The 57,671-nt window shown below is 39.9% G+C and carries 36 protein-coding genes and 2 pseudogenes (2 of these 38 cut by a window edge); 28 read left to right on the top strand and 10 right to left on the bottom strand.

Annotated elements, in window-relative coordinates:
• From ACQV1I_RS19390 to ACQV1I_RS19335, 12 genes are all read left to right on the top strand, one after another.
• Positions 1-6,931, top strand: partial view of a non-ribosomal peptide synthetase gene (locus ACQV1I_RS19390; RefSeq protein WP_116334160.1) — the final stretch only. Its footprint begins 7,706 nt before the window's first position; only the last 6,931 of its 14,637 coding nucleotides appear in the window; its start codon lies off the left edge, out of view; it ends in the stop codon at positions 6,929-6,931.
• A gap of 235 nt (positions 6,932-7,166) precedes the next feature.
• Positions 7,167-7,757, top strand: a complete 591-nt coding sequence (locus ACQV1I_RS19385; RefSeq protein WP_116334159.1) for a TetR/AcrR family transcriptional regulator — start codon at positions 7,167-7,169, stop codon at positions 7,755-7,757.
• Positions 7,758-7,778: 21 nt separating this feature from the next.
• A complete protein-coding gene (locus ACQV1I_RS19380; RefSeq protein WP_094701027.1) occupies positions 7,779-8,399 on the top strand; it encodes an HXXEE domain-containing protein in 621 nt (206 codons plus the stop codon).
• Between the two features lie 218 nt (positions 8,400-8,617).
• Positions 8,618-11,878, top strand: a complete 3,261-nt coding sequence (locus ACQV1I_RS19375) for a DUF3427 domain-containing protein (protein ID WP_116334158.1) — start codon at positions 8,618-8,620, stop codon at positions 11,876-11,878.
• Between the two features lie 15 nt (positions 11,879-11,893).
• Positions 11,894-12,301, top strand: a complete 408-nt coding sequence (mutT, locus tag ACQV1I_RS19370) for an 8-oxo-dGTP diphosphatase MutT (RefSeq protein WP_094701023.1) — start codon at positions 11,894-11,896, stop codon at positions 12,299-12,301.
• A gap of 275 nt (positions 12,302-12,576) precedes the next feature.
• Positions 12,577-20,436, top strand: a complete 7,860-nt coding sequence (locus ACQV1I_RS19365; RefSeq protein WP_116334157.1) for an amino acid adenylation domain-containing protein — start codon at positions 12,577-12,579, stop codon at positions 20,434-20,436.
• A 75-nt stretch (positions 20,437-20,511) separates the two neighbouring features.
• The gene (locus ACQV1I_RS19360) at positions 20,512-23,784 is read left to right on the top strand and encodes a non-ribosomal peptide synthetase (protein WP_116334156.1); all 3,273 of its coding nucleotides are present in this window, start codon (positions 20,512-20,514) and stop codon (positions 23,782-23,784) included.
• A gap of 6 nt (positions 23,785-23,790) precedes the next feature.
• A complete protein-coding gene (locus ACQV1I_RS19355) occupies positions 23,791-24,351 on the top strand; it encodes a GNAT family N-acetyltransferase (RefSeq protein ID WP_116334155.1) in 561 nt (186 codons plus the stop codon).
• Positions 24,352-24,450: 99 nt separating this feature from the next.
• Positions 24,451-25,011: a glycerol-3-phosphate responsive antiterminator gene (locus ACQV1I_RS19350; protein ID WP_116334154.1), complete on the top strand. Its 561-nt coding sequence runs from the start codon at positions 24,451-24,453 to the stop codon at positions 25,009-25,011.
• Between the two features lie 183 nt (positions 25,012-25,194).
• A complete protein-coding gene (locus tag ACQV1I_RS19345) occupies positions 25,195-25,905 on the top strand; it encodes an MIP/aquaporin family protein (protein ID WP_104032269.1) in 711 nt (236 codons plus the stop codon).
• A 46-nt stretch (positions 25,906-25,951) separates the two neighbouring features.
• Positions 25,952-27,460, top strand: a complete 1,509-nt coding sequence (glpK, locus tag ACQV1I_RS19340; protein ID WP_116334153.1) for a glycerol kinase GlpK — start codon at positions 25,952-25,954, stop codon at positions 27,458-27,460.
• Positions 27,461-27,634: 174 nt separating this feature from the next.
• Positions 27,635-29,299 carry a glycerol-3-phosphate dehydrogenase/oxidase gene (locus ACQV1I_RS19335; RefSeq protein WP_116334152.1) on the top strand — a complete coding sequence of 555 codons (1,665 nt, stop codon included), beginning with the start codon at positions 27,635-27,637 and terminating at the stop codon, positions 29,297-29,299.
• Between the two features lie 435 nt (positions 29,300-29,734).
• Here the strand turns inward: ACQV1I_RS19335 and ACQV1I_RS19330 are convergent, their stop codons facing one another.
• From ACQV1I_RS19330 to ACQV1I_RS19320, 3 genes are read right to left on the bottom strand one after another with little or no spacing between them, the layout of a single operon-like run.
• Positions 29,735-30,208, bottom strand: a complete 474-nt coding sequence (locus tag ACQV1I_RS19330; RefSeq protein WP_116334150.1) for a DMT family transporter — start codon at positions 30,206-30,208, stop codon at positions 29,735-29,737.
• Between the two features lie 19 nt (positions 30,209-30,227).
• Entirely contained in the window at positions 30,228-30,920 is a 693-nt protein-coding gene (locus ACQV1I_RS19325; protein WP_116334149.1) for a Crp/Fnr family transcriptional regulator, read from the bottom strand.
• 20 nt (positions 30,921-30,940) lie between these two features.
• Positions 30,941-31,366, bottom strand: coding sequence for a DMT family transporter (locus tag ACQV1I_RS19320; RefSeq protein WP_116334271.1), 426 nt, complete (start codon positions 31,364-31,366; stop codon positions 30,941-30,943).
• A gap of 245 nt (positions 31,367-31,611) precedes the next feature.
• On the opposite strand from ACQV1I_RS19320, the pseudogene ACQV1I_RS19315 reads away from it, so the two are divergent.
• The 12 genes and pseudogenes from ACQV1I_RS19315 to ACQV1I_RS19260 form a co-directional block, all read left to right on the top strand.
• Positions 31,612-32,432 (top strand): annotated as a pseudogene (locus ACQV1I_RS19315) (IS4 family transposase); the annotation flags it as partial.
• Positions 32,433-32,827: 395 nt separating this feature from the next.
• Positions 32,828-34,444 carry a hypothetical protein gene (locus ACQV1I_RS19310; protein ID WP_438769672.1) on the top strand — a complete coding sequence of 539 codons (1,617 nt, stop codon included), beginning with the start codon at positions 32,828-32,830 and terminating at the stop codon, positions 34,442-34,444.
• A 667-nt stretch (positions 34,445-35,111) separates the two neighbouring features.
• The gene (locus ACQV1I_RS19305; RefSeq protein WP_018674047.1) at positions 35,112-35,492 is read left to right on the top strand and encodes a GntR family transcriptional regulator; all 381 of its coding nucleotides are present in this window, start codon (positions 35,112-35,114) and stop codon (positions 35,490-35,492) included.
• Positions 35,489-36,187 carry an ABC transporter ATP-binding protein gene (locus tag ACQV1I_RS19300; protein WP_094701014.1) on the top strand — a complete coding sequence of 233 codons (699 nt, stop codon included), beginning with the start codon at positions 35,489-35,491 and terminating at the stop codon, positions 36,185-36,187. Before ACQV1I_RS19305 ends, ACQV1I_RS19300 begins: the two co-directional genes overlap by 4 nt.
• Entirely contained in the window at positions 36,184-36,852 is a 669-nt protein-coding gene (locus ACQV1I_RS19295; RefSeq protein WP_116334897.1) for an ABC transporter permease, read from the top strand. The genes ACQV1I_RS19300 and ACQV1I_RS19295 overlap by 4 nt, the downstream gene beginning before the upstream one ends.
• Positions 36,853-37,143: 291 nt before the next feature.
• Entirely contained in the window at positions 37,144-37,908 is a 765-nt protein-coding gene (locus ACQV1I_RS19290) for a CPBP family intramembrane glutamic endopeptidase (RefSeq protein WP_116334896.1), read from the top strand.
• A 547-nt stretch (positions 37,909-38,455) separates the two neighbouring features.
• On the top strand, positions 38,456-39,142 hold the full coding sequence (locus ACQV1I_RS19285; protein WP_094700816.1) for a class I SAM-dependent methyltransferase: 687 nt from the start codon (positions 38,456-38,458) through the stop codon (positions 39,140-39,142).
• A 489-nt stretch (positions 39,143-39,631) separates the two neighbouring features.
• Positions 39,632-41,197 (top strand): ABC transporter substrate-binding protein, encoded by a 1,566-nt coding sequence (locus ACQV1I_RS19280; protein ID WP_116334894.1) that lies wholly within the window; start codon positions 39,632-39,634, stop codon positions 41,195-41,197.
• A gap of 1 nt (position 41,198) precedes the next feature.
• Positions 41,199-42,134 carry an ABC transporter permease gene (locus tag ACQV1I_RS19275; protein ID WP_116334893.1) on the top strand — a complete coding sequence of 312 codons (936 nt, stop codon included), beginning with the start codon at positions 41,199-41,201 and terminating at the stop codon, positions 42,132-42,134.
• Positions 42,134-42,919: an ABC transporter permease gene (locus tag ACQV1I_RS19270; protein WP_116334892.1), complete on the top strand. Its 786-nt coding sequence runs from the start codon at positions 42,134-42,136 to the stop codon at positions 42,917-42,919. Before ACQV1I_RS19275 ends, ACQV1I_RS19270 begins: the two co-directional genes overlap by 1 nt.
• Complete coding sequence (locus ACQV1I_RS19265; protein ID WP_116334891.1) at positions 42,912-43,628, top strand: ATP-binding cassette domain-containing protein; 717 nt, start codon at positions 42,912-42,914, stop codon at positions 43,626-43,628. The genes ACQV1I_RS19270 and ACQV1I_RS19265 overlap by 8 nt, the downstream gene beginning before the upstream one ends.
• Positions 43,612-44,268: an ABC transporter ATP-binding protein gene (locus ACQV1I_RS19260; protein ID WP_116334890.1), complete on the top strand. Its 657-nt coding sequence runs from the start codon at positions 43,612-43,614 to the stop codon at positions 44,266-44,268. Before ACQV1I_RS19265 ends, ACQV1I_RS19260 begins: the two co-directional genes overlap by 17 nt.
• 433 nt (positions 44,269-44,701) lie before the next feature.
• Here the strand turns inward: ACQV1I_RS19260 and ACQV1I_RS19255 are convergent, their stop codons facing one another.
• Genes ACQV1I_RS19255 through ACQV1I_RS19240 form a run of 4 tightly spaced genes read right to left on the bottom strand, consistent with a single transcriptional unit; the run spans position 44,702 to position 48,622 of the window.
• A complete protein-coding gene (locus ACQV1I_RS19255; protein WP_236645883.1) occupies positions 44,702-45,832 on the bottom strand; it encodes a vWA domain-containing protein in 1,131 nt (376 codons plus the stop codon).
• The gene (locus tag ACQV1I_RS19250; protein ID WP_116334889.1) at positions 45,807-46,913 is read right to left on the bottom strand and encodes an AAA family ATPase; all 1,107 of its coding nucleotides are present in this window, start codon (positions 46,911-46,913) and stop codon (positions 45,807-45,809) included. The genes ACQV1I_RS19255 and ACQV1I_RS19250 overlap by 26 nt, the downstream gene beginning before the upstream one ends.
• Positions 46,906-48,141: an MFS transporter gene (locus ACQV1I_RS19245; RefSeq protein WP_116334888.1), complete on the bottom strand. Its 1,236-nt coding sequence runs from the start codon at positions 48,139-48,141 to the stop codon at positions 46,906-46,908. The genes ACQV1I_RS19250 and ACQV1I_RS19245 overlap by 8 nt, the downstream gene beginning before the upstream one ends.
• 1 nt (position 48,142) lies before the next feature.
• On the bottom strand, positions 48,143-48,622 hold the full coding sequence (locus ACQV1I_RS19240) for a DUF6530 family protein (protein ID WP_116334887.1): 480 nt from the start codon (positions 48,620-48,622) through the stop codon (positions 48,143-48,145).
• 161 nt (positions 48,623-48,783) lie between these two features.
• Between ACQV1I_RS19240 and ACQV1I_RS19235 the strand changes: the two are divergent.
• Positions 48,784-49,269, top strand: a pseudogene (locus ACQV1I_RS19235) (helix-turn-helix transcriptional regulator); the annotation flags it as partial.
• Between the two features lie 41 nt (positions 49,270-49,310).
• Positions 49,311-49,664 carry a GIY-YIG nuclease family protein gene (locus ACQV1I_RS19230; RefSeq protein WP_094700826.1) on the top strand — a complete coding sequence of 118 codons (354 nt, stop codon included), beginning with the start codon at positions 49,311-49,313 and terminating at the stop codon, positions 49,662-49,664.
• A 337-nt stretch (positions 49,665-50,001) separates the two neighbouring features.
• Here ACQV1I_RS19230 and ACQV1I_RS19225 read toward each other — a convergent pair whose 3' ends face one another.
• A complete protein-coding gene (locus ACQV1I_RS19225) occupies positions 50,002-52,608 on the bottom strand; it encodes a binary toxin-like calcium binding domain-containing protein (protein WP_116334884.1) in 2,607 nt (868 codons plus the stop codon).
• Between the two features lie 13 nt (positions 52,609-52,621).
• Positions 52,622-53,953, bottom strand: a complete 1,332-nt coding sequence (locus ACQV1I_RS19220; protein ID WP_116334883.1) for an ADP-ribosyltransferase — start codon at positions 53,951-53,953, stop codon at positions 52,622-52,624.
• Positions 53,954-54,442: 489 nt separating this feature from the next.
• On the opposite strand from ACQV1I_RS19220, the gene ACQV1I_RS19215 reads away from it, so the two are divergent.
• Both ACQV1I_RS19215 and ACQV1I_RS19210 read left to right on the top strand, forming a co-directional pair.
• Entirely contained in the window at positions 54,443-55,387 is a 945-nt protein-coding gene (locus ACQV1I_RS19215) for a metallophosphoesterase (protein WP_116334882.1), read from the top strand.
• A gap of 181 nt (positions 55,388-55,568) precedes the next feature.
• Complete coding sequence (locus ACQV1I_RS19210) at positions 55,569-56,462, top strand: PhzF family phenazine biosynthesis isomerase (RefSeq protein WP_116334881.1); 894 nt, start codon at positions 55,569-55,571, stop codon at positions 56,460-56,462.
• A 129-nt stretch (positions 56,463-56,591) separates the two neighbouring features.
• Here ACQV1I_RS19210 and ACQV1I_RS19205 read toward each other — a convergent pair whose 3' ends face one another.
• Positions 56,592-57,671, bottom strand: partial view of a PLP-dependent aminotransferase family protein gene (locus ACQV1I_RS19205; protein ID WP_116334880.1) — the 3' portion only. Its footprint extends 363 nt past the window's final position; only the last 1,080 of its 1,443 coding nucleotides appear in the window; the start codon falls outside the window, past its right edge; the stop codon is at positions 56,592-56,594.

The raw sequence follows: 57,671 nt of genomic DNA, 5'->3' as shown, positions 1-57,671 counted from the left end.
GACGTACCGTGAGCTAAACCAGCAAGCCAATAAGCTAGCGCGAACACTGCGTTCAGAGGGGATACAGGCAGACGAACCTGTCGGGATCATGGTCGAGCGTTCCCTAGAGATGATCGTCGGTATCTTCGGAATTTTGAAAGCTGGTGGTGCCTATGTGCCGATTGATCCGGAGTATCCAGAGGAACGTATTCGTTACATGCTGGAGGATTCAGGAGCGAAACTACTTTTGGTGCAGGAGCATTTACGCAAACGGGCGTCATTTGCAGGGAAGTTTATTGATTTACATGATGTCAGCTCCTATAGCGAAGACGGCTCTAATTTAGAGCTGATCAACGATGCTAAAGACATGGCGTATGTCATCTATACTTCGGGAACCACGGGTAACCCCAAGGGAGTAATGGTAGAACACAGCTCGGTGATTAATCGCTTGCTGTGGATGCAAAAGAAATATCCACTAGGCGAAAATGATACGATCCTGCAAAAAACCACAATTACGTTTGATGTGTCCGTGTGGGAGCTATTCTGGTGGGCGCTTGTCGGTGCCAAAGTATGCCTGCTTCCTGTTGGAGGGGAAAAGAATCCGACAGTCATTTTGAATACATTGAAGGAACAAAACATTAGCACGTTACATTTTGTTCCATCTATGCTACAAGCTTTTCTGGAATATGTCGAGCAACGATCGTATGAGGAACAAAGGGACAAGCTTGCTTCGTTGCGACGTGTGTTTGCGAGCGGTGAAGCATTACCCGCTTCGCAGGTTGCCAAATTCCACCGATCCATTGCTTTAGTGAGTGGAGCACAGATAATCAATCTGTATGGGCCGACAGAAGCGACTGTAGATGTGACTTATTTTGATTGTCAGGCAGTAGATCCTTACACGATTATTCCGATTGGAAAACCGATTGACAATACACAGCTTTATATTGTAAATCGCCAAAACCAACTACAGCCAATCGGTGTGGCTGGGGAACTATGCATCGCTGGTGTGGGGCTGGCAAGAGGTTATCTGAACCGACCTGAACTGACTGCCGAGAAGTTCGTGAATAATCCCTTCCTGTCTGGCGAACGGATGTATCGGACGGGAGACTTGGCGAGATGGCTGTCGGATGGCAACATCGAATACTTGGGTCGAATTGACCATCAGGTAAAAATCCGCGGTTACCGTATCGAGCTTGGGGAAGTAGAAGCACAGTTGCTGAAAACGGGATACGTACGTGAGGCAGTGGTTGTCGCACGGGAGGATGGAAGTGGACAGAAGGTGCTGTGCGCCTATTTCGTAGCAGACCGAACGCTTACGGTGAGCGAACTAAGGGGGGCATTATCCCAAGAGCTGCCTGGCTATATGATTCCATCGTACTTTGTACAAGTGGAGCGGATGCCGTTAGCAAAGAATGGGAAGCTCGACCGCAAGGCGCTACCTGCTCCAAGTGGTAAGCTACAGACCGGAACGGCATACGTAGCACCTCGAACAGCAGTGGAGAAGACTTTACTTTCGATTTGGCAGTCGGTATTAGGAGTCAAAACAATCGGGGTACTGGATAATTACTTCGATTTAGGGGGCGACTCTATCAAATCCCTTCAGATTTCTTCAAGGCTGTATCAAGCGGGCTACAAGCTGGAATTGAAGGATTTGTTTAAATATCCTACCGTTGCAAAGCTCAGCGGGCATGTCCAATTCGTCAGTAGAATTGCCGATCAGAAAGAAGTGAAGGGAGAAGCAAGACTTACACCAATCCAGAGCTGGTTCTTTGAACAAAAATTCGCAGACCCTCATCATTTTAACCAAGCTGTCATGTTATATCGGAAAGAGGGATTTGATGAAACCTCGCTTCGTAAGGTGATACAGAAAATTACCGAGCATCACGATGTCTTGCGTATGGTATTTTGTCAGACCGATAGAGGATATAAGGCATGGAATCGGGGGATTGATGAAGGCGAACTGTTCTCCTTAGAGGTTGTCAACCTTCGGGAAGAGATTGATTATGCTCAGTTGATCGAAGCCAAAGCAAATGAGATTCAAAGCAACATCAATATGACGGAAGGACCCTTGATGAAGCTAGGGTTGTTCCAATGTGCAGAAGGGGATCATTTGCTGATAGCTATTCATCACTTGGTTGTCGATGGGGTATCATGGCGAATCTTATTTGAGGATATAGCAACAGGCTATGAACAAGCCATGAACAAAGAGGAGATTCGGTTTCCGGAAAAAACGGATTCCTTCCGTCTATGGGCAGAAGAGCTGGCAGCTTATGCTAACAGTCAAGCGATAGAGAACGAACTGGCTTATTGGCAGCACATTGCCCAGATTGAAAACAAGCCGCTTCCCAGAGATTATAAACATGATGATGTGCGAGTTCGAGATAATGAAACGATTACGGTGCAGTGGAATCGGGAAGAGACGGAGCAGTTGTTGAAACAAGCGCATTGGGCATATAACACAGAAATGAATGACCTTTTGTTAACTGCCTTAGGAAGGGCACTTCACACTTGGTCGGGTATGGATCAAGTCATTGTGAACCTAGAAGGGCATGGAAGGGAAGCCATCATTTTAGATATGGACATTACACGCACTGTGGGGTGGTTTACGAGCCAGTACCCTGTCGTGTTGGAAATGACGGCAGAGCAGGATTTATCTCACCTGATTAAAAGGGTAAAAGAAGGCTTACGCCAAATCCCGCAAAAAGGAATTGGATACGGCATCGTAAGGTATCTGTCCGGACACCAGGGTGACCAAATCAGAGTAGAGCCTCAGATCAGCTTTAATTATTTGGGGCAGTTTGATCAGGATTTGCAAAATAATGCGATACAGATATCACCCTATTCGGTTGGTGACACCATCAGTAAAAATACGGCAAGACCCTATGTACTTGATGTAAACGGCATGATCGCAGGTGGAGAGCTGTCTCTGATGATCAGCTATAGCGGCAAAGAATATCGGAGAGAAACGATCGAGCAGCTGGCTGGATTATTACGAGCAAGTCTTCAGGAAGTGATTGCACACTGTGTGACGAAAGAGCGAAAGGAACTGACGCCAAGCGATGTTTTGTTGAAGGGATTAACCGTGGAGGAACTAGAACAGTTAATAGAGCAGACCAAGCATGCGGGAGAGCTTGAGAATGTTTACACGTTAACGCCGATGCAGAAGGGGATGCTGTTTCACAGTCTGGTGACTCCTCATTTGGGAGCCTACTTTGAGCAAACGACGTTTACCCTACAGGGAACCTTTGATGTGACTTCCTTTGAAAAGAGTTTGAACGTATTAGTGCAACGAAATGAAGTGTTGAGAACGAACTTTTACAGCGGGTGGAAAGAACAACCGGTACAAGTGGTATACCGGAACAAACCTGCCGGATTTTTGTATGAAGACCTTCGTGAGATGAATGAGGAGCAGTGTGAGGGGTATATCGCGACTTTGATGAACAAGGACAAGGCCAAGGGATTTGATTTGGCTCAAGATGCGCTTATGCGGGTGTTCATTCTGCGTATCGGAGACGAAACCTACCGTTTCCTCTGGAGTTTCCACCATATCCTAATGGATGGCTGGTGCTTGTCTCTCATTGCCAAGGAAGTGTTCGAAATCTATTTCGCCTATCAGAAACAAAGCCAACCTGAACTTGCCCCAGTAAGTCCCTACAGTTCATATATCGAATGGCTGGAGCAACAGGATGGCGAAGCGGCTTCACGGTATTGGAACGATTATTTGCAAGGATATGAACACCAGACGGCTCTTGGTAAAACAAAGCCTCAGCGAAAGGTAGCAGGGTTCGTTTTAGAGAGACGAATCATCTCCCTTAGCGAGCAGCTGAGCCAGCGGATTAATCAAAGGGCGAAGCAACAGAACGTGACAGTAAATACATTGATGCAAACTGCTTGGGGTATTCTGCTGCAGAAATATAACGACAATCAGGATGTCGTATTCGGAAGCGTCGTCTCAGGAAGACCGACGGAAGTACCTGGGATTGAAAGCATCATCGGTTTATTTATTAATACAATTCCGGTACGGATTCGCTGTGAGGCTTGGGCCACCGTTGCGGAAGTGATGGGGATGATTCAGGAACAAGCTCTGGCATCTCAGGCATACGATACGTATCCGCTGTATGAGATTCAGGCACAAACCGAACAAAAACAGAGCTTGATTACTCACATTATGGTGTTTGAAAACTACCCTGTGCAACAGCAGATGGAGCAATTGGGAAGCAGTAGTTCAACAGGCTTTGAGATCGTGGATGTAGAGACGGTTGAGCAAACGAACTATGACTTTAACCTAATTGTCGTGCCTGGTACAGAGTTCGGGATTCGCTTGGAATATAATGCGTGCGTGTATGATCAAGAGAGTGTAGAGCGTATTGCTGGACATCTGGTTCATATCATGGAACAAATCGTCAACAATCCGCAGATTACGGTCAAAGAAGTTGATCTGCTCACTAAGGATGAGAAGACGCAGATTTTGGAAGTATGGGGCAATACAGCAGTTAGCTATCCGAGGGAGAAGACAATTCATCAGCTGTTTGAGGAGCAGGTAGAGAAGACGCCTCATCAGGTGGCTGTTGTGTTTGAAAACAAACAGCTGACATACAGGGAATTAAATGAGAAAGCAAACCGATTGGCCCGAACACTACGAGCTGAAGGAGTAGGACCGGATCAGGCGGTCGGAATCCTCGTGGAACGTTCCTCAGAGATGATTGTTGGTATTCTGGCTATATTAAAAGCGGGAGGCGCCTATGTACCGATCAATCCGGAGTATCCGGAGGCGAGAATGCGCTATATGCTGGAGGACTCGGGTACAAGGTTGTTATTGCTGCAAAGCCATTTGCGGGAGCGAGTCTCTTTTACCGGCAAGCTCGTTGTTCTAGACGATACGCACGACCCTGATGAAGATGCTTCGAATTTAGAGCCAATCGTTGGTCCGAACAATCTAATCTATATCATCTATACCTCGGGCACGACAGGGCAGCCTAAGGGAGTTATGATCGAACATCAAAGCGTGGTCAATACCGTTTGCTGGTTCAGTGACAGATATTTTGAACAAATGAATCAGAAGATGGTACTGATGGCGGAATACACCTTCGATCCTAGTGTGGGGCAAATTTTCAGCACACTGCTAAACGGAGCTACCTTGCACTGCATCCGGAAAGATATGATATGGAATAAACAAAGTTTATTTGACTATATCACTGCAAACGAAATGAACGTTTTGAATATCTCTCCAGCGCTGATGCAAGAATTGCTGGCGGATGAGGATAAAATCGCTTGCTTAAACATCCTGATTTGCGGGGGAGAACAGCTTGATGATGCGTTAAAAGATAAACTAGTGAGAAAAGGATACAAGCTTCACAATCATTATGGCCCTACGGAAACAACTATCGAGGTTATCGCTGGCGAATGTGAGGAGCATACCCCGGTAGCTTTAGGAAAGCCTATCTCCAATACGGAAGTTTATATCCTGAACAAACATAGACAGCTCCAGCCTGTGGGTGTGGTCGGGGAGCTGTTTATCTCGGGCGACGGTTTGGCTAGAGGGTACATGAATAGATCGGAATTGACTGCAGAAAAATTCGTAGAGAACCCGTTTGTTTCGGGGAAACGGATGTACAGAACAGGCGATTTTGCAAGATGGCTTCCAGATGGAACGATCGAATATTTAGGTCGGGCCGATCATCAGGTGAAAGTTAGGGGCCACCGGATTGAAACCGGAGAAATTGTGTCACAGCTACTAAAAAGTCCGGGAGTGAAGCAAGCGGCGGTGGTCGTTCGGGAAAACATGGAGGGACAAAAGGAGCTTTACGCCTATGTAATCATCGAAAACGGGCTGACTGTAGCCGATGTAAGGATTGCGTTAGCAAAACATTTGCCAAGCTATATGATGCCTTCGTACTTTGTTCGCTTGGATGAAATGCCGCTTACTTCCAATGGAAAGGTGAATTACAGAAAGCTAATGGAGATGGATACCCTCATAGATACAGGCAGGGAGCTTGTCACTCCGATGACTAAGATGGAAGAGGAGCTTGTCCGTATTTGGCAAGAGGTTCTGGGGCTGGAGCATGTAGGAATACATGATAATTTTTATGAAATCGGCGGGCATTCACTGCGGATGATTCAAGTGATTAGTAAAATTTACGCGGAATTGTCAATCGAAATTCCCTATGTTTTTGAAGTCCAAACCATCAAGGATATGGCCAAACAAATGCTGGTATGGGAAACGAATACGAACTTTGAACAATCCGTAACCTTAATGAATCAAAAAGGACATATCAATCTTTTCTGTTTTCCACCAATTATTGGATTAGGCTATATTTATAAACGAGTGGCAGAGCTATTACATGAGCAAGGAACGGTATATGCGTTTAATTTTGTCCATGAGGAAAACCTGATTGAGTATTATATGAATCACATATTGGAGATTCAGCCAAAAGGTCCATTTGTTCTTGTGGGATACTCGGCGGGAGGAAATGTTGCCTTTGAAGTGGCGAGGGCTCTGGAGAGTTTCAATCATGAAGTCTCGGATATTATTTTAATCGATTCCATGCGAAAAAATGAGATCGTGGTGCAGGACGAGGATGAGATCGATAGAGAGGTTGACCAAATAGTAGATGAATTTGCTGTCAAACAGAAATTAGACGTAACGTTGTTAAAGGACAAAGCTGCGAACAGATACAAGTCCTATAAGCAGTATATGAACCTATTAACGAATAAGGGATCTATACATGCAGATATTCATTGTATTTGGGCTCATCAATCCGAAACGATCGAATTATTGTTTGAACAGGCTTTGTGGAGGGATGCAACAACTGTAAACCTTACTGAATATAAGGGACACGGCTCGCACATGGATATGATGGACGAACCGTATATTTCCAAAAATGTGGCATATATTGTTGAGATTTTGCAAAGAATCCGTTCTCGAAAACATGAGAACCAATTTACGGTGTAGTGGCTTCGTTTTAGTCGATTAAATAGGTTTGAAGTGGCCCCCGACAACTGTCGGGGTTCTTTTTTGTAAAGAGATCATTCAGGGAAATGCAGGCTTGTTTCTGTATACAGTAGATGCTACAGGCAATTGATTCTAAACAATGGAAAAAATGCATTGATTTGCTGAGAGAGCGGTGCTATTATTTGGTTAAACGATGTTTAAAACGTTGTTTAAAAACGTAGTCAGGAGGTAGGCTATGGCACATTCTGAAAAAAATCAGGCAACCAAAGAAAAAATTCTTGAGACAACATTGGAGTTGATTAAGAAAGAAGGCTTTGAGCGTGTGACCATCAGGAAAATCGCAACGAAGTCAGAAACGAATATCGCGCTTATTAATTACTATTTTGGATCGAAAGAAAGACTGATAAGTGAGGCCATTAAAGTTTTACTAAACAGCTTTCAGGATACCTTTACTATTTTAGATGATCTCAGCTTATCACCAAGGGACCGTTTACAAACCTTCCTCATTCATTATGTTCAGGTTATATTGCAGTACCCAGAGCTTGTATCAAGAATTATCGCGATGGGGACTGCACCGTTTGCATCACAGCAAGAATATGGAGAATTTCTACAAACGATGGGCTTCCAAAAGGTTAGGGCTACATTACAAGAAATCACGCAAGAAAGCGACCCGGATAAATTAATGATGATGCTTACGCAGCTATTTGGTGCCATCTTTTTGCCTGCGTTAATGAAGCCAATACTTGAATCAGGGGCAGGGGTAACAGTTGCGCCAATCGAAGAACAAGTGAATTTCCTATTTGATCACTATTTTCCTTCCAAATAAGAGGATAGGGGAGAAGAGGACATGGACTTTTTACGGAAATATTGGCAGGATTTAGGTGTAGTTGTTGCTTTTATAGTCGGGATCTATTTGTTTGTGAGTTGGCAGGATATCACAGAAATACGTGCTATTTTATGGCTTAGCTTTGTGGCTATTCTTTTCCATCAATTTGAAGAATATCGTTGGCCTGGATACTTCGGGGGATTGTTTAATGTGCTTATTTTTAAAAGTGAGTATCCGCAAAGGTATCCATTAAATCCTCAATCCGCTATGATTATAAATCTTGTCATCGCCTATGTTTTTTATCTGCTCCCTGTCCTATTTCCAGATGTAATCTGGCTTGGTCTTGCCCCTATTCTCATGGGCTTCTTTCAATTTATCTGGCACGGCATTTTTGCCAATATAAAAGGAAAAACACTGTATAATCCAGGCTTGTTCGCCGTTATATTTCTTCATATTCCTGTTGGCGGATGGTATATCTATTACATTGTTACGTATGGCTTAGCGACTACAGTTGATTGGGTAGCTGGGACGGTCTATTTTATCGTCGCTGTGTATGTTCTTATTATTAAGGGCAATATGTGGTTGAAGGATAAAAAGTCGCGGTATAGCTTTTCTGAGCAGCAGATGGGGCCTTATTTATGAGGGGATGTAGGTAGGTGTAGTTTGGGTTTTACAGGGTTTGAATGGACTTGGAGAATTCGTGGACATAGACTCTTGGAATATAAGTAAAAAATGATGATAAGCACTGGCATGTAAGGTCGGTGCTTTTTGTTTTTCATGGAATATCTTATCTATCACGTTTAATTATTGTAAACTGATTAGGAGGGAAAGCAAATCACAAAAAAAGAGGTTCATAGAAAATGACGGAGAAAAATGGTTTTTACGAAGAACTATATTTACAGAAAACGACCTATCCTAATAATCATAGAATTTATCCGATTGCACCGAACGAGTATGTAAACGCACTTACTAACTACCTATCCAAAAAAGTAGGGGATACCCTTACCAAGTTAGCAGAAAAAGAGCAATATGAAGAGATGATTCAGTTAGTTATGAATTTAGAAAAAAAGTTACATGAGGAAAATCTAAGTGACAGCGCATGTCATGCAAAAGATTTACAGGTTAATGCCATACATAACAGATTTCCATACGATCTAGCTAGACCTCTATCTAGTATTCATTATCATTACGGAGATGATGAGAAGCATATTCCTCTCATTTACCCAGAGCTCTTCTTTAGTATTCCTCATCTTGTAACCAACCAAAATAACAGAGGGCAGAATTTCTTTAATATACTACGAACTGAGCTTATAACTGCTGATAGCGTATCCTTTATGGTTAGCTTTATTCGGTGGTCAGGGCTACAGCTTTTGCTAAGCTCTCTTGATGAATTGAGGAGACAAGGTAAGAAGATTAACATTTTAACCTCTACGTATATGAATATTACTGAACCGAAAGCGTTACGCAGATTGCTAGAGCTTGAAAATGTACAGGTGAAAATTTTTGATTCAGGCAATACATCATTTCACACAAAAGCGTATTTGTTTACCCGTAATTCACAGTTAAATAGTGTCATTATTGGATCATCTAACTTATCTCATTCAGCCATCCAAAAAGGGTATGAATGGAATGTTAAACTTCCGGACGCTCCACATATTCCAATTTATAAAAATGCATCACAGTTATTCTTAGAACTGTGGAATGACCAACGAGCTATTGATATCACTTCAGAGATTATTGATGAGTACGAATTAAAACGAAATCAAAGAAAGATAGAGAGAATAGATTCATTTAAACCCTTAGAGATAAGGCAAAAGGTTGTTGCTGAAACTCAACCTACTTATTTGGAAAAAAACAATGAAAATGCGCTTACCCCTAACTCCATGCAAACATCAGCTCTGGATGCATTAAAAGAAACAAGAGAGAGAGGAAATAAAAAAGGCATCATCATTGCGGCTACCGGTACGGGAAAAACCTATTTGTCTGCCTTCGATGCTGTGCAGATGGGTGCTAAGACGGTATTATTTCTTGCACATCGTGATGAATTACTTGAAAATGCCAAGAAAACATTCGCGGCTGTCTTAGGCTCAGAGGAGCAGATTGGTAAGGTTACAGGTGACGTAAAAGAGTGGGATAAACCTTATCTATTTTCAACTGTTCAGATTCTACATCGAGAGGATTCCCTTAAAAGGTTTGATCCAGCTTATTTTGACTATATTGTCGTAGATGAGTTTCACCATGCCGAGGCGGAGACATACCGTAAAATTCTTGACTATTTCACACCTACTTTCTTACTAGGTGTGACAGCCACCCCTGAACGTATGGATGGGAGAGATGTACTAGCTATATGCGACAATAATGTGGTGTATGAAATTAGATTACACCAAGCATTGGAGGCTGGATTATTAGCTCCTTTTCATTATTTTGGATTGGGCGATACGGTAGATTATGATAAAGTTGTTCATCAAAATGGTGTATTTGATGAAGGGGCTTTAATAAAGGCATTAAAAACCAATGAACGTGTTGATTACATCCTTGAGATGATTGAGAAGTTTGGCTATGATGGACGGAAGAGAAGAGCACTTGGATTCTGTGCCACGGTTGAACATGCTAGGTATATGGCTGATGAATTTACGATTCGGGGATATTGTGCCGAATGTTTAACGGGAAAGGACGATCCGGTTGTACGAAGAAAAATGATCGAAAGCCTAGAAAACCCTGACGATCCGTTAGAATTCATTTTCACTGTAAATATATTTAACGAAGGAATTGATATACCTTCTTTGAATTTGGTGTTATTTTTGAGACCAACAGAGTCTGCTACGGTTTTTATTCAGCAGTTAGGTCGCGGGTTACGTAAATCAGAGGAAAAAGAGTTTGTAACCATCTTAGATTTCATTGGTAATAATCAACGTTCTTTTATTGTTCCATTAGCTTTGTCTGGACAAACGAATCACAAAGCGTTTGATCGAGATGCCTTACGAGTAATTGTAGAAACAGATTTTGCTCAGCTACCAGATGGGTGTTTTGCTGAGTTGGAAGAGATATCAAGGCAAAAGATTTTAGATAAAATTAATCTTATTCGGATGGACAACCATCAAATGCTATCTGGATTATATAAAGAGTTTCAACAAGAGCTGGGGTATTCTCCAGAAATTGAGGATTTCTTATATTCGGCTGTTGCTCCAAGCTTGCATTACTTTATCCAGAAATATGGTTCTTGGGTGGAAACGAAGAAAAAGATGAAGGATATGAATTCCTTTGATCAGGAGCTTTTGGCTCACCCTATGGTGTTAGAAATGGTACAGCGACTAGAACAGGCCCTTCCTATCAAATGGCCATATGAGTTTGCTGTGCTATCATTAATAACCACCCTACATAAAGTAACTTCAACAGACGTGATTGTGTTTCTTACAGACAAATTTGTTATTAATATGAAAGGAGAGTACCATGAGACCTATATTCTACGAGCTATGGAGCGTCTAGCAAGATCTTATAAAAAACAAAATTGGGCTTTTGGTAACTTTATAAACAATGAATTTATTTTTGCAGAAGATGTGAAGACTATTTGGATGAATGAAAAATGGAAGACCTATCTGAAAGCAAGAGTAGAATATGGGATAACGGAATTTAGAAGAACCTATAATGCTAGTACTTTTCTGAATGGAGAACAAAAGGTTCAACTGTATCAAAATTACACAAGAAACGACCTCATTTATCTCTTTCAGGCTAAAGCACAAGAGGGCTCATGGCGTGAAGGGATTAGTCGTGTAGACAATCACTATTTATTCTTCGTCACTTTAAAAAAGGACGCCAAAAATACAGCAGAGCACCTGCAATACCATGATTATTTTATTGACAAAAATCATTTCCACTGGCAAAGTGCTAACCAGACTTCTCATCATTCTGATAGAGGGCAGGATTATATCAATCATGGCGAAAGAGATATTCACATTCATTTGTTTGTGCGTAAGTTTACGGAAATGCATGGGAAAACTCTTCCATTTACTTATTTAGGAGAATTAGATTATGTAAGCAGTGTCGGCGATAAGCCTATGAATATCACATGGAAATTACACAACGCTTTACCAGATGATTTGTATCTTGATCTGGTTCGTTAAGCTAAGGAGGATTTTATGAAACAAGTAGATGTAGTGGGAGCAGTGATTATAAATGATCATCAAAAAATCTTGAGTGCTCTACGTTCCCAGCAGATGTCATTGCCGGGGATGTGGGAATTCCCTGGAGGTAAGATTGAAAAAGGTGAGAAGCCTCAAGAATCACTGATTCGTGAGATCGAAGAAGAATTGGGATGCCAGATAGAAGTGGGGGAGCTAATAAGTGATTCTGTGTACGAATATCCCACTGTAAAGGTAAGACTGATTACATACTTTGCCAAGGTAGTGAGTGGTGAACCGATGGCTAGTGAGCATGAAGAGTTAAGGTGGGTAACTGCCGATGAGCTACATTCACTAGAATGGGCACCAGCAGATTTGCCGACACTAGATAAGCTTTCGAAGGAGCAAGTTCTACAGTTTCGCTAACCTATTTTATGAATGCGAATCGTTCTTTTTACCAGATCAACAAAACATTACAAATTTAAACAAGACCCGAGTAACGGATATGCTATGTGTCCGTAGCTCGGGTTTTTACGTTCAATTATATCTTGTAACGATATAATCCAATATTTAGAAAATATCTAATCCCCCACCCTCCACTGTAAAAAATATTTTCGTGGAACATCTTTTACTAATTTTGTTATAATTCTACTGGGAATAAATGTTTATTGGTGAATAAACCAAAAAGAGGGAGAAACCTGATGCAAAAAACCTATGAGCTATCGAATCCCCAAAAGAGAATTTGGTATACGGAGATGATGCATCCTGACACGGCGGTAAACATCATGGCTGGTTTTATAAAAATAACAGGGCAGTCTGATTATGCAAAGCTATGTCAGGCGATAAACGCAGCCATTTATGCCCATGATGCCCTTCGAATCCGTTTAACAGATGAAGGGCAAGCAGAACCAAGGCAATATCTACTAGATTATCAGGAGCGGCAGTTTCCTGTCATAGATTACAGCAAAAAGGTAGCGCATCCTAAGCATGAGGACGTATCAGTAGCACAGGAGTATGAACAAAAATCAATTATAAATAAAGTAGTAGAATGGGCCGAGAGCCAAACGAAGATACCTATGGAGTTGTTTCATTCTGACTTGTACGATATTTCCATCCATTTGATTGATGACGAGCAAATGTGGGTGTATTGCCGATTTCATCATTTGATTGCCGATGGTGTGTCAATTGATATGTTCTGCAATGAGTTTATGGATAACTATGTTCGCTTACTTGCAGGAGAGTCGATCGAGTTGGAAGTACAGCCCTCCTATCTCTCTTATTTGGATAGTGAAATGGAATACGAGGCTTCCGTCCGTTTCCAGAAGGATAAAATCTATTGGCAGGAGGTTTTTTCCAGTCTTCCTGAGGTAAATGGAATCAAACAAGTGCCTACTTATCAGTCGAGTACCTTGGCAGCGAGAGAATCTGTTCCTATCTCAGAGAGACTTCAAGCATTGGTTCACACCTTTTGTAAAGAGTATCAGGTTAGCGTGAATGCCCTGTTCCTAGCTACTCTTTCGATTTATTTGCAGAAGCTTACCTTTTCTGAAGATATTACGATTGGTACGCTTTATGGCAATCGGACTAATCGCACGGATGCGAGCATGTTTGGTATGTTTGTAAGCACGCAGCCGTTTCGTACACAGGTGAATACACAGCTAGATTTTGTCTCCTATGTCCGCCAAATCACTCAGAAACAGGTCTCCATCCTACGACATCAGAAATATCCCTATAATTTACTGATGCAAGAATTACGCACGAAGCATCGGGGGATGGATGAGCTTTTTACGATTGTACTAGAGTATCAGCCTATGAAGTGGGGAGAAAAGGGACAGCTTACATATAGCATGGAATGGCTCTTTAGTGGTCATGTCGGCTACCCGTTGTATGTACATGTAAAAGAGAATATAGACAGCGGACAAATGATGCTTACCTTGGATTATCAGGTTGAAATGTTTGATAAGTCAGAAATAACAAGGGTGGCAGAGCAGCTTCTGCTCCTGCTACAGAATGGTGTGGAGGAGCCTGGAAAAAAGGTTGGTGAACTACAACTACTATCTGAGCAGGAAAGACAGCTACTCTTGTCCTTTAATGAAACCCAAAACGATTTCCCATCGGACAAGACCCTACACCAAATGTTTGAAGAACAGGTTGAAAAGACGCCTGAGCATATAGCGGTCATTTTTGAGAACAAACATCTCACCTATCGCGAGCTAAATGAACAGGCCAACCGTCTGGCAAGAAGGCTTAGACAAAAAGGAGTGCAACCCGATCAGCCTGTTGCCATGATTACGGAACGATCCTTAGAAATGCTCATCGGCATTTTTGCCATTATGAAAGCAGGTGGGGCATACCTACCCATTGATCCTGAATTTCCTAACGAACGAATGGAGTATATGGTACAGGATAGTGGTGCGTTTTTATTGCTTGTGCATCCTTCTTTTGCTGGACATTTCTCATTTGAGGGGGAGGAGATCATCATCCAATCCGATCTCTATGCCGATGAGGATGGGACGAATCTGAAGCCACTGGCACAAGCTCATCATCTTGCATATGTCATCTATACATCCGGCTCGACGGGAAATCCAAAAGGGGTCATGATCGAACACCGATCTGTTATCAGTCGCAATTATTGGTCTCAGAGAAAGTACCCACTTACGGAGCAGGATACGATCTTGCAAAAAACGCCATACACATTTGATGTATCTGTTTATGAATTATTTGGGTGGTCATTTGTAGGGGCCAAGGTATGTTTTTTACAGCCCGGAGCAGAAAAAGACCCAGGTATGATTGTTCAGACAATCCAACAGCATCACATATCCATCATCCATTTTGTCCCATCTATGCTTCATATTTTTCTTACCTATCTTGCGGAAACTGGGATAGCAGAGCAGGTAAAAAATCTCCGGCTTATATTTGCTAGCGGGGAAGCGCTTAAAGCCCAGCATGTTGCCAAGTTCCATGACATTCTACAACCGTATGGCATTTCCCTCCATAATTTATATGGACCCACAGAAACAACCATTCAAGTGACCTATTATGACTGCGATACAGCTACCGTACCATTTGTCCTGATAGGTCGACCAGTCGACAATGTTCACATTTATATCGTTGGTCCGCATGGTGAACAACAGCCTGTGGGAGTGACAGGTGAACTATGTGTGTCTGGTGTTGGTTTAGCAAGAGGATATCTTAATCTACCAGAGATGACAGCAAGTCGTTTTGTCCCAAATCCCTTTACAGATAAAGAGGAGCTGATGTATAAGACGGGGGATTATGCGAGATGGTTACCAAATGGACAATTGGAGTATCTAGGACGCATGGATCATCAGGTGAAAATTCGGGGATATCGCATCGAGTCGGAAGAAATAGAAACACAACTGGTCAAAATAGCTGGTGTGAAAGATGCAGTAGTGGTGGCTGTCGAGAATGAGCAGGGGGATCAAGAGCTTTGTGCGTATATTGTTACGGAGCGAGAGCATAGCATTGGGGCGTTGAGAGAGAAATTAGCTAACGCATTACCGACGTATATGATTCCCACCTATTTTATTCCTGTCCAGAGTATGCCGCTGACACAAAATGGTAAGGTTGATCGTAAAAGTTTGCCATTACCTACACGAGATGCCGACACACTCGGCACAGATGAGGTTTATATTGAGCCAAAAAATGAAAGGGAATGGCTATTGGCAAAGATATGGGAAGCTGTGCTACGAGTGGAGAGAGTAGGAGCACGGGATAATTTCTTCTACCTAGGCGGTGACTCTATTAAGGCCATACAAGTGATGTCTCGTCTCCGGGCCAAGGGCATGTCCTTAGAAATGAAGCGCCTGTTCCAGTTCCCCATTCTATCTGATGCGGCAAGAGGAATTACTTTGCTGGAACAAAAAATAGAATCTCGACTGCATAAAGCTACGGCTCCACTACTCACGATTCCGATGGAGGAACTTCCTTTCTTACAAAGCCAAGTAGAAGAAGATATTCCGATGGGGGACATTGAACAGGTCTACCCCCTAACGCCATCTCAAGAATGGATGTATGTTCACAGCTCCTTGAATCAGCCCTCCTCCTTTTTTATTCAACTGGAGTTGACAGTAAAAGGGCAGATAGACGTGGATTTGCTAGCAGCTAGCCTACAGCGTGTAGTGGAGCGTCACGATGCTCTTCGTACAGTTTATCGTTATACGCAAAGGGAAGAGATCGTTCAATGTGTTCTGAAAAATCGGTATATTCCGGTGCTACAGGCTGATATATCTCACTTAGATGAGCAGGATCAACGCCGCTATTTACAAAACCAACGACTGACTGATCGTGAACGCGGTTTTGATCTTACGCAAGATGTGATGCGTTTAGCTGTGGTTACATTAGCTACCAGCTGCTATCACATCATGGTAAGTACCCATCATATTCAAATCGATGGATGGAGCTTGCAGATTATGCTGCAAGAATGGATGGAGCAGTACCGTACTATGATTCACAAAACCTCGGTGGAAGCAGAGGATGCTGTACCGTTTTATACCTATATGAAATGGATTGAGCAGCAGGATCAGGAAGAATCGCTTCATTTCTGGAGGCAGTATCTCCAAGGATACGAAGAGTCTACCGCTCTGCCGAAAATGCTTGGTGTTGGATTGCAGAAGGAAGAGATGGGGATACATCCAGAGATTGACTATAGACAGGAGAGTATGGAGGACGAGCAAGCAGAGACGATCTTGTATATCGAGAAACATCTCACATCACAGCTACAACGAATCGCTAAGGAAAATCACTCAACTACAGGAGCTATGCTTCAAACGGCATGGGGCATCCTTTTAGGCAAATATAATGGCAGGCGAGACGCTGTATTTGGAAGAACGGTTTCTGGAAGACCGTCTGAGGTTGAAGGTGTAGAAAGAATCATGGGCTTGTTCATCAATACCAATCCATTACGGGTAAGCTGGGATGAGCAGAGTACGTTTTTGGAGCTGTTGAAAAGAGTCAGTAAGCAGGCTGTAGAAGCCAAGCCCTATGAATATTGTTCCTTCTCAGAAATCCAAGCACTAAGTCCAGTAAAGCAAGGGCTAATTGACCATCTGTTTATTTATCAAAACTATCCATTGGATGTGGAGGGGCTTGCTCAAACAACCCAGTCCTTGGGATACACAATGGATTTGTATGCTTATTTTGAGCAGACTCACTATGACTTTACAGTAAAGGTGACACCAGAGGATTCCTTGCAGTTCCACTTTATTTACAATAGAAAACGCTATGATGAGAAGTACGTGAAATGTCTGATGGAGCATTTTATTACGCTGTTACATGGAATTGTCGAGAACTCAAATCAACTGATAGATCAGCTAGAATTGATCTCGACAAAAGACAAACGTGTAATACTGGAACGCTTTAATGATTCAAAGGTGAAGTTCCCAAAAGACAAAACATTTACGCAGTTGTTCGAAGAGCAGGTGATCGCTACATCTAATAAGAGTGCGATCGTGTGGGGAGATCAAACGATTTGCTATCGGGATTTGAATAAGAGAGCGAACCAACTGGCAAGAACGCTGCGAGAAAAAGGTGTACTGGCAGAGAGTATTGTAGGTATTCTCATGGATCGTTCTATCGAAATGTTCATTAGCGTACTTGCGGTATTAAAAGCAGGTGGAGCCTATGTACCAATCGATCCCCATTATCCCAGCGAGCGTATTTACTACTTGCTTACGGATAGCGATTCGATGATGTTACTGACTACGAGAGCGGCAGAGGCCCATATTCAGATAAATAAAGAAGAGTATACGAAAGAAATCCTGTATGTTGAGGATGAATCGAATTACCACCTAGATGGCTCTAATTTGGTTGCTGTTACGAAACCTGAAAACATAGCATACCTGATTTACACATCAGGATCAACGGGAAATCCCAAAGGAGTAATGATTGAACACCGAGGCTATGTGAATGCGGCCTATGCCTGGATGCAGGAGTATGAGCTGAAGCAAAACCCTTGTCGGTTATTGCAAATGGCTAGCTTTTCATTTGACGTATTTGCTGGGGATATGGCAAAAGCGCTCCTTACAGGTGGTCAGCTCATTATTTGTCCAGAAGACATTCGGATTCATCCCCCCGCTTTATATGAATTCATGCGTAAGCATCAAATTAGCATGCTTGATACGACTCCAGCTTTATTTGTACCCATTATGCAGTATGTTGCAGAGGAGGGCTTGGAGCTACCCGATCTGAAGCTAATTCTGCTTGGAGCCGATACTGTATCGATCAAAGATTTCACTTATTTATTACACAAGTTTGGACAAGCAATACGTATTTTAAATACCTACGGGGTAACGGAGGCTAGCATTGAGTCTAGCTATTTTGAAGAGGAAGCTGGTTGGTTGAATGGGCAAAGCCATGTCCCAATTGGAAAGCCATTACCCAATACGAGCTACTATATTGTCAATCAACAGAATCAGTTGTTGCCTGTAGGAATTCCGGGGGAATTGTGCATAGGAGGGGCTGGTGTAGCGCGTGGCTATTACAAGCAGGAGGAATTGACTCTGCAAAAATTCATCCCAAACCCGTATGTATCAGGTGAACGGATGTATAAAACGGGTGATGTAGCTAGGTGGCTACCAGATGGAAATGTAGAGTTTTTAGGTCGTATGGATCATCAGGTAAAGGTGCGTGGATATCGTATCGAAACAGGGGAGATAGAGGCCAAAATCAGGGAGCTTGGGTATGTTAAGGAAGCCGTGGTTTCGGTGTGGACGAGCTCTCTAGGCGAACATGAACTATGCGCTCATCTCGTATCGGATGAAGCCTTATCCTTTGCCAAGGTAAAGGATGATCTAGCAACCTTTTTACCAGGATATATGATCCCCACTCATATGTACCAGATCGATCAGATTCCGCTTACACCCAATGGAAAGGTTGACCGAAAAACATTATCCATCTCTGAAAGGAAAGCGGTTCGCAATCAAGAGTATGTGGCACCGCGCAATCAGCTGGAAGCTCGATTGGCAATGATGTGGCAGGACTTATTAGGAATCAGTCCGGTTAGTATCTACGATGATTTCTTTGAATTGGGTGGACATTCTTTAAAAGTGATGATGTTTGTTGCTAAGGTCCATAAAGAATGGCATGTTCAACTGCCAATTGAAAAAGTCTTCCAATATCCCACCATAGCATCGTTGGCAAAACTGCTTCCAGAAATGAAGAAAAGCGTGCACCAGGATATCCAACCTGCACAGGAGTGCGAATACTATCCGCTTTCTTCTGCACAAAAACGACTTTTCCTGCTTCATCAATTAGACGGAGCTACCGTGAGTTACAATATTTTGGCTGTGATAATGCTGGAGGGAGCTGTAGATCGAGAACGCATGGAAATAGCTTTTCAACACTTGATTCAAAGGCATGCTACATTGCGAACGTCCTTTGAAATGGTGCACGGGGAACCGATGCAACGCGTACATGATAAGGCAGATTTTACGATTCAATATGAAGATATGAGGAACAACCATGTAGCTGAGGAAGATATCCACGCATTGATTCAAGCATGTATTCAGCCTTTTGATCTAGAGACACCGCCTTTACTTCGAGTTGGTCTCATTGAGCTTACGGCAGACCGTCATCTTTTACTAGTAGACATTCATCACATTATTTCAGATGCCGTCTCCATGGCTACCTTTACGGATGAATTTGTACGACTTTATCAAGGGGACGAGCTACCTGCACTACGCCTGCAATATAAGGATTATGCCGTATGGCAGCAATCCTTTAAACAAACCGCCCCCTATTTGAAACAAGAAGAATATTGGCTGCAACAATTAGCTGGAGAGCTTCCTGTTCTGCAACTCCCACTTGATTACCAGCGTCCGGAGGCTCTCACGTTTGCAGGAGATCAGTTATCGATTACTCTTGATCAGGAAACAACCCACCTCGTGCATCAAATAGCAGAGGAAACAGGAACAACCCCCTTTATGATCTTACTTTCAACGTTCGGTCTGCTACTGGCTCAATATAGTGGTCAGGACGAAATCATGATTGGGTCACCGATTGTAGGCAGGAGAGATGATGATATTCAACGGATCGTCGGTATGTTTGTGAATACATTGGTACTTCGAATGCATCCAAAGGGTAGTAAATCGTTTGCAGCTTATTTAGATGAGGTTAAATTGACTTCGTTAAAGGCTTTTGAGAACCAAGACTATCAATTTGAGGAGCTAATCGAAAAGGTGAAGGCTGAGCGAGTTCCTAATCGCAACCCTCTTTTTGATGTAGCATTTGTACTCCAAAATACAGATTGGCAAACAAGCCAAGTAAATGGACTTACGTTAATACCCTATCCGTACACGCATCAAACAGCAAAATTCGACCTTACTTTGCAGGCAATGGAGCAAGGAGACAGGTTCCATTTCACATGGGAGTATCGTACAGCGTTATTTAAACGTGACACCATTGAGCAGATGGGACAGAATTATGTGGAGCTTCTCCGGATGGTTACAGCGAACAAGGATATGCTCATAAACGAGATTCCCTTTTTGCGAACGAAAAAAATGGAGAGTGCCATAACGGAAGACTTCACGTTTACATTTTAACAGGTAAGGGTTTTTCTCTGGTAAAAAAGGGAGGGGCATTCTCTCCCTACACGATCTGATAAGGAGAGAAAAAGGATGCGTGACACATTAAGTCAATCAAGTACAATGACGACTGGAAAGTGGCAAGAGGAACAGCAATACTGGTTAGGCAAATTACAAGGAAATGTAGTCGCGAGTGGATTCCCAGAGGATTTTACCAGAACACGCAAAGAGAGCACTAGGTCTGTATTTAAAGCGGTCTTCCCTGCCGAGCTGTCCGAAAAAGTAATAGTGATTAGCAATGGATCGGCGTTTGGTATGTATGTTTTGCTAGTTACGGGTGTGAAGCTGTTGCTTAGTCATTATACAGGGAGTGAGGATATTCTAGTCGGTATGCCCCCTTTTCAAATGAAAAGGAGTGAGGACACAGCCAACCATCTTCTTGCTCTGCGAACATTTGGAACGAAGAATGATAGCTTTGCCGAATGGGCGGGAAAAATCAAACAAACCGTCATGGAGGCAGATCAGCATCCCAATCTGTCTTTTGCAGAAGCTGTACGGATGCTACACCCAGAGATAAATGATCCATCACAGGTAAATATGCAGACGGTTGTTCTGCTCGATAGCGTTCATGACGTGGGAGATATCGATAACATAGAGAGTAAAACACTCTTCCTATTTCGAGCTGTGGGAAATAGCCTGGAAATAGAGCTGCATTACGATTCAGAATGTTATCAGGAGGAGACGATACAGCGCATTGTTCAACATACTCTGCGACTACTACAGCAAGCTTTGTCCAACCCGCAACAACCTAGTCGGGAGATCGAGTTCTTGTCTGAACAGGAAAAAAATCAGCTCATATTCGGCTTTAATCAGACACAGTCCGGTTATCCGCAGGACAAAACAATTGTACAACTATTCGAGGAGCAGGCAAAGAAGCATTCGGATCGAGAAGCCTTGGTATGTGATGATCAACGTATGACGTATGAAGAATTGAATAGACGTGCTAATCAAGTAGCAAGGTCACTTACAGAGCGTGGAATTGAACCTAACGATATCGTAGGGATCATGGTTGAGCGTTCCTTGGAGATGATTGTGGGAATACTTGGCATTGTAAAAGCAGGTGCAGCCTACCTTCCCATCGATCCAATTTATCCACAGGATCGAATCCATTATATGCTAGAAGATAGCGGGGCGAAGCTTCTGCTTACCGATAGACCTGAAGGAAAGGTTTCCACCTATCCGGGAACAATCATTCATTTACGTGATGAAAACCTAGAGAAGTATGCTAGTGAAAATCTGTCTGTCGAGATTTCACCGCAATCCTTAGCGTACATCATCTATACATCAGGGACGACTGGACATCCCAAGGGTGTCATGATTGAACACAGACATGTCGTGTGTTTATTCTTTCCAGACACCCCCTTATTTTCGTTTACCCATCAAGATGTTTGGACGCTGTTTCATTCCTTTAGCTTCGATTTTTCTGTATGGGAAATTTTCGGAGCCTTATTGTTTGGCGGAAAGCTGGTAGTGGTTCCTAAGCTGGTGGCACAAGATACCAAAGTCTTCTTACAATTACTACAGAGTGAGCAAGTAACGGTACTCAATCAAACACCTACCGCATTTTATCAGCTCATAAATGAAGAGGTAAAATCCGCTGATCAAAATCTGAATATGAGGTACGTCATTTTTGGCGGTGAAGCCTTAACACCAAGACAGCTACAGCCATGGAAAGCAAAATATCCTCAGACCAAACTGATCAATATGTATGGCATAACCGAAATCACGGTCCATGCTACCTTCCGTGAGCTGATAGAAGAGGATTTTCATCAGCACGCAAGCAACATTGGAAAGCCGATTCCGACGCTGTCTATCTATGTTTTGGATCAGGAGAAAAAGCTGTTACCAATCGGGGTCCCAGGCGAGATGTATGTATCGGGAGTAGGCGTAGCGAGGGGCTATCTAAACAGACAGGAGCTAACGCAGGAACGCTTTATCGACAACCCTTATATCGCTGGAGAACGTATGTATAAGACAGGGGACTTGGCTAGATGGCTGGCAGACGGCACCCTCGAATATATGGGACGACTAGACCACCAAGTGAAAATTAGAGGTCATCGCATTGAATTGAGTGAGATTGAAGAGCAGTTACTGTTACGTAGCTTTGTGCAGGAAGCAATAGTTATAGCTAGACAAAACAAGGATGGAATCAATGAGCTATGCGCCTATTTGGTGGCTACAGAAGACATAGGAAACATAGATGTAAGAAAAGCCCTTTCTGTTTCTTTGCCTGACTATATGCTCCCTACGTACGTGATACAGATAGAGAAAATGCCGCTAACCCCTAATGGAAAAATCGATCGAAAAGCCCTGCCAAAGCCAGAGAACAGCCTGCGCTCAAAGCAAGAGTATGTGGCGCCCAGAACATCCCTTGAGGCCAGTCTAGTGAGCATCTGGGAGGATGTTCTGGAAATAAAACCGATCGGAATTAAGGACAATTTCTTCGAGCTGGGTGGATACTCACTAAAAATGCTGAAGATGATTAATCTAGTGGCACAAGAATTAAACGTAGAGATTCCCTTAAAATTACTGTATGAAAACCCAACGATAGAATATATGGCAGAACGGGCCTTTGCTTTTTATATGGAGGAGAGTAACAACCATATGACGCTATTAAACCGAGCTGGCGATATCAAAGTGATTTGTTTTCCTCCGATAAATGGTTTTATCTTTATCTATAAACGAATTGCGGAATTATTAGATCAGGAAGCTACGTTTTATGGATTTGAATATTTGGAAGAGGAAAATCGCATAGAGCAATATACTCAACAGATTTTAGATGAAGAGCCAGAAGGACCCTACATTTTTCTAGGTTATTCAGCTGGTGGAAATCTAGCATTCGAAGTGGCAAAAGCAATGGAAGAGAAGGGACACACTGTATCTGACATCATTATGTTTGACACCTACATGAAAACAGAGCAGATGAAAATGACTCCAGAGGAGCTAGAAGATGAGATTGAGCGCTTCTTGCAACTAGAAAATATCAGAGAAATCTTAGACTTTAGCCATGGTGATGAGGTTGTGAAAGAGCGGATTCTGAAGAAAACCAGAGCGTATGTTGCTTACTTCCTTCAGTTGGCTCATGTGGGTCAAGTACATGCTTCCATTCACTTTGTACAAGCAGAACCAGATGAGGCCAATATTGCGCAACCCGCCGATTTGCAAATGTGGGGTACATTTACAAAAGGAACCTATAGAGAATATCAAGGTGCAGGCATGCATTACAGTATGTTTAATGGTCATTTTTTACAAAGGAATGCCAAAATGGTTCAACGTATTTTACAGCATATTAAAAAGGAAGGATAGATAACTATGGCTCAGATCGTACCTGTGTTGAAACAAAGCAAATCGGATCGCATCATTTCATTTCGTTCACCGACAGCAAAGGACGCTTCGATCATTCGGAAGCATTACGAGCGAGTATTTCACGATAATTCCTTCATGCTCACTTCTGGAGAAGAATTTATCGCAAATGATGAGCAAGTCGCAGCCGGTATTGATACCTTTTGGAATGATCCCAATAAAGTGGCGTTTATCGCGGAATACGAGAATGAATTAATCGGAATTATGACCGTTACGCCAAGAGAAACAAAGAGAGTACAGCATGTAGGTATGATCGCTTTAACAATTAAAGAAGAGTGGCGCGGTCAAAGAATGGGAAGTCTCTTTTTTGAAGTCATGCTAGAGTGGGCAGAGGCACATCCTATCATTGAGAAGCTATCAGGCGAGGCATTTGCTCATAATGAAAGGTCCCTTCGCTTATTGAAGAGCTTTGGGTTTGTAGAAGAGGGAAGGAAGATCGGAGAGGTCAAATATCCTGACGGTACATATGTAGACACTATTTTTATCGCTAAATCGGTAAAGGGCAACTAGAGAGAAAGGTCTTCTGGGAATACAAAGACTAGTTGCATCATCGAAAAATCCTGCTACAATGATGCATGAACGTTTTTGTTATAGGATGTGAAGTGTTGCATGGATTTTTTACAGCAGAAAGTATTACCAGCAGTCAGACAGATGAAGGATTTCGAGGCATTGCTTAAAAGTCGTTTTGAATATTTAGTCTTGTTGGATAGCCATGTGGGGCAATTAAAGCATATTGTCCAAATGTCGAAAAAGCATAATAAAAAAATGCTTGTGCATGCTGATCTCATTAATGGATTACGAAATGATGAATATGCAACCGAATTTTTATGTCAAGAAATTCGACCAGCAGGTGTAATTTCCACGCGGAAAAGTGCCGTACTAACCGCAAAGAAAAATAAAGTCTTAGCGATTCAACGATTATTTCTGCTTGACACTACGGCGCTTGAAACCAGCTACCGTCTTTTAGAACTAACGCAGCCAGATTATATCGAGGTATTACCAGGAATTATGCCGCATATTATTGCCGAAGTATATGAGCGTGTGAAGATTCCTGTGCTTGCAGGTGGTTTAATCAGAACTGTGGAGGATGCCGAGTGTGCCTTTAGTGGTGGGGCTGTTGCGGTAACAACATCACGTAAAGAGATTTGGCGCCATTATGAGAATAAATAAAACCTTTTTGATTTCCTGACAATTCATTGTTGACAGAATTATCTTTTGTTTGCTTAAATGGGATATAAAGTTAATCAGGTGACGGAGAATCGGAGACCCACAGAGGCTTCCCTATGGTATTATAGGGATTGTTTCCTGTGGTTTTTTTTGTTGTCAGTCAAAGCATAGAGGGGGATACAGAAGATGTCACCATTTGTAGGTGAATTGGTTGGTACCATGCTTCTCATTATATTGGGGGGCGGCGTAGTAGGAGGGGTTGTCCTTCATAAATCAAAAGCGCAGAATTCAGGGTGGATTGTCATCACGATTGGCTGGGGGTTGGCCGTTACCATGGGAGCTTATGCTGTGGGCGGGATAAGTGGCGCTCATCTAAATCCAGCCCTTACGATTGCGTTAGCTACCATCGATAGGTTTGCTTGGGCGGACGTACCGTTGTATATCGTGGCACAGATGTTGGGAGCTTTTTTAGGCGCCGTAATTGTTTGGCTGCACTATCTGCCTCACTGGAAACAAACAGAGGATAAAGGGGCTAAATTGGGTGTTTTTGCAACTGATCCTGCCATTCCAAATACGCTAGGTAATCTTTTAAGTGAAATTATTGGTACTTTTATTCTGGTTTTTGGTATTCTCGCGATTGGAGCGAATAAATTTGTAGATGGATTAAATCCGTTTGTCGTAGGACTTTTAATCATTAGCATTGGGGTATCCCTAGGTGGCACGACAGGATATGCGATTAATCCGGCAAGAGATTTAGGACCACGTCTCGCCCACTTTCTGCTCCCGATCGCTGGAAAAGGAACTTCCAACTGGGGCTATGCTTGGATTCCGGTTGTGGGACCAATTGTGGGAGGAGTTTTGGCAGCGCTTTTTTATAAAATCGTATTTCTTGCTTAGACTAGAGAGAAAATACTGAATAACAGGGAAAAGGGATGAGTGATATATGGAGAAAAAATATATTTTGTCATTAGATCAAGGCACATCCAGTACTCGTGCCATTCTTTTTAATAAGCAAGGGCAGATTGTTGCCATGGCACAGCGGGAATTTCCACAGTATTTTCCACAGCCAGGATGGGTAGAGCATAATGGATTTGAAATATGGGGTTCTATTTTAGCTGTGATTGCAGAGGTTCTGTCCACATCCAATATTAGCCCAAAGGAAGTAGCGGCGATTGGCATCACGAATCAGCGTGAAACCACGATCGTTTGGGATAAACACACAGGCAAACCAGTATATAACGCGATTGTTTGGCAATCCCGTCAAACATCCGAGATATGTGATGAGTTAAAGGCCCAGGGCTATTCCGATCTAGTGCAGGAAAAAACCGGATTAGTGATCGATGCTTACTTCTCTGGTACCAAATTAAAATGGATTTTGGATCATGTAGAAGGTGCACGTGAGAAGGCGGAGAAGGGTGACCTGCTGTTTGGAACCATTGATACATGGTTGATCTGGCGTTTGTCAGGTGGGGAGAGTCATGTGACGGATTATTCGAACGCTTCACGAACTCTTCTATATAATATTTATGAGCAAAAATGGGATGCTGAGTTATTAGCCATACTGGATATTCCTAAATGTATGCTACCTGAGGTTCGACCATCATCAGAGGTGTATGCGCTTACAGCATCGTATCATTTCTTTGGCGAACAGGTACCTATTGCTGGTGCGGCAGGAGATCAGCAAGCGGCTTTATTTGGGCAGGCATGCTACGAGATGGGTATGGCAAAAAATACCTATGGAACAGGCTGCTTCATGCTGATGAACACGGGAGAAAAGGCAGTTAAATCGGAAAGTGGATTACTAACGACGCTCGCATGGGGCATCGATGGTAAAGTGGAATATGCGTTAGAGGGCAGTATTTTTGTTGCTGGTTCAGCTATCCAATGGCTACGTGATGGGCTTCGAATGTTAAAATCGGCGGCTGAAAGTGAACAATATGCACAACGAGTGGAATCGACTGAAGGGGTATATATGGTTCCAGCCTTTGTTGGACTCGGTACGCCATATTGGAAGAGTGACGTGCGAGGAGCTATATTTGGATTGACACGTGGGACAGAAAAAGAGCATTTTATCCGTGCGATTCTTGAGTCGCTTGCGTACCAGACAAAAGACGTCCTTTCTGCAATGGAAGCGGATTCAGGAATTGTTTTAAAAGCCTTGCGTGTAGATGGTGGTGCAGTAAGAAATAATTTCCTGATGCAGTTCCAAAGCGATATTCTTGGTGTTTCAGTTGAGCGTCCTACCAATAGCGAAACAACAGCATTAGGTGCGGCTTACCTAGCTGGTCTAGCAGTTGGATTCTGGGAAAGTCGTGAGGAGATTGCCTCTGTTTGGCAGATTGATAAGCGCTTTGAGGTACAGATGGGGGCAGAGGAAAGAAGTAAATTATATAGTGGATGGAAAAAAGCAGTAGAAGCAACAATGGGCTTCCAAGTACCGACTGTCGGTTGAAGCTACCAGTAAACTACGCTATACTTTTGTTATCAAATAGACAAGTTAATATCGGTCGGAGAATGGGAGTAGACCACAGCAGATCCTTATGAATGAGAAGGATCTTGTTGTGGTCTTTTTTTATTCACCTGACGAAGAATTGTGTTCGTTATTATGTACAGGAGAGTGAGTGAGATGACAAAGCCATTTTCAAGCTTATATCGCGGACAATTATTGCGTGATATGGAGATACAGGAATATGATCTATTGGTGATCGGAGGCGGAATCACTGGGGCGGGAATAGCACTGGATGCACAAGTACGTGGGATAAATACGGCTTTGATTGACATGCAGGATTTTGCTGCCGGGACCTCTAGTCGCTCGACAAAACTAGTGCATGGAGGTTTGCGCTATTTAAAACAGCTGGAATTTAAGCTGGTTGCGGAGGTAGGACGGGAACGGGCCATCGTCTATGAAAATGCTCCCCATGTCACTACGCCAGAGTGGATGCTTCTTCCTATGATAGAAGGAGGAACGTATGGTAAATTTGCTACTTCGATAGGCTTACGAGTGTATGACGCATTAGCCGGGGTTAAGAAAAATGAGCGTCGTATCATGCTGAACAAGGAGCAAACGCTAGCAAAAGAGCCGCTATTGGCCAAGGAAAAGCTAAAAGGTGGCGGTTATTACGTAGAATATCGGACAGATGATGCTCGACTCACGATGGAAGTGATGAAGGAAGCGGTGCGACGGGGAGCAACAGCTATCAATTATGTAAAAGCAGAGGATTTGTTGTATGAGCATGGCAAGGTAGTAGGGGTCGTAGCTATTGACCAAATCAGTGGCGGAAAAATTACGATCCGTGCCAAGAAAATCATTAATGCGGCAGGTCCATGGGTTGATACCATTCGAGAAATCGATGGCTCTAAAAAAGGCAAGAGACTACATGTCACCAAAGGTGTTCATATCGTGATTGACAAAAACAGATTTCCGTTAAAACAATCGATTTATTTTGATACACCGGATGGACGCATGGTGTTTGCTATTCCACGAGATAATAAGACGTACGTAGGAACAACGGATACGAACTATCAGGGGGACATTGCTAACCCCAAAATGACTGTAGAGGATCGAGACTACATTCTTCGTGCGGCTAATTTTATGTTCCCATCGCTTGAATTGACAGGAGAAGACGTAGAATCAAGCTGGGCAGGCTTACGTCCGTTAATACACGAGGATGGCAAATCCCCATCTGAGCTTTCGCGTAAGGATGAGATTTTTATGTCCGAATCAAATCTTTTAACAATTGCAGGCGGGAAGCTGACTGGGTACCGCAAAATGGCTGAGAGAATTGTTGATCTACTAGTCGAGCAATTCAAAACAGAAGGTCAAGGGAATTATCCATGTTGTACAACTGATCAAATCCGTTTATCTGGCGGTGATGTAGGCGGAGCCGACAAGTTTGAGTTATTTAAGAAGGACAAGATAAAGGAAGGCATCTCGATCGGTCTATCCGAACAGGAAGCGGAGCAATTAGTTGCTCGATATGGGTCAAATGTATCTCGCATTTTCTCACGAATAAGTGAACATGAGGCAGAAAGAGCGGAATCCGGATTGCCTACACATGTTTTTGGACCCCTTATGTATGCGATAGAAGAAGAGATGACAACGACTCCAGAGGATTTCTTTATTCGTCGCACAGGAGACCTCTATTTTAATATACAGGGGGTTCGAGATTGGAAGGAGCCCGTTATCGCCTATATGGCCCAAAAGCTGGGGTGGAGCAGAGAAGAAGTGAGTAATCATCAGAAACGTCTAGAGCAGTTCATACATGATGCCGTTATTCCGATCAGAGAATGATAGAAAGCTCTGTTGTAAGCAAAGAGCTTGGGCAGCAAACGATTCCTTTTTTTGTTATCTAAGGGATTCAGGGTATTTCGAATTACAAAAGGACACCCAAGAATTATCAAAAATTTTTCTACGTACTTTTTGCCTTTTAGAGAAAAATGGACGGAAATCTCACCGTTTCGAAAAGAAAACGGTCTTTGATATTTCAATATTTTAAAATACCTATTCAATAGGTTTATTTGATCGTGCCCAATTTTAGTGAATTCTATAGAAAATCAATGAGAACGCACCACCATAATACTTTTTAGTATGCTTAGCTTGATGGCGATGGGGTAACGCTAATAAAACGTGAATTTCGTACGCTAAGCAAAATCTATAAAGAAAATCCGATTTCCTGTACGTTAGGGAATCGGATTTTTGCTACTGATTTGTTTAAATCACACTTTATTAAGTACCTTTCTTGTATAAGTTAACTATCTTTTTCTTATAAGGAAGCAAATCTTTAAAAATCAATACACCTATTAGCAACATACCTATACCAACTAATTTGTTCATTTGAAAAGGTACTTTCTCTAATCCAAATAATCCAAAAGTATCTATACATAATGCAATTACTAATTGAGTTATAAGACTAATTAATACAGTATAAGCTGGTCCTAATAGCCTAACAGCTCTTATAATACAAATGACTAGACCGATACCAAACATGCCACTTACATAATATAGATTATTTGTGGTGTGATAATTAATGATAAAACTTCTTTCTGTAATAACATGGAATACAAATGAGCTAATAAGTCCCAAGCCAAGCACACATGAAGTTGTTAACCAATGACCTACATTTTCATTTGCCTTTGCATTAAAAACAGATTGCAAACTAATTAACGCCCCTGCTAAGATAGCAAAAATTAATCCTATCATGGTTTTTATTCCTTTCTAATTATTCATAGATATTATTCTTAGCAATTTCTTTCATTCTAAAGAAATCTTTAATTAAAATCGTTCCATTCTTCTTTTCAATCAGATTGTTTTTATAAAACTTTTGTAATACTCGAATTACATGTCTGTAACTTACTCCTATAAAATCTGCAATACTCGATACAGATGTAGAATTCATATCTTCTTTGTATACTTTTCCAGCACTATCCGTTGATATGGAAAGTAAATAACTAGCTACACGCACTTCCACAGAATAGAGTAAATTAAGCGCAGTAAAACTAGTCGATATTTTTAAAGTGTTTGCTATGTTCTCAAGCAAAAAGCTCATAAATATAGGATCATGTGACATGTTTTTTCTAATAATCTCAAAAGGAATAGAAATTGTTCTTACATCGGAACATGCTTCAACGGCATTATGTGTTTTACTATTTTGTATTAATTCAATATCACCGATAATTGCTAAAGGATTTATAAAGCGTAAGATAAGTTTCTTACCTTCTGGTGTAATCGTATAAACTTTCACTTTTCCTTTTACCACAAAATATAAACGATTAATCTCATCATCTTTATCACAAATGGCAGTACCTTTTTTGAAATGATTTACCTGAAAATGGTCTATATTCATTTTTGAAAAAACATCAAAGATATTATAGGCTTTCAAATAATGAATAATTAAGCCCGATTTATTATCCATTTTCAACACCTCTTTCACTTCTACATATTAAACACAAGAATACCTAAAATCATGATTATTGTTCCCACAATATGATGATTTTTCATTTGTATCTTTTTAACATCAAACAAACCATTAATTTCAATTAAAGTAGCAGTTAATAATTGAGCAACCATAAGTGTTCCAGCCGTTAATGTAATCCCCATGGCATAAATGGAAGAAGTCTCAGCGAAAATAATAATAGCTCCAAATGCGCCAGATGTTAAATATACTTTTTTAACACTTTTTAAATCTACTAAGGCTCCTTCTTTCCTTATAAAAAACACTGAAATTGCAATAAGAAAACCAATTAAATGTGTCATAACACTTGTCGACCATATACCGATATCAGAACTGAGTTTTGCATTAAAAGTACCTTGAAGTGTAATTAATGCTCCTCCAATAATTGCAAACAAAACGCCCTTCAAAAAATCACCACCATTTCCTTTATCCATAACGTAATTAAAAGCTAAAATGCTCCTATGAAAAAGGACAATTGTCACATTGTTATTAAAAATTGATATTCCCAAAGTATCCCTTGAAACCCATAATCGTTTCCGTTCTCTAATAGGGGTCACCATACATGGCATCGAGCTAAAGCGAAATTGTATCCATAAAACGAAAAAAACGCTATTCTCTTTGTAGAAAAATACAGAAAGGATGGCGTTTTTGTATGAATATTTCGATTCAAGATGAATTTCATTTGATTGTTGAAGAACTACAGCGATATCTATCTCCACATATTCTTCAACAACTCGCACAGGGGACAGGTTTTGTAAAACGTAAAAGTAAGTATGGCGCACGAGATTTGGCTGCCTTATGTATCTGGATCAATCCACATGTAGCAAGTAGTTCCCTTACTCGATTATGTAGTCAGCTTTATGCAAATACAGCTACACTCATGAGCCCAGAAGGACTTAATCAACGTTTTAACCAATATGCTGTTTTATTTCTACAACGTATATTTTCCCTTTTAGTCAAAAGCCAACTAAACGATTCATCTTAAATCCCAAACCAATACACTTCTTATTTTGAACGTATACGTATTTTAGATGCTACTATTTTCAAGTACCCAATCATTTAGCTTCTATTTATCCTGGTTCTGGTGGTTGTGCACAAACAGCAGGTATTAAAATTCAACTACAGTATGATTTACATAGTGGAAAATTCCTCAATTTTCAAATGGAGCCAAGTAAAAATAATGATAAAACCTTTGGTACAGATTGTTTAGATACCTTACGCCCAGGAGATTTATGTATTCGAGATTTAGGATACTTTTCTCTAAAAGATTTAGACCAGATGGATCAACAAGGGGAAAACATACAAATGTCCGATCTATTTGCACAAGGTGTAAATTTCAAGGAGATTATTAACAAGGAGATTCAAAAACACATCAAGAAGAATGAGAATGCCGAATTCTTCACCTTTACCTCTATCTCAGATACGCAAGGATTTCTGGTCAAGGATGGAAACCTTGTAATTAAGTTCGTCCAGTACGAAATTGGCCCACGTTCTCCTTTTGTTAACTAAAGAAATATATGCTTGTAGGGGGCGTCTACTCTGTAGATACAGCGGAGTGTTATTGCTACCTTTTCAAAACGTAATCTTATTGACTAGAATAGACTTTCTATTGCTGTATGAGGAGGAATAGAGGAACTCAGTATATCTTTTTCACGGTAATTTTTCGGTACATACTATTAAAAATGATAAAAAAATATACATCCTTATATTATTTTTATCATTATTATTTTATTTTACCTTACAAAATTGTAAGGTTTTTTTATATTGACTTAAAAAATAAATTGTAACTATAATAGTTACCTAAGGAGGTAATTAGATGAAAATTTACTAGATATAGCAAAAAAATTATGAATGGAGAATATACAACTATGAAAAAATTAGTATTAACAGGCGTATTAAGTGTTGGAACTTTATTGGGGGCGAATCTTCCAGGATTAGAGATTATAACAGTTAATGCAGCTAACCCTTCTAGTCTTTCTATTGCAGAGAGTAATTCACAACAAACCGAAGACTTTATAATTGGTTCGATCATAGAATCAGATAGCGATTACGGTTATGTTGTTGTTGAGTACATAAACAACGAAGGAAAAAAGGAGAAAGTTGAGGTCATCCTTTCGGTAGGTCACTCCTATAAAGTAGGAGATAAAGTTAAAGTAAGTAATAAGGGAAAATGGGAACATACAAGAATCGCAGGAAATAATGTAGTGTTGGCTTCAGAAGACTCTATTTCTAAAGTTATTGAGAATGAAACTGAAGACTTTATAATCGGTTCGGTTAAAGAATCAGATAGTAATTATGGTTATGTTGTAGTTGAGTACAAAAACAATGAAGGAAAAAAGGAGAAAGTTGAGGTCATCCTTTCGGTAGGTCACTCCTATAAAGTAGGAGATAAAGTTAAAGTAAGCAATAAGGGAAAATGGGAACATACAAGAATCGCAGGAAATAATGTAGTGTTGGCTTCAGAAGACTCTATTTCTAAAGTTATTGAGAATGAAACCGAAGACTTTATAATTGGTTCGATCATAGAATCAGATAGCGATTACGGTTATGTTGTTGTTGAGTACATAAACAACGAAGGAAAAAAGGAGAAAGTTGAGGTCATCCTTTCGGTAGGTCACTCCTATAAAGTAGGAGATAAAGTTAAAGTAAGTAATAAGGGAAAATGGGAACATACAAGAATCGCAGGAAATAATGTAGTGTTGGCTTCAGAAGACTCTATTTCTAAAGTTATTGAGAATGAAACTGAAGACTTTATAATCGGTTCGGTTAAAGAATCAGATAGTAATTATGGTTATGTTGTAGTTGAGTACAAAAACAATGAAGGAAAAAAGGAGAAAGTTGAGGTCATCCTTTCGGTAGGTCACTCCTATAAAGTAGGAGATAAAGTTAAAGTAAGCAATAAGGGAAAATGGGAACATACAAGAATCGCAGGAAATAATGTAGTGTTGGCTTCAGAAGACTCTATTTCTAAAGTTATTGAGAATGAAACCGAAGACTTTATAATTGGTTCGATCATAGAATCAGATAGCGATTACGGTTATGTTGTTGTTGAGTACATAAACAACGAAGGAAAAAAGGAGAAAGTTGAGGTCATCCTTTCGGTAGGTCACTCCTATAAAGTAGGAGATAAAGTTAAAGTAAGTAATAAGGGAAAATGGGAACATACAAGAATCGCAGGAAATAATGTAGTGTTGGCTTCAGAAGACTCTATTTCTAAAGTTATTGAGAATGAAACTGAAGACTTTATAATCGGTTCGGTTAAAGAATCAGATAGTAATTATGGTTATGTTGTAGTTGAGTACAAAAACAACGAAGGAAAAAAGGAGAAAGTTGAGGTCATCCTTTCGGTAGGTCACTCCTATAAAGTAGGAGATAAAGTTAAAGTAAGTAATAAGGGAAAATGGGAACATACAAGAATTGCAGGAAATAATGTAGTGTTGGCTTCAGAAGACTCTATTTCTAAAGTTATTGAGAATGAAAAATAAAAAAAATTAAATTACAAGAATTCACTAGGAGTGCCAATAACGTTACTAGGATATTTCTGACGGAATATAATAGTTACTGTGATACCGCTTCTTATATATACGATTATATACAAAGAAAAGCATCTTATTGAGATGCTTTTCTTTTCTAATTAACGGGATAGGGTACCCACAGGAAGAGTAAAGAAGTGTGCACGCCTACCTTTACTATATAATCAGAAACGGGTTTAATCACGATCAGGGGCGTAATAGGCCCCTGCAAGGGGGGAAGAATTGGGAGTGAACATAACTCGCCCGAATCGTCTAGTAAGGCGGTAGTTTTTATATTTCGTGAATATCCGTTTCTATGGTCAATCCCTTGGGGAACTGGCTGATTGGGTAAGGATTGCGAGTGGACAGGAGCCGCAGAATAAGTAATATTTCTTTGATGAAAAAGGAATAAATAATGATAATAAAAGAACAAACGTCCGAATTTAGGTTCGGACGTTTGTTTACGTAATGCTTATATTCGGAATCAAACCTAGGGTTAACCTTTAAATAAGGAACTTTGTTGATTACACTAATTCACTACATATATCATTTTCTATTTATAGTTTTTAAAATAACCATTTACACACAATTAGTATTAGTGTATTATGCATCTAGTACACTGATACTGAGGAGGAAAGAAATGAAAACTGAGTTTTCTCCTAATATCCCGATTTATATTCAGGTAATGGAGTGTATCAAAAAGGAAATTGTAACAGGACGCTTAGCCCCGGGTGATAAAATTCCTGCCGTACGTGAATTAGCGGCTGAATTACAAGTAAATCCAAATACAATTCAACGTACATTTCAGGAGTTAGAACGAGAAGGTATTGCTGAGACACGCAGAGGAACAGGGAGATTTGTAACAACTAATGAAGAAAAAATTACAGAGCTACGTAAAGAAATGGCAAAAGAGTTGCTAGGTAATTTTATAAATGGAATGAACAACTTAGGATTTACGGAAGAAGAAATTCTCTCAATACTCCGGTCCTCTTTGGAAAAGAAAAGGAAGGGAAACGAATGAAAGAGTTATTAAAAATTGAAAATCTATGGAAAAGATATGATTTAAAAACAGTGATTCAAGATGTAAGCTTAACAATATCAGAAGGAAAAATTATCGGTCTTGTTGGTAATAATGGCAGTGGAAAAACGACATTATTAAAAATGATTTCTGGTTTACGCTTCCCTTCTAAAGGAAGTATTACCATTGAAGGTAAGAAGGTGGGCTTAGTAACGAAAGAAATCGTTTCATTTATGCCTGATAGTTCTGTTTTTGAAAAGTGGATGACAGTAAAAGATGCTATGTTTTTCTATCGAGATTTTTATACTGATTTTAATTTACAACAAGCAATGGATTTAATAGCCGAGTTTAAAATACCGCTAGAAGAGAACATAAGCACCTTATCAAAAGGAACAACAGGAATATTACAGCTTATATTAACTTTCTCAAGGAAAGCAAAGTTATATGTATTAGACGAACCATTAGGTGGAATTGATCTTATTTCTAGAAAGCATGTATTAGATTTAATTCTTAACTTTTATCGTGAAAATAGTACCATTCTTATTTCAACTCATTTAATAGCGGAAATTGAAAATATATTTGATGAGGTGATCTTTTTGAAAGACGGCAATATTGTATTACATGAAAATGTAGAAGAAATTCGTTTTCACCATGGAAAAGCAGTACATGAGTTATTTAAGGAGGTTTTTGAGAAGTGAATCCATTTTTTCGCTATTTATTTAAGTGTAATAGAAAAAAGATTGCCGTCCTTTATTTTGGATTTATTAGTATTTCTTTACTTCTGTCATTTTTAAAAATAAAAGATACAACATTACTATGTATAGCTGCATTTTCTATTCTTTTAATAGCACTGTCGTCTTTCAATAAAACGATTAAAAATTCTATGATTCGTTATACAGATATCTCAGCTCAAAGAAATATATATGCAAATTTATTTTTCTTCACATCTATGTTTATTTTTTTGTTAGTAATAGGTCTAATTTTTTTAAATTATGACTATGGAATCTTCCAACATGTACTCGCTGTTTTTTTATGGGGAACCGATTTCATGAGTATATTAGTCACTTGTTATTTCATCATAGTAATTACAAAACTGATTCCTATAAAGTCATCAATGAGTAAAATGATTTTATTCATCATTTTCTTTGCTATATTTGTAACAATCCAAATATTAGTATTGGATGTTTTAAGTAATGTAATTACTATAAAGAGTACTGGGTTTATAGATAAAAATGGCTTTATTGATGCATCATTGTATCCTAGTGAAGGATTCACTATTTCAGGTTTATGTTTTAATTGCTTGTTCATAATTGTCCTAGCAGCTATTACAGGTCGTATCATCGATAAAAAATTAGAAATATAAAGCTTTCACTTTAAAAGTAGAATGTATTTAGGAGGAAAAATGATAACATCTAATCCAATGCTAAAAAAAGACAATTGTCATAGAGGGGTGTTTTTGCCCATTCCCCCGAAAAGGGGGAATAAGAACCTTATAAGGCTCACTTCGTTCAGTCAGGGTAACCCTTAACAACCCTAGATTGTATTTTTACAGTATTCTTTATGTTCCCAAAATTGCAATAGTCATACTGACAGTTGAAAAAATGTGGACATTCATACATTATAATGCGTGCAAAAAAATGTAAGGAGTAAGAATATGAATAATTTTTTAAAATGGGAGCCTAAAGAATCTGATATTCCCTTTTATAATGGCACACCAGTTGAATTGACACAAAAAAATTGGTTGTTGACGTTTGGAGCATTAATCTGCTTTCTTTTATTTTTAATAATAATCAGCCTATTTGTTGAAAATGAACAATTGACAAAATGGTTGGCAGTTATTTTATTTCCGCTGGTTTTATTTTGTGGATGGAGAACGGCAGCAGGACGCCAAGCATATGCTCTTTTTAGAAAGATAACTTTGAGAGATTTAGGAATGGTACTAGTTTTTCTACCTGTATCTGTAATTGGTTCCGGACTTTTAGCAGTTGTCGTAAATCTATTCTTTCCAGTGAGTGGTCATCCGGAGATTACGGCAAGTGCTGATGAAGCTAGAACAGCAGCTTCATCATTAGTCTCAGAATTATTGATTAATAACGGTGTTCACAATTTATTTCAGTTGTTTGGGGAAGAACTTATTGCGATTTTACCATTTATTGCTGTAATGCAATTTTTCTATAAAAAAGCAAAATTTAGTCGTAAGAAGGCCATGCTCGTTGCCTTGCTAGTATCATCTATTTTATTTGGATTATTACATCTCTCAACGTATGAGTGGAATTTAGTTCAAGTAATTGTTGTTATTGGGTTCGTACGTATTATTCATACTCTTGCGTATATTGTAACGCGAAATTTGTGGGTATCGTTTATTGTCCACTTCTTGCACGATATGATTGGATTCTTATTGGTATTTTTGGTTGTATAATATGCATTGAACCAGTAAAAGGCTATAGTGATTATTGTTGATAGTTTGAAAAATAAGTCACTAATTATGACACTCTTAAGGGGGTGTCTTTTTTGTGCCTAAAATATGCGAATTCGCATATTTTAGGCACAAAAAAAGCTACTATTGGAGGATGACGGCCAGTAGTAGCTTTAATCCAAGATATTGACTCTAATCTAGACAGGAACTAATAAACGTAATTCAACGGTATATCTGAAAATAATGATTGACAAGTGGGTGCCTCTTTTGATAACATACAAACCACCAAAACGTAATGATTACGATTATCAGTTAGAAATAAAAAACTAATAGAAATGGCTTCATCACTGTAATTGAATTTTTATTTTATCTATTCATTCTGCTAAAGAATAGGAGTTTCATTTATATTTTACTAATGAATAAAATTGTGTGTGAAAATTTTTAAAAAGTGCCATATTTTTTGCGATTTTTAGAAAGAACACTAACATACAAAATAATATCAGTCAAAGAAGTTCGTTTAATTTGAGATGTAAATAGGAGGGTGTTAAATTTGGTACAAGAATACGATAATTGGTGGCAAAAAGGGAATACTGGCGATCAGGAGATGGAAGACAGTCACCAAGAAGGATGGAAAAAGGTAATTGAGCTTATTGACATCGATGATGTGAAAAACCGAGATGTTTTGGATTTCGGTTGTAATCAGGGTGGATTTTTAAGGACATTGTATGATACCACGCCCTTTTATAGCGCTTGCGGGATTGATTTAGCTAAAAAAGCGATTGGGGTTGCAAAAGAACGTGTCGATGGGTATCCGATCGAATATTTTCAAACGGGAGATGCTGCTTCATTAGAAAGAAAGTTTCATACGGTGATCAGCACCTCAGTACTATATCTTATTGAAAATATAGATGAACATTTCCGCATGATTTCGAGTGTATTAAATGATGGCGGAGTCTATTATGCTTCTTTTGCTGATCAATCGAAAAATCCTAGCTTCGATTATATGAAAGAAAAGATAGATCAATTTGGAGCAACAAAAATGCAGAACAAGACGCTTTCTGAGGTAGTGGATAGTCTGATCCAAAATGGATTTTCAGTCGAGCTGCTTAAAGAATACACTGAACCGGTATATAGTGTGACCAATTATAAAGAATTCTATCTATCGGTTGATGATTATATTTTATCTTGTGAAAATTCTTATCTAATCAAAGCAAGGAAAACAGGAAGTAACGCTTAAAATGATTACGGCACATTGCCAGAAAGCGGTAAAAAAGATCATGTGAAATAAAGGTAGTTAAAATCATAAAGGATACAAGCTCTAGCTTGAGAAAACACGATCGATTATGCGGTACGACTCTATGGTATGTATTTCGTGTACTGCTGAAGATGAATGAATGACCGATTTCCTGAGATCTTACGGCTGTTTGAGCGCTGGCTGCTTGTTCTCAAGTTCGAAGTGTTGCTTTGAATGAATCAACCGATTTCATCCTTGTAGAAAAGCGGTATGGGAAATGGCCGTCCGCCTTGCAAAGCAAAGCTGTGCATCTTAACAGTGCGAGGGTATGAAGTGGCACCATTTGCTTGCTCATCCCCTCGAGTTTTGCTGCGGACAACGACTTTTCCCTGCCCAAGTTTGGTTTGCTGTAAAAAACACACAAAGGGGTACGCTTGTTCTTCAGACGATGTTGTCCTTTGAGTAGGAAATGTGAAAGGAATAATGATAACAATGAAAAAAGTGTTCGGGATTGTAATTTCTATGCTGGCTGCCATTTCTCTTGTGGGCTGCTCTTCTAATAATCAGGATGTATCAAAAAAAGATGAGAAGGCGACAGTAAATATCGCTATTTCAAACGAGTCAAATGCTCAGCAACTAGATGCTACTTCTTATGATGCAGATATAGCTCTATATGGAGCAGTTTATGAGCCTTTAGTCGAATATGGCGAAAAAGGAGCCTTCAAGCCTGGTCTAGCTGAGTCTTGGGAAATATCAGAGGACGGGAAAAAATATGTATTTCATCTAAAAAGGGATGTCAAATTTTCTGACGGCAGCGATGTAAATGCGGAGGCTGTGAAATTTACTATTGATCGAGCAAAAGCAAAGAATGAGACAAGTGATTTACAGACTCTGACAAATTTGGACAAAATCGAAGTGATCGATGATGCGACAGTTGCAATGCATTTTTTAAAAATTTCCAATCAAGTATTAGCTGAGCTGTGTCAGACTCGTCCATTAAGAATCATGAGTCCGCATTCTGTTGAGGGTGAAAAAGTTGATGGAGCATTCAAAGAGGCAATTGGTACTGGGGCCTTTACTGTGAAGGAAATCTCTGCAGAGCAAGTGCTGATGGAGCCAAATCCATATTATAATCATGAAAATCCAGTGAATTATCAGGTGAATTTCAAGACGATCGGAGATGGAAGCTCACGTACTTTAGCGCTTAAAAGCGGCGAGGTCGACGTTATCGGAGGAACATTAGGCAGTATCACGGATAGTGACATCAATTCATTGAGAAAGGATAAATCTTATCATGTACATAAATTCGAAGGAACGATGTCGCATTTTCTAGCCTTCAATCCTGATAATCAAGTATTGACTTCCACTATCCGTAAAGGGATCGAATTGGCCGTCAACAAGTCTACATTATCGGATAAAAAGCTGGTTAGCTTATTCCGGGAGAACGTTAAATATGTTTCTACGGATAATCAAGAGAACATCCCGTATGATCTTAACAAAGCTAGAAGTATGTTTGAATCAGAGGGCTACGTGGAAAATGCAGAGGGTTATTATGAAAAATCAAACAATGTGCTTGCATTTGATCTAGTTATCCAAACAACAGAATTTCCCGAATGGAAAGAACAGGCGGAAATTATTGAAAGCGACTTGAAAAAAGCTGGGGTAAAAGTAAATATCAATATCTTTGATAGCGAAAGCTACTATGATGTTTTATGGAACACGAAAAAGTATGACATGATTTTTTATCGTACCTATACTGATGCACTGCTGCCTTATAATTTCTTGAACTCACTTTATCATAATACTGCTGAGGGACATGGAGTTCTTGCAAATGACGAGAAATTGACGAATCTACTAGATGATTTTGCAGTTACAATCCAAGAAAAAAAACAGCAAGAGATATTCGACAATATTTTTAAACGTATTTCTGAAGAAACACTTGCTATTCCAATCGATTACAAAGATGAAAAATTTGTTACTTCAAGCAAAATTTCAGAATTCCATTATTCTGGCTTATCCGATGCACCAATCGATTTTAAAAAACTTGTGGTGAAATAAGATGAATAAAGAGTTTTTTTTCTGGAAAACTCTGCGTTTAGTCGTGAGTTTGCTGCTTTTTTCCTTTTTGCTGTACGAGCTTCTCTCCTTTTCGACAGGCGATCCAGCATTAGGTGTTCTCCGAAAGCTGGGGGTCCAACACGTATCCCAAGAAGCAATTGAAGAAATGAGAACAAGGCTAGGGATCGACGGCAACTTTTTGGAACAGTACTTTCGCTGGCTACTCAATAGTTTAAAGGGGGATTTTGGAGATTCCTTTATGACAAATACACCGGTTTTGCAGACCATTGCAGAAAAAGCTACGGTCACTTTGAAATTGATCGGAATCTCCTTTGTTATTTGTATTGTTTTTTCTCTAAGTTTGGGAGGCATGATCGGGAATTTTCCTGCTTTGAAATGGCTGAGACAGCTTCTTTCTGTAATTTTGTCGTTTCCTATTTATTGGATCGCTATATTGGCTATCTTTATTTTTGGAGTCCAGCTAAAATGGTTCCCTTTTGTAGGCAGTAGTTCTGGCAGGCATCTCATCTTACCTATATTCGTTATCTGCTTTTCTGAGGGATGTTATCTATCCAAAATGGCAAGTGATTTAATTGTATCTTCAGCAACCAGCGAGCAGCAGATTATTGCCAAGTTTAGGGGGATCAAGTGGTATTATCGGTTTTATTATCAATTAAAGGAATTGTTCGTACCACTGATTTCTCTTTACGGCAATAGCCTGATACATCTTTTCGGAGGGACGGTTATGGTCGAGATCATATTCAGTATTTCTGGCTTAGGAAAGCTTTTGATGAGTGCCATCTCCACGAGAGATTATCCAGTTATTCAAGGGATCACCTTGATCATTGCTTGCGTTACCTTTTTATTGAATTATTTCGTCGATTTATTGATCCAAAAAATTGATATGAGAATACAACTCGATCAAGGAGGAGAATGATGAAGAAGCATATCGTTGTTTTTTTCGCTTGTTGCGTTGTTCTTGCCCTTATCTTCATTCAATTAAAAGACCCTTATGCTATCGAGAAGAGCAATAGTTTGCACGGGATGAGCTGGAGCCATTGGTTTGGGACAGATTATTTGGGAAGAGATTTATTTAGTCGGACTTTTTATGGCAGCTTCTATTCTTTGCTGCTGGCCATTTGTTCTTTGTTCGGAGTCGTTTTGGTCAGCTTGATACTAGGTGGGATATCAGGTCTTGTTGGCGGGATGGTCGATTCCAGTATAACGACCATTGCGGATATTATGATCAGTATCCCATCATTGATTTTGACGCTGGTTTTTACAGGACTCTTTTCAAATTCGATTTTTACTGTAATGGCTGCGCTAATCATAAGTTGGTCAGGCAAGTACATCCGCTATATCCGAAACTTAGTTCTGAATATCCGCAAAGAAGAATTCATCCTTTTGGCTCCTTTGAGGGGATCGTATGGAAAGCATACATTGTTTTACCATATCATTCCTAATATTTTTGCAGAATTACTTTCCTTATTTCTAACCGATATCGGCAAAATCATTTTGAGTATCTCCGGACTGTCTTTCTTAGGCATAGGTGTACAACCGCCAACACCAGAACTAGGAACGATCCTTTTTGATGGAAAAGCCTACTTCTTCGTAGCGCCATGGATATTTATTTTTCCGGGAATCATTTTGAGTGCGATCGTGCTCATAACTCAATTCATCAGCAGCAAAATCAGGAAACGGTGGGGAATAGCCTATGATTGATCTGTCCAATTGTTCTGTCTATTTCAAAGATCAAGCACTGCTAAAATCGATCTCACTGTCGGTTTCTAAAGGCGATTTCTTTTGCCTGATCGGTGAAAGCGGGGGTGGGAAAACCTTACTGAGCAAAACGATATTGGGCTTTTTGCCGAAAGAATTTCGTGTCAGCGGCTCTATTCAAAGTGATCGGGAAAAGATGGAGATAATCCTGCAGAATCCAATTGGGAGCATGCAAAGCAATGTTCCCGTGGAAACTCAATTTCATCATCTCTTAAAATCCAGAGGTATGAAAAATAGAGAAGAGCGTGAAAAGGAAATGCTTCAAGTTCTAGGCTGGGTAGGTTTTTCCGATAGTTCTAGTTTGCTTGCCAAACGTCCTTTTCAGTTGAGCGGAGGAATGTGCCAGAAAGTGGCACTGGCAATGGCTCTCGTTTCTGATCCGGAGATCATCATTGCTGATGAAGCCACCAGTGCTTTGGATGAACAAAGCCAGGAAACGATTCTAAATCTTCTGCGGGGAATTTACGAGAAAAAGCAAATGACCATCTTTTTTATTACCCACGACTTAACGATCGTGAAGAAATATAGTACGCACATGGGTATCATAAAAGATGGACGATTGATCGAAGCCGGACCAACAAATCAAGTCCTCAGTAAGCCGAAAGAAAAGTATACGAAGGAGTTAATCGAGATCTTTGAAGGAAAATACTAGTTTATTAAAAATCTCTCAACTGACCAAAACATATGGAAACCAATTGATTTTCAAAAATTTGGATCTTCTCGTTGACACTGGCGAGTGGGTAGGAATAGTGGGTGAAAATGGTGCTGGGAAATCTACTTTAGTTAGGATTATAATGGGATTAGAGAAATATTCCCATGGACAAATTTATTTAGAGGGATGCACTATGGCAACTTTTTCTGAGAAGGAGTGGGTCCAGCAGATTCAGTTAGTGACCCAATATACACGGAGAGCTTTGGATCCCACAAAAACAATAAAACAACTATTATTTGAACCGTTAAAGCAGTTCCAGCTTGCCCGCAAAGAGGAATATCTGCCAAAAGTCGAATCGGTTCTTTCTCGTTGCAACTTGTCCGTTGATATACTTGCTAAGAGATCGTTGGAAATAAGCGGAGGCCAATACCAAAGAATCTGTATCGCTTTAGCTTTGCTCGTACAGCCTAAGCTCTTGATTTGTGATGAAGCAACGTCTAGTTTAGACAAGATCAATGAATTGTGGATCATTAAATTATTAAAAGAACAGGAAAATATGGCAGTTCTCTTTATATCACATAATAAGAAGCTTTTAAAAGCAGTTTGTGATCATTCTATTCAGCTAGAAGACTATAAATAAATTAGGGAGAATTTAACTAATCCTGTGTTTTTCAAACCGTTTCTCATAGTAAGTAACTAAGATAACTTATTTCAATGATTTGAACTAAAGGGGCGTGGTTACAAAAAAATAAGCCTTCCTTAAAAAGGGGAAGGCTTATTTGGTTTGGACAGCTGAAAATCCCTTGGAATTATCTTTTCAGGATAATGTATGAAACATTAATGAGTATAGATTGTCAGGATGGAATGCCACCAACATTTGGAATTTGTACGAAAGGAAAGAGAGTTGTAAATTACCTCGGGAGGTGGGAGATCTAAACAAAGTTATGAGGTCTTAAAGAATAGATGGCTTTCCTATACCCTCGTTGGTATCAAGGATTATAGTCTAACACTTTATTATCTCAAGAAGCTTCCTGCGCTTATTCTTGTCCATGGCTAATGAATATTCATGAAAATTACAAATACCGAGCGATAATCCGAACTAACTTTGCAGGGAACTCATGTAAATTTGTAATATCCAAAAATCTTTCATTCCCATAGATTTTACTAATCACATCCTTGTCTTGACCTATTGCGGCTGCAAGAAAAGTAATTCCTTTCCGTTCATATTCCTGTATTGTCTGTTGCATATCTTTAACAGCATAACTTCCGGTATAGTCATCCATTGCTTTAGGTTGTCCGTCACTTATGCTAATCAACAGTTTTGTCTTTTTGGGGGAAACGGCTAACCGTTCCGCCATAATTCTAAGAGCCATTCCATCGCGATTATTACTTCTGGCATGAATCTTCATTAACCTGAAGCGATCAGTGGCATCCATTTTATCAGAGTCGGCATATGCAAAGATGGACATTTGCTCCATCTTGGAAACATCCGCAGTATCGCCGTAGATCAAAGCGGGAATATTACAAAGCTGACAATATTCATATACCGCAATTACTGCTCGTTTTGCTGCCTCTAATCTCCCGTAAGCTGACATAGATGCGGATTCATCAACCCTTAGACCAACCACAAGAGAAGGGGATTCAGTTGGAGGACGTTTCTTGGCAAAATACTTGTAATCCCTATAAGCAACGCTGTCTGCTTGAAATTTGCTGCCATAGTAACGATTCCTCGTAAAGTCGGAAGACACCTCATGTTCTAAGTAGGGAAGTGTCTTTCTGGCAATCTCTTGCACGATAGGCATGAGTCTCTTACTTAGACGGACATATTCCTGTTGGTTTTCCAGATCGTAGTCTGGACGGTGAACAATGAGCTTTACTTTTTTATGAATTGAATCGGAAATAACCTCTCTTGCATCTTGATTCAGCTTTTTACGGAAATCGCGTTCCTTTTGTCTCGCATCCTCTGATATTGATTCAGGATTTGCCTGATGATATTTGGGAGAGCCATTGTCCCCAAAACCTGAACTTTCCATTTGGGTAGAATCATCAGAGACACGGGAAGAGCTTTTGTCACTATCGGCAGATTTTTTCAATGCGATTCCCTTTTCCTCTACATTGTTATCTTTGTCAAAAACAGTGTCGTCAATATCTCCCCATGTCCTGATCTCTATGGCATCGTCAGATTTTCTTTTTTTTTTGTTCAATCTGGGCTTCTTCTAAGCTGGCAATCAAACCATGATTGTTAAGTGCTTCTTCCAAAAGTTTAATTTCTTCCGAATCGGTTGTTATCTTGTAGATGACCTTATGATAAAGGGATTCTGTTGCGGAAGCTCCTCCGGCAATTGCATCTGCCCAGTAGAAAAATGAACGCATTCCAGCCACGCCCTTAATCGCATTGGCCCGAGCTGTTTTGTCCAAAGTCATAACGATATCCGCTAAAATACCCAACATCTTTTCATCTTGAAAGCCGGTTTTGGCCACCACACGTTCTATCATGATTTCTTTGGTCGGCAGGTCCATCTTTTCCGTATGCTGAACCCTGTCGCGCAGCGCTTCGTTTAACGGTCTGGTTCCCGCATAACTACGGTTTGTTGTGATAACCGTTATGAAGTCTGGGTGCCTGCGTATGATTTCGGTGGGAAGATTGATGCTGCCATCCAGCTCCAAGGCAGAGTTTAATGCCATTAATACAGCAGCATCACGAATAACGTTTGGTTCTTGGATTTCCAGAAGATAACCTTTTTGATAGGCTCTGACAATCTCCGAAGGGTAAAATCGGTACTCAACCGCTTCGCCATCGGTGTTTTCCGCTACAAGCTTCAGTAATTGCTTCATCTTTAAGGCAGCCTGTTCCTGTGTAATCCCCAGTGCGTCCATCAAAATTTCAGTTACGCTTTGAAACCCATCGCTTTCATATAATGCTTTCAATACGGTTTTTTCTGCAGGTTCCATTTTCTCTAAACGTTCAGAAGAAATCACCGGCAAAATAGCGCCAATAATGTCCGATTTATCCATATCGGCAAAACAAGTCACTTTCGTATATGGTAGCCCGAAATTAGCCGATAATGCTTTTGCTAGTTGTGTTTTACCAGAACCGGCGTCACCTTCCAACAAAATATTGGCGATTTTCATTTCCCCGCGATTCCAGTTGCGCTTTATTTCTTTACTAATACGCCGTTCTTCTTCGCTGACCTTATGAGTTAATGGTTTTTTCCAGATAAGCTTTTTTTCTGAATCAGTCAGCTGTCTTTCAGGTGACAAATAATATTCTCTATATTCATTCATCACATTTTTCCTCCAATTCGTCATAATGCTGTGCGTTTCTCATCTTGCTCCTTTTCTGAACCATAAGAGGGAACAGAAAAGACGCACCGATAATAATCAAAACTCCGCTCATCACATATACCGCAACCAGGGAAACTGTATTCTTCAGATAGCCGGATATAAACATGCCAATCACCATCATCCCCATAAAAACAGGCATGATCGCTCCAGATACCCGGCCAATAAATGCCCCTTCTGTATTACGTACAATAAGCGTCTGGATTCCGCCCTGAATACAAGGGAAAAAGAAACCACTGATCACCAACAGAATAATTGTCAGCCAAATCATTGTAGAAGCGCCTATTCCAATCGTACAAACGGCAGTGACAAGCAAGCCTAACATGAGCAACAGCTGTGGCTTCACCTTTTTGGATATCCCTATCATGACAGCTCCGCCTGCCAACATGGCTGCCCCATTGGTCATAACCAACCACTGCAGAAATTGTTTGTCCTGTCCCAAATTCTCGATGACAAGGAAGATCTGAAGCGGTTGAGTCAGTCCTGACGCCAATCCGACAGCAGAAAAAGTCAAGCAGAGTGTTCGTAAGGATTGATTGGACCCGATATAGCGCAGCCCGGCCTTCAACTCCTTTATGAAGCCGCCTGCATCGCCAGACTTCGGTTCCTCCGCGTCACGGGGAAGCGTCGCTAATACAAGGGAAGACCCTAGGAACAGAACGACCGTCAGAATCAGGGAGGCATTAATTCCAAACTGTATGAAAATAAACGTGCCGATGACCGGACCTAAAACCATAAAGACAGCGACAAGAGTTTGGGACATTGCCATCACGCCCTGCAGTTGTTCAACTTGCACATGCCGCTTGTACAGTTTCATGGCCGAGGGCTGAGAAAATTGAGACAGGCTGGCGGAAATAAATGTTCCGATGAGAAGTGCAATCCATCCACCATTCATGAGTGCAAGCAGAACGGCCCCAACGGACAAGGCAGACAGCAGATCGCTCCAAACCATTGTCCGTTTCGGCCGCCATCGGTCGGCAAAGGTCCCTCCAATAAGGCCGAATAGAAAGATCGGAGCGAATTCCGCAACCGAAATCAGTGATACATAAACCGGATTATTATTCGTCAATTCGCTAACAAAAAGAAGGACGGCATAATTCCGGATCCAAATACCGAACTGCAGCAGCACTCGGGAGAGGATAATCGTTCGAACATAACGATTAGAAAACATTTCAATACCCCATATCCTTTAAAATTTTTGATAACATGCGCAGACGTTCGCTGATCATCTCATCGTCGTCGCTCAGAGCTTGGCTGAACAGCTTAATATCTTCATTAATTTTCTCATTGTTCGTACATATCGCCACGTTCATTGCATCCCCTTGCAGGGCAACTCGGTCGATGATGGGCTCCTGCGGGTCATAAAAATGCTCATATCTGTATGCTTCACGAAAATGTGCCAAAGACCGACAAATCAGAATGGACAAATCAAGAACGCGATGGAGAGGTAGTTCCTCCGATTGTCTTGACCATTTTTCTCCCGTGTATCTCCATACCTTGGCAGAAATATCGACCTTTCCTCTATCGTTCCACTGGGCCAATCCCAGAGAAAGACCTTTGGTATCTGTGTTCCTGGCTAATCGGCCGTCAACCCGCTCATAGTTTTCTGACACGACAACAGGCTTATGTTTCAAGGTAGTAGGTATTTTCATTTTTCTTCCCCTCTTTCAATTTACTAATTTACTGACTGATATTATCTTGGATTTCATCGTTAGTCAACCCGTTTTTTTGTATACTTGACAAACAACAAACGAATATGTTTATTATATAGCAAACAAATGGTGTAGTTGTTTGTATATTGAATATCTCATAGATGTTCTGCAATGCGTCGCTGGAAGAGCTGAAATCTGGGTACACACAGGATGAGGACCATTACATCTGTCTGCTTTGCGGGAAACAAATTGAGAAAGGGATCATTTATCCGGAAGACGGGATCTTCTACGAAGCCGGACGCTATATTCGGGTCCATATCGAGAGCGCCCATCAATCCGTGTTTGAGCATTTGATTAACCTTAACAAAAAAATGACGGGACTCTCCGATCATCAAAGCAGCCTCCTTCAGCTTTTTTATCAGAGAAGAAGCGACAAGGAAGTGCAACAGGAATTGGGCATTGGCAGTGCTTCGACCATCCGGAATCACCGCTCTATGCTGAAAGAGAAGGAACGCCAGGTCAAGGTCTTTTTGGTTATGATGGAACTGTTGAAGGAAAAGGAAAAACATGCACCCGCCTTTGTCAGTGTGCATAAGACGGCAACGATGATGGACGATAGCTTCAACGTAACCCAAATTGAAAGCGAAACGAAACTGGGTCGTAGCCAGTGAAAAGTGAGGGAGAAACCATGAATAGAGAAGAACTGAAACAAGTGTATAAAGAATCGAAAACCCAGGCAGGGGTGTATCAGATCAAAAACACCGAAAACCAAAAAGTCTGGATTAGCAGCACCCGCAACCTCAAGACGATTAACGGAAAGCTGTTCAGTCTCAGAATGGGTTCGCATATAAACAAGCAACTTCAATGGGAATGGAATGAGTACGGTGAAGAGGCATTCGTCTCCGAAGTGTTGGAGGTTTTGAAAAAGAAGGAGGACGGATACTTTGATGAAAAGGATGCGCTGGAGAAACTGGAACAAAAATGGCTTGACCAGCTTCAGCCGTACGGAGAGCGCGGATATAACCAGGAAAAAAGGAAATAACAATAGTCAGACAAAAAGCGTATTCACAGGCCTTCTCACCCAAAAAGAAGGCCTGTATAGGATTAGGGGATACTCGTCTAAAACTCTGTCAATCTCCTTTGCTACTATTTTACCCTTTCCTACGATAGAGCCGTTCCTTGATGCCGTGCATTGTATGAAATTCATATGAGCGTGTTCACTCTACTAAACATTTTCAATGATTTATTGAATTTACAAGTATAAGAAAATAGGTTGTGATACAAAAAAGTACCGCTACTAACTGCGGTACTTAAGATAATAGATTAATATACGTCAAACATATATCTTTTCGATTGTGTTAATTTATTGCAATTTCTTGTTAATCTACAGCAAAAATTCTAACAACTGCTGTACGAGTGCTTCCCCATAAATCATCTTTACATGATAATGTATATAAGAATGAACGATCTGATTTTACATTTTTAAAATCTAGGTTGATTCGATTTGCGTTTTTACCAGATCCCGAATCTAATACTGTCTTCGTTTGTTCCCCAATCACTTTATAAGTAAAGGAGAAAGTTCCAGGAGTTTGTGTAATCAAAGGACTATCTATAAAATACGTTGCATCATGATATTTTACCGCCAATGGATCACCAAAGAAATCAAAATCTCCTTCTATAATGTCAAATTGGGGAACTGGATCTTTATATTCAATTTCTTCTGCTCCCACTTCGACAAAGGAGACATCATCCCAATAAACATTGGTTTGTCCGTCACCTTTAATAGAAATAGTATTTATTTCGTTTCCTTCCAGATTGGGGACTAGGATGTTTATTCTTTGGTAACCTACGTGATCTAAGGTTATATTATCTGTTACAATTGACTCTTGTTGTCCGTCTATTTCTATATCAACTGAAACCTTTGAGTCAGCCTTCATATATAGGCTTACGTAGTAATCTATATTTTTTTTCAATTTATTCTTTGATTCTGTTGACAGCTCTGTAAAGGCACCTTTATTAGCTGAACGGTATTGTTTTTTACCCGTATTTCCTCCGTTGACAACATAAGTATAGTACCAATTTCCTATTTTTGTGTTGTCAGATTCTCCTCCATCATATAAAGTGCTAGTTTTTATTGTGAAATTCATTTTGGGTTCTAATTTCACATCATATAAATTCTTAACATCTTTGAAGCTACCAGTACTATCATTTAACTGTTTTCTAATTTGTTTAGCTGTATATTCGTCAACATAACTTTGTACAGATGCTTCAAAAATAGGTTGGTCATTATAAAATAATAAACCATCTTTTTCCTCAATTTCATCTGGATAAGCTAACTTTAGAGCTTCTTTTACAGATAAATTTGGAGTTTTATCCTCTGGATTTGTATAATCTTTCGCTGCAACTCTCTTTTCTGACATTTGATTTCCATTATCTACAATAATAGAGGCCGTTTTAGCAGAAATTTCATCTGTTATACCATTCCAATCTCCAGCTATTGTAATATTACCATTGGTATCCTTTACGGCGTATTTTCCTTCTACTTGATCTGTTTCAAGTAGGATTGGTTTTTTATTAGATAAATAAGTATTTAGTTGCTCTTTATTTAATGGAATTGGGCGAGAGTTAAAATCATCCATTGTGTTAATTGCGATTCCATTTTTTCCTTTCTCTGGATAGCTTTGGTCCGGTAAAATAGTTAAAGCTGTTGTGTTTTCTTTTGCTTTAATCGTTCCAATTGTTGTTCCATCAAGAATAAAACTCGTTGTTGGTTTCGTTTCATAAATTGCTCCTGTCCCAACGTTATTATAGCGTACATTTGCGTTTAAATAAGCAGATTCCGCTCCATTTATATGTGTGCCATCATTCGTCGCAGAACCCCATTCATTTGCTACAGTTTCACTATGTTGATAGTTAACAGAAACTCCAAAACTAGGTCCTAAGCCTGACCATCCGGCATTGACGTTAACGCCTTCAGTATTGGTATAAGACCAATTGGTAGATTGACTGCTTTCAACGCTATGGGAAAGGTCTTCATTTTTGGATAAAATCACCTTTTCTAAACTAACATTTACTGATGGAAAGGCGGCAACCAGAGGATTAAAAGTTTCTTTTGCATTCGATAAGGGCATATCTCTTGCAGCTTTTTCATAATCACTATAGGGATCTCCAACTGTGTGTGCTTCTAGTGGATTAGAAGTAAATTTTTGATACCCTTTACTTGCTAACGAATCATCCCATTTGACTGCGACTTTGTTTTGAATGGTATACCCGTTTTCTTCCCAAGCATCAGGGATAGAATCTCCATCTGTATCCGTATCTTCATCAATGTCTCTTTTTGTTTTTTGTGTAAAAAGATTTGTTTTCGATGCTTTCTTTAAGAATACTTGCGTTTCTTTCTTATTAAACTCAGGGTTTCTCAGTTCATCTTGTTGAACTTGTTGAGAGTGATTTTGACTATCTATCTTGAATAGCTTAAGCTCTTTAAAAATTTTATTATCTATATGTAATGCATCGTCTGATTGGTACTCAATTTTTATTTGCACCAACTGTCCTTTTTCTAAATGAACACTTTGTTTATTGTTACCTTTTTCAGAAATAACTTTCCCATCCAATTCAATGATAGCATTTTCATCATCTGACAATTTAAATGTGAAATCTCCTGTTGCACTACTCTGAATCAATCCAATCCAGCGAATAGAATGATATTCTTGATGCTTTTGATCTACTAGTGTATTTGCTGTTTGTTGGTCATAAATAAGAGTATTATCACGTGTCGGTGCAAACAAGGTAAGATCATTAAAATCTTTTCCTTTAAAGTAATAACCAAGTAGTCCTTCTCGATCTATTTGGTTGTCTTTGCTTGCCTGAGTTGTTGTCGCAATCTGATTTGTTTTGCTGTTCGCGTAAACAGCATTTACATTCCCATTCAAAAACATAGAAGCGAACAACGTACCTATTACAACACTAGATAACCCTTTTTTCATATATTTCATCTCCTTATTTTGTTAATAACGTTGCATCAACTACATATCGCTTAACACCTTTAATGACTACCTCTGTTATTTTATCAATATGATAGTTACTATCTTTATCAATAAGGATTTCTTTTTCACTTGCAAATCCCCCAATAGCGCTTAAATATGCCCCTGTGCTTCCTTTCGGAACTTGTAATCTTAAAATGAATTTTCTCGAACCAAATGCAGAAAGACGTTCACTTGACAAACTAGTACTCATATATCCCTTATCTTCTTTCATTGTATTTAAAAATTTTTCTTCCATTTCTTTTAAAGAAGGTAAAGGATCACTAATTTGATAACCAAATTCCGCCATTCCACACCATCTATACACAGTAATATTTTCTGGTATTGGCTGCTTTTCTAATGCTTCAGAAATATTTTTTATTTGTGTATCTAGTTTTTCATTTCCACTTCCACCTTGATTTCGTAAATAATCATTTATTTGTTTATAATCTTGTCTAGCATACCCATCTAAAGCTTCCCTTTGAGGATCTGTTAAATTTTTAGCCCATCCTTCATAATTTTTCATACCCCAACGATGAGCCTCAGCATTAATATCATTTTTAAAATCGAGACTCTTTTTTAGCGTTCCTTGAATTTGTAAACACTCATAACCTTTTTTTACTACTTTCGATATATTATCCACATGGAGTACATAGCCATTATCAATTAGCATTTTATACTCATTATTATTTAAAATTACACCTGCTTTTGTTGGAATAGTAGATCCTTTACCACTTGGCACTGTAACTTGTAAAATGATTCTTTCTTTACTAGAAACATTTTGTGCAGTTAAGTGAGTGTCAAGATAGCTATCAAACTTAATATCTTTTCCTAAAAATTGTTCTTTAAACTGGGCTTGTACATCAGTATTAATAGTATTACCTTCTGTTAAAGGTTTGTTAAATCCAATCGTTGAGGGCTCCACATTTTTATAGGTGACAATAGAACTTGATAGATTGGCTTTATCAAACATTTTATCAATCTCTTTTAAATCTTTTATTTCATCTTCAAATGAACCTGCCATAGAAAAAGTAATTTCTTTATAATTTTTTTTTATATCATTTTTATTATCTAAAAAACTATTCATCCTTGTTTTTTCAGTAACAGTTAGTTTCCACTCTTTTTCTTTTACTTTCCCCCATTCTTTGGCTTTTTCCTTATCCTCTTTAAAATCCTCTGTATTGTTAGTCGTTTTTACAAAATGATCAACTTTCTCACTACCGTAAGCGTACGTAACGTTGCTTGATATAGGCATGGCTAACAATAAAGCAGACATACAAATAAGATTCTTATAAAAATTCTTTTTCAACTCATTCCCTCCTTTTACGTTTGTGAAAATAATCACAAGCATAATGTCAAAACAAGAACTTACATTCAGAAACTATTGGATAACAGCAACCTTTTTTCGAAATACGGAATATTCATCCCTCCAATACCTGTAATAGAATACTCTTTCATGTTATCTTATATTTATCTATTAGAATCGTTGGTTTTTGAACGTTTTTCAAATTATTTTTTATTGTTGTTAATTTTCCTGTTTATTTAGTATCATAAACGACCGTTTATGGTACTCGTTTGGATTTATTGTCATGCTCACTTTTAGTGTATTCATAGAAAATCAATGAGAACGCACCACCATTTACCTTTTAGTTTGCTTAGCTTGATGGCGATGGGGTAGGAGCCCTTTTAGAAATCAAGGATTTAATTATTTTATATATAATAATCAGAGTTCTACTTTAAAACAGACTCAATTCGTGTAACATAAGCCTGGTAGAGTAATAGAGAAAGGGGTGGGAATATGCTTGGAGAAATCCTTTCGCTAACCATCGTCAAATATAGTCTCTCTATACTACTCGTGCTAATCATCGTATGTGTAGCTGGGGTGATATACGCTGTATACGTGGAACCTAAGTCCTTGATGACAACTCGTCATCAGTTGGAGGTATCAGGATCACTAGATAAGCAGCAAGACCTTACAATCGTCCAATTTAGCGATACACACGTTGGTCCCCACTTTTCGCTTGCACAATTAAAAGTGGTTGTTACGCTCATCAATGAACAGAAGCCGGATCTTATTATGTTTACGGGTGATTTGCTCGATCGGGTTAGAAGCTTTAAAGAAAGCAAGGACGAATTGATAGCCATCCTAGCAGAACTGAACGCTCCTCTTGGAAAATTCGCAGTGTATGGGAACCATGATCGTGGTGGTGGCGGGAGTGCATATTACCAACAGGTGATGGAGCAAGCTAACTTTGATTTACTTGTCAATGATGTGAGAACGATTTCGCTAGCAAATAACAAATCGATTACCATCGCTGGCTTAGATGACTTTTTACTTGGCAAGCCAAAGGTAGAAGAGACATTAGAACCTCTCCAGCAAGGAAATCAACTTACTAGACGGAAGGAACAGAATCAATCCAATCAATTGAACAATGTTACTTCCCCTCATTCAAATACTTTTGTCATTTGTCTTGTTCATGAACCTGATGTTGCTGATCGGATTGTCAATTATCCTGTTGATCTACAATTATCCGGGCACAGCCATGGCGGGCAGGTGCAGGTTCCTCTGCTTGGACCTGTGGTAACTCCTTCTTTAGCTCGAAAATATAAAGAGGGCCTGTATGAGATTCACAACGAGAATAACACGATGAAGTTGTACGTGAATCGTGGGATTGGGACGACTAGGTTGCCGATTCGGTTAGGAAGTACACCGGAAATTTCCATTTTTACATTGAAAATATAGCACTGCTATTACTGAGCACCTCGAAACCTCCGTGTCGCTCTATTCATTTCATGTAGTCAAAACCCTTGTACCCCCGACTGAGCGAGTACAAGGGTTTTGATTTGTCATCCTATTATAAAAAAGATAGCCGTGATAGAATCAGGGATATATGTTTCTTACTGATTCCTTAGGAGCTGTTACAATGAAGACGATACAAGTTTATCACTATGATGCCTTTAGCAATCAACCTGATAAAGGAAATCCAGCAGGTGTAGTCTTTACAGGTAGTGAGCTAACGGAAAAGGAAATGCAGGAAGTAGCACAAAAAGTAGGTTTTAATGAAACGGCTTTTGTACTTGATTCAGATGTAGCTGACCTTAGAATTCGTTATTTTACACCAGGACACGAAAATAATCTCTGTGGCCATGCTACCATTGCAACTATTTATGCGCTTACGTCTACAGGAGAATTAAAGGATAAAAATCATCTAACAATCGAAACAGGAGCAGGTATATTACCTATAAAAATAGACAAAGGCTCTGATGATGAGCTGTATATTACGATGAAGCAGGCAGCTCCGCAGTTTGAGGATTTTACAGGCTCTCAGGAGGAGCTAGCAGACTCAATCGGTCTTACAATTGACGATATAGAATCTGAATTGCCCATCCAATACGGAAGTACAGGGATTTGGACCTTGCTAGTACCTATAAAAAAACTGAGTGCCTTCCAAAAAATGAAGCCTGACAATAAACGTTTTCCAAGCGTGTTACAAGAAATGCCGAAAGCATCTGTTCATCCTTTTTGTCTGGAAACCTATGATTCTCAAGCGCAAATGCATGGACGCCATTTCTCGTCGCCATTTTCGGGCACAATGGAAGATCCTGTGACAGGCACGGCCTCAGGCGTAATGGGAGCCTATTATGCGCAACATATAAGCGGAGATTTTGATACCCAACTACGTCTCGTGATCGAACAAGGTCAGGAAATCCAAAAGGACGGTAGAGTAGAAGTAATTATTAGTAAAAATCATGAAACGTATGACGTTGAAATTACAGGCACGGCTGTTTATGTGAAAGCATTCGAAATTTCTATGTAATCTAGAGCAGTCGGGGAGGATTAACCTTCTACCCCGACTGCTTTTTTGTATGTCTAAAATGTAAGGGAAAGAGTGGGTACCTTGCAAAGTAACAACCTATTTTAAAATAAGCCGATAGTATCTATCAGATTATGTATCTTTTTTTACATTACGCAGAGCAGTTGAAAAACGCGAAATAGCTTCATGAATCTGGTCATCCATCACTCGACCAAACGTAAATCGAACATATCCCTTCTGTGTACCGAATACACTTCCAGGAACATAAACAACCCCTTGTCTAATTGCTTCCTTGACTAACTGTAGTTCGTTAACATTCTCCTTTATCCTACACCAGATATGAATCCCACCCTCAGGTGCTAGAAACTCTACCTGGTCCTCAAGCTGATCATATAAGGAAAACGTCATTTTATCTTTGTTAATCGCGAGTGAGTTTCGAAGCTTGTGTAAATGGGTAGGGAATTCCTCAGACGATAAAAATTTGGTTGCGATCCATTCAGGTATAATGCTATGTCCAAAATCGATTTGCTGTTTGGCATCCGCTAAACGTTCAATAACGGTTTGCGGGCCAAATATCCAACCGATGCGCAGACCAGATGCAACAATTTTGCTTAGAGAACTGACATAGAGAACCGTACCATTTTCATCTAGCGATTTTAGTGTTGTAGCTTGTGTGTTATCAAAAGCTGTTAGACTATATGGATCATCCTCAATAATAGGTATACCTAGGTCAGAGGAGATTTCTAAAACACGCTTTCTACGTTCTAAGCTTAAATAGGACCCATTCGGATTTTGAAAGTTAGGGTTAAGAAAGACCATCTTTATACGATGCTGTTTATGTAACTCTACAATATCATCTGGATTAACCCCGTCATCATCAACAGGCAATAGAAAGGTTCTTAGTCCTGCTGACTTAAATAACGGCAACGAATAGCAATAGGAGGGGTCTTCAATTGCAACGGCATCGCCTGGTTGCAATAAGCACTGGACAATCAGGTATAGAGCTTGCTGTGCCCCGGAAGTAATCAATATAGATGAAGGTGTTGCAGAGATATTTCTTGCTTCCTTTAAATGTAAAGCGATGGTTTCACGCAATTTCAGGTTGCCCTGAGGATGATCATAGCCAACGTGATAAGTGAAAGTTTCATTGGACATGATGTTTTGAAAATAGGGGGAAGCAGATAAATCAGGTGACAGCTCCCCGCTTGCTAG

The organism is Brevibacillus sp. JB24b, from assembly GCF_051713385.1.
GTDB lineage: Bacteria > Bacillota > Bacilli > Brevibacillales > Brevibacillaceae > Brevibacillus_B > Brevibacillus_B laterosporus.
The sequence above is the reverse complement of the archived record's forward strand: the minus strand, read 5'-3'. Positions and strand labels throughout refer to the sequence as shown.

Excerpts from the sequence above, each read along its gene's own strand:
- ACQV1I_RS19385 (WP_116334159.1), top strand. The coding sequence starts at position 7,167 with ATGGCACATTCTGAAAAAAATCAGGCAACCAAAGAAAAAATTCTTGAG.
- ACQV1I_RS19380 (WP_094701027.1), top strand. The coding sequence starts at position 7,779 with ATGGACTTTTTACGGAAATATTGGCAGGATTTAGGTGTAGTTGTTGCT.
- ACQV1I_RS19375 (WP_116334158.1), top strand. The coding sequence starts at position 8,618 with ATGACGGAGAAAAATGGTTTTTACGAAGAACTATATTTACAGAAAACG.
- mutT (WP_094701023.1), top strand. The coding sequence starts at position 11,894 with ATGAAACAAGTAGATGTAGTGGGAGCAGTGATTATAAATGATCATCAA.
- ACQV1I_RS19365 (WP_116334157.1), top strand. The coding sequence starts at position 12,577 with ATGCAAAAAACCTATGAGCTATCGAATCCCCAAAAGAGAATTTGGTAT.
- ACQV1I_RS19360 (WP_116334156.1), top strand. The coding sequence starts at position 20,512 with ATGCGTGACACATTAAGTCAATCAAGTACAATGACGACTGGAAAGTGG.
- ACQV1I_RS19355 (WP_116334155.1), top strand. The coding sequence starts at position 23,791 with ATGGCTCAGATCGTACCTGTGTTGAAACAAAGCAAATCGGATCGCATC.
- ACQV1I_RS19350 (WP_116334154.1), top strand. The coding sequence starts at position 24,451 with ATGGATTTTTTACAGCAGAAAGTATTACCAGCAGTCAGACAGATGAAG.
- ACQV1I_RS19345 (WP_104032269.1), top strand. The coding sequence starts at position 25,195 with ATGTCACCATTTGTAGGTGAATTGGTTGGTACCATGCTTCTCATTATA.
- glpK (WP_116334153.1), top strand. The coding sequence starts at position 25,952 with ATGGAGAAAAAATATATTTTGTCATTAGATCAAGGCACATCCAGTACT.
- ACQV1I_RS19335 (WP_116334152.1), top strand. The coding sequence starts at position 27,635 with ATGACAAAGCCATTTTCAAGCTTATATCGCGGACAATTATTGCGTGAT.
- ACQV1I_RS19330 (WP_116334150.1), bottom strand. The coding sequence starts at position 30,208 with ATGATAGGATTAATTTTTGCTATCTTAGCAGGGGCGTTAATTAGTTTG.
- ACQV1I_RS19325 (WP_116334149.1), bottom strand. The coding sequence starts at position 30,920 with ATGGATAATAAATCGGGCTTAATTATTCATTATTTGAAAGCCTATAAT.
- ACQV1I_RS19310 (WP_438769672.1), top strand. The coding sequence starts at position 32,828 with ATGAAAAAATTAGTATTAACAGGCGTATTAAGTGTTGGAACTTTATTG.
- ACQV1I_RS19305 (WP_018674047.1), top strand. The coding sequence starts at position 35,112 with ATGAAAACTGAGTTTTCTCCTAATATCCCGATTTATATTCAGGTAATG.
- ACQV1I_RS19300 (WP_094701014.1), top strand. The coding sequence starts at position 35,489 with ATGAAAGAGTTATTAAAAATTGAAAATCTATGGAAAAGATATGATTTA.
- ACQV1I_RS19290 (WP_116334896.1), top strand. The coding sequence starts at position 37,144 with ATGAATAATTTTTTAAAATGGGAGCCTAAAGAATCTGATATTCCCTTT.
- ACQV1I_RS19280 (WP_116334894.1), top strand. The coding sequence starts at position 39,632 with ATGAAAAAAGTGTTCGGGATTGTAATTTCTATGCTGGCTGCCATTTCT.
- ACQV1I_RS19275 (WP_116334893.1), top strand. The coding sequence starts at position 41,199 with ATGAATAAAGAGTTTTTTTTCTGGAAAACTCTGCGTTTAGTCGTGAGT.
- ACQV1I_RS19270 (WP_116334892.1), top strand. The coding sequence starts at position 42,134 with ATGAAGAAGCATATCGTTGTTTTTTTCGCTTGTTGCGTTGTTCTTGCC.
- ACQV1I_RS19265 (WP_116334891.1), top strand. The coding sequence starts at position 42,912 with ATGATTGATCTGTCCAATTGTTCTGTCTATTTCAAAGATCAAGCACTG.
- ACQV1I_RS19250 (WP_116334889.1), bottom strand. The coding sequence starts at position 46,913 with ATGAATGAATATAGAGAATATTATTTGTCACCTGAAAGACAGCTGACT.
- ACQV1I_RS19245 (WP_116334888.1), bottom strand. The coding sequence starts at position 48,141 with ATGTTTTCTAATCGTTATGTTCGAACGATTATCCTCTCCCGAGTGCTG.
- ACQV1I_RS19240 (WP_116334887.1), bottom strand. The coding sequence starts at position 48,622 with ATGAAAATACCTACTACCTTGAAACATAAGCCTGTTGTCGTGTCAGAA.
- ACQV1I_RS19230 (WP_094700826.1), top strand. The coding sequence starts at position 49,311 with ATGAATAGAGAAGAACTGAAACAAGTGTATAAAGAATCGAAAACCCAG.
- ACQV1I_RS19225 (WP_116334884.1), bottom strand. The coding sequence starts at position 52,608 with ATGAAAAAAGGGTTATCTAGTGTTGTAATAGGTACGTTGTTCGCTTCT.
- ACQV1I_RS19215 (WP_116334882.1), top strand. The coding sequence starts at position 54,443 with ATGCTTGGAGAAATCCTTTCGCTAACCATCGTCAAATATAGTCTCTCT.
- ACQV1I_RS19210 (WP_116334881.1), top strand. The coding sequence starts at position 55,569 with ATGAAGACGATACAAGTTTATCACTATGATGCCTTTAGCAATCAACCT.